Source organism: Martinezella miluonensis (genome assembly GCF_900094545.1).
GTDB classification, from domain to species: domain Bacteria; phylum Pseudomonadota; class Alphaproteobacteria; order Rhizobiales; family Rhizobiaceae; genus Rhizobium; species Rhizobium miluonense.
In genome coordinates this window covers 57672-113374 of record NZ_FMAH01000017.1, presented here as the reverse complement: position 1 = coordinate 113374, position 55703 = coordinate 57672, and the positions used below count along the sequence as shown (strand labels likewise).

Annotated in this window: 53 protein-coding genes (2 of these 53 cut by a window edge); 23 read left to right on the top strand and 30 right to left on the bottom strand. The window is 60.7% G+C overall.

The genetic code is table 11. From position 1 onward, the window contains the following. The 6 genes from GA0061102_RS15765 to GA0061102_RS15740 form a co-directional block, all read right to left on the bottom strand. On the bottom strand, window positions 1-547 hold the 5' portion of the coding sequence (locus tag GA0061102_RS15765; protein ID WP_092850428.1) for an ABC transporter permease. The gene continues 269 nt to the left of window position 1, outside the view; 547 of the gene's 816 nt are visible here — the first part of the coding sequence; its start codon is at window positions 545-547; the stop codon falls past the left edge of the window. Then, complete coding sequence (locus tag GA0061102_RS15760; RefSeq protein ID WP_092850425.1) at window positions 537-1511, bottom strand: ABC transporter permease; 975 nt, start codon at window positions 1509-1511, stop codon at window positions 537-539. Before GA0061102_RS15760 ends, GA0061102_RS15765 begins: the two co-directional genes overlap by 11 nt. Next, window positions 1508-2494 carry an ABC transporter ATP-binding protein gene (locus GA0061102_RS15755; RefSeq protein ID WP_092850422.1) on the bottom strand — a complete coding sequence of 329 codons (987 nt, stop codon included), beginning with the start codon at window positions 2492-2494 and terminating at the stop codon, window positions 1508-1510. The genes GA0061102_RS15760 and GA0061102_RS15755 overlap by 4 nt, the downstream gene beginning before the upstream one ends. Before the next feature lie 145 nt (window positions 2495-2639). Next, a complete protein-coding gene (locus GA0061102_RS15750) occupies window positions 2640-3800 on the bottom strand; it encodes an ABC transporter substrate-binding protein (protein ID WP_092850419.1) in 1161 nt (386 codons plus the stop codon). A 135-nt stretch (window positions 3801-3935) separates the two neighbouring features. After that, complete coding sequence (locus GA0061102_RS15745; RefSeq protein WP_092850415.1) at window positions 3936-4562, bottom strand: 3'-5' exonuclease; 627 nt, start codon at window positions 4560-4562, stop codon at window positions 3936-3938. Window positions 4563-4630: 68 nt separating this feature from the next. After that, window positions 4631-5539, bottom strand: coding sequence for a LysR family transcriptional regulator (locus GA0061102_RS15740; RefSeq protein ID WP_092850412.1), 909 nt, complete (start codon window positions 5537-5539; stop codon window positions 4631-4633). Window positions 5540-5761: 222 nt separating this feature from the next. Between GA0061102_RS15740 and GA0061102_RS15735 the strand changes: the two genes are divergently transcribed. Further along, window positions 5762-6574 carry a hypothetical protein gene (locus GA0061102_RS15735; protein WP_425348535.1) on the top strand — a complete coding sequence of 271 codons (813 nt, stop codon included), beginning with the start codon at window positions 5762-5764 and terminating at the stop codon, window positions 6572-6574. Between the two features lie 41 nt (window positions 6575-6615). Here the strand turns inward: GA0061102_RS15735 and GA0061102_RS15730 are convergent, their stop codons facing one another. From GA0061102_RS15730 to gltX, 3 genes are read right to left on the bottom strand one after another with little or no spacing between them, the layout of a single operon-like run. Further along, on the bottom strand, window positions 6616-6900 hold the full coding sequence (locus GA0061102_RS15730) for a hypothetical protein (RefSeq protein WP_092850406.1): 285 nt from the start codon (window positions 6898-6900) through the stop codon (window positions 6616-6618). Between the two features lie 35 nt (window positions 6901-6935). Next, entirely contained in the window at window positions 6936-8432 is a 1497-nt protein-coding gene (gene lysS, locus GA0061102_RS15725) for a lysine--tRNA ligase (RefSeq protein ID WP_092850398.1), read from the bottom strand. Window positions 8433-8447: 15 nt separating this feature from the next. Continuing rightward, a complete protein-coding gene (gltX, locus tag GA0061102_RS15720) occupies window positions 8448-9905 on the bottom strand; it encodes a glutamate--tRNA ligase (RefSeq protein ID WP_092850390.1) in 1458 nt (485 codons plus the stop codon). A 361-nt stretch (window positions 9906-10266) separates the two neighbouring features. Between gltX and GA0061102_RS15715 the strand changes: the two genes are divergently transcribed. Beyond that, a complete protein-coding gene (locus GA0061102_RS15715; RefSeq protein ID WP_092850387.1) occupies window positions 10267-10677 on the top strand; it encodes a hypothetical protein in 411 nt (136 codons plus the stop codon). Window positions 10678-10724: 47 nt separating this feature from the next. On the opposite strand, the gene GA0061102_RS15710 is transcribed toward GA0061102_RS15715, so the two are convergent. The 3 genes from GA0061102_RS15710 to GA0061102_RS15700 all read right to left on the bottom strand — a co-directional run bounded on the left by GA0061102_RS15710 (window position 10725) and on the right by GA0061102_RS15700 (window position 13240). Next, window positions 10725-11468: a TerC family protein gene (locus GA0061102_RS15710; protein ID WP_092850384.1), complete on the bottom strand. Its 744-nt coding sequence runs from the start codon at window positions 11466-11468 to the stop codon at window positions 10725-10727. Window positions 11469-11607: 139 nt separating this feature from the next. After that, window positions 11608-12447 (bottom strand): GyrI-like domain-containing protein, encoded by an 840-nt coding sequence (locus GA0061102_RS15705; RefSeq protein ID WP_092850381.1) that lies wholly within the window; start codon window positions 12445-12447, stop codon window positions 11608-11610. A 106-nt stretch (window positions 12448-12553) separates the two neighbouring features. Then, complete coding sequence (locus tag GA0061102_RS15700; protein ID WP_092850379.1) at window positions 12554-13240, bottom strand: TetR/AcrR family transcriptional regulator; 687 nt, start codon at window positions 13238-13240, stop codon at window positions 12554-12556. Window positions 13241-13403: 163 nt separating this feature from the next. On the opposite strand from GA0061102_RS15700, the gene GA0061102_RS15695 reads away from it, so the two are divergent. The 5 genes from GA0061102_RS15695 (at window position 13404) to xylA (ending at window position 20558) form a co-directional block, all read left to right on the top strand. Further along, complete coding sequence (locus GA0061102_RS15695; RefSeq protein ID WP_092850376.1) at window positions 13404-14624, top strand: HlyD family secretion protein; 1221 nt, start codon at window positions 13404-13406, stop codon at window positions 14622-14624. Window positions 14625-14650: 26 nt separating this feature from the next. After that, complete coding sequence (locus GA0061102_RS15690; RefSeq protein ID WP_092850369.1) at window positions 14651-16252, top strand: DHA2 family efflux MFS transporter permease subunit; 1602 nt, start codon at window positions 14651-14653, stop codon at window positions 16250-16252. A gap of 252 nt (window positions 16253-16504) precedes the next feature. Next, the gene (locus GA0061102_RS15685) at window positions 16505-17530 is read left to right on the top strand and encodes a LacI family DNA-binding transcriptional regulator (protein WP_092850362.1); all 1026 of its coding nucleotides are present in this window, start codon (window positions 16505-16507) and stop codon (window positions 17528-17530) included. A 36-nt stretch (window positions 17531-17566) separates the two neighbouring features. After that, window positions 17567-19024, top strand: a complete 1458-nt coding sequence (gene xylB / locus GA0061102_RS15680) for a xylulokinase (protein ID WP_092850355.1) — start codon at window positions 17567-17569, stop codon at window positions 19022-19024. Window positions 19025-19247: 223 nt separating this feature from the next. Beyond that, window positions 19248-20558: a xylose isomerase gene (xylA, locus tag GA0061102_RS15675; protein ID WP_092850348.1), complete on the top strand. Its 1311-nt coding sequence runs from the start codon at window positions 19248-19250 to the stop codon at window positions 20556-20558. A 38-nt stretch (window positions 20559-20596) separates the two neighbouring features. Here the strand turns inward: xylA and GA0061102_RS15670 are convergent, their stop codons facing one another. Further along, a complete protein-coding gene (locus GA0061102_RS15670) occupies window positions 20597-20953 on the bottom strand; it encodes a VOC family protein (protein ID WP_092850339.1) in 357 nt (118 codons plus the stop codon). 12 nt (window positions 20954-20965) lie between these two features. Then, window positions 20966-21991, bottom strand: coding sequence for a LacI family DNA-binding transcriptional regulator (locus tag GA0061102_RS15665; protein WP_092850332.1), 1026 nt, complete (start codon window positions 21989-21991; stop codon window positions 20966-20968). 167 nt (window positions 21992-22158) lie between these two features. On the opposite strand from GA0061102_RS15665, the gene GA0061102_RS15660 reads away from it, so the two are divergent. From GA0061102_RS15660 to GA0061102_RS15640, 5 genes are all read left to right on the top strand, one after another. Beyond that, window positions 22159-23682, top strand: a complete 1524-nt coding sequence (locus tag GA0061102_RS15660) for a sugar ABC transporter ATP-binding protein (protein ID WP_092850323.1) — start codon at window positions 22159-22161, stop codon at window positions 23680-23682. Between the two features lie 61 nt (window positions 23683-23743). Continuing rightward, window positions 23744-24757 (top strand): ABC transporter permease, encoded by a 1014-nt coding sequence (locus GA0061102_RS15655; RefSeq protein ID WP_092850313.1) that lies wholly within the window; start codon window positions 23744-23746, stop codon window positions 24755-24757. 64 nt (window positions 24758-24821) lie between these two features. Next, the gene (locus tag GA0061102_RS15650; protein ID WP_092850308.1) at window positions 24822-25769 is read left to right on the top strand and encodes a substrate-binding domain-containing protein; all 948 of its coding nucleotides are present in this window, start codon (window positions 24822-24824) and stop codon (window positions 25767-25769) included. A gap of 259 nt (window positions 25770-26028) precedes the next feature. After that, a complete protein-coding gene (locus GA0061102_RS15645; RefSeq protein ID WP_092850305.1) occupies window positions 26029-27081 on the top strand; it encodes a sugar phosphate isomerase/epimerase family protein in 1053 nt (350 codons plus the stop codon). A 222-nt stretch (window positions 27082-27303) separates the two neighbouring features. Next, window positions 27304-28491, top strand: coding sequence for a Gfo/Idh/MocA family protein (locus GA0061102_RS15640; protein ID WP_092850302.1), 1188 nt, complete (start codon window positions 27304-27306; stop codon window positions 28489-28491). A 46-nt stretch (window positions 28492-28537) separates the two neighbouring features. Here GA0061102_RS15640 and GA0061102_RS15635 read toward each other — a convergent pair whose 3' ends face one another. Further along, window positions 28538-28942, bottom strand: a complete 405-nt coding sequence (locus GA0061102_RS15635) for a DoxX family protein (RefSeq protein WP_092850298.1) — start codon at window positions 28940-28942, stop codon at window positions 28538-28540. 235 nt (window positions 28943-29177) lie between these two features. Here GA0061102_RS15635 and GA0061102_RS15630 point away from each other — a divergent pair, with 235 nt between their 5' ends. The 3 genes from GA0061102_RS15630 to GA0061102_RS15620 all read left to right on the top strand — a co-directional run bounded on the left by GA0061102_RS15630 (window position 29178) and on the right by GA0061102_RS15620 (window position 33490). Next, window positions 29178-30551: a GH1 family beta-glucosidase gene (locus GA0061102_RS15630; RefSeq protein ID WP_092850292.1), complete on the top strand. Its 1374-nt coding sequence runs from the start codon at window positions 29178-29180 to the stop codon at window positions 30549-30551. 66 nt (window positions 30552-30617) lie between these two features. Then, window positions 30618-31166 (top strand): NADPH-dependent FMN reductase, encoded by a 549-nt coding sequence (locus tag GA0061102_RS15625; RefSeq protein ID WP_092850287.1) that lies wholly within the window; start codon window positions 30618-30620, stop codon window positions 31164-31166. 110 nt (window positions 31167-31276) lie between these two features. Then, window positions 31277-33490 (top strand): bifunctional diguanylate cyclase/phosphodiesterase, encoded by a 2214-nt coding sequence (locus GA0061102_RS15620; protein ID WP_092850282.1) that lies wholly within the window; start codon window positions 31277-31279, stop codon window positions 33488-33490. Window positions 33491-33599: 109 nt separating this feature from the next. Here GA0061102_RS15620 and trhO read toward each other — a convergent pair whose 3' ends face one another. The 3 genes from trhO to GA0061102_RS15605 form a co-directional block, all read right to left on the bottom strand. Then, window positions 33600-34541, bottom strand: coding sequence for an oxygen-dependent tRNA uridine(34) hydroxylase TrhO (trhO, locus tag GA0061102_RS15615; protein ID WP_092850278.1), 942 nt, complete (start codon window positions 34539-34541; stop codon window positions 33600-33602). A 141-nt stretch (window positions 34542-34682) separates the two neighbouring features. Then, window positions 34683-35594 carry a CHAD domain-containing protein gene (locus GA0061102_RS15610; RefSeq protein WP_092850273.1) on the bottom strand — a complete coding sequence of 304 codons (912 nt, stop codon included), beginning with the start codon at window positions 35592-35594 and terminating at the stop codon, window positions 34683-34685. Continuing rightward, a complete protein-coding gene (locus tag GA0061102_RS15605; RefSeq protein WP_092850270.1) occupies window positions 35572-36057 on the bottom strand; it encodes a CYTH domain-containing protein in 486 nt (161 codons plus the stop codon). Before GA0061102_RS15605 ends, GA0061102_RS15610 begins: the two co-directional genes overlap by 23 nt. Window positions 36058-36216: 159 nt before the next feature. Between GA0061102_RS15605 and GA0061102_RS15600 the strand changes: the two genes are divergently transcribed. The 3 genes from GA0061102_RS15600 to GA0061102_RS15590 all read left to right on the top strand — a co-directional run bounded on the left by GA0061102_RS15600 (window position 36217) and on the right by GA0061102_RS15590 (window position 38112). Next, the gene (locus GA0061102_RS15600; RefSeq protein WP_092850261.1) at window positions 36217-36855 is read left to right on the top strand and encodes a 2-dehydro-3-deoxy-phosphogluconate aldolase; all 639 of its coding nucleotides are present in this window, start codon (window positions 36217-36219) and stop codon (window positions 36853-36855) included. Between the two features lie 131 nt (window positions 36856-36986). Next, window positions 36987-37706 (top strand): tellurite resistance TerB family protein, encoded by a 720-nt coding sequence (locus GA0061102_RS15595; RefSeq protein ID WP_092850254.1) that lies wholly within the window; start codon window positions 36987-36989, stop codon window positions 37704-37706. Window positions 37707-37896: 190 nt separating this feature from the next. After that, complete coding sequence (locus GA0061102_RS15590) at window positions 37897-38112, top strand: hypothetical protein (RefSeq protein WP_092850467.1); 216 nt, start codon at window positions 37897-37899, stop codon at window positions 38110-38112. 7 nt (window positions 38113-38119) lie between these two features. On the opposite strand, the gene GA0061102_RS15585 is transcribed toward GA0061102_RS15590, so the two are convergent. The 5 genes from GA0061102_RS15585 to GA0061102_RS15565 form a co-directional block, all read right to left on the bottom strand. Further along, on the bottom strand, window positions 38120-39235 hold the full coding sequence (locus GA0061102_RS15585) for a nickel/cobalt transporter (protein ID WP_092850251.1): 1116 nt from the start codon (window positions 39233-39235) through the stop codon (window positions 38120-38122). After that, entirely contained in the window at window positions 39229-39888 is a 660-nt protein-coding gene (locus GA0061102_RS15580) for a DUF1007 family protein (RefSeq protein ID WP_208858656.1), read from the bottom strand. Before GA0061102_RS15580 ends, GA0061102_RS15585 begins: the two co-directional genes overlap by 7 nt. 217 nt (window positions 39889-40105) lie before the next feature. After that, complete coding sequence (locus tag GA0061102_RS15575) at window positions 40106-41413, bottom strand: RNA polymerase sigma factor (RefSeq protein ID WP_092850246.1); 1308 nt, start codon at window positions 41411-41413, stop codon at window positions 40106-40108. 4 nt (window positions 41414-41417) lie between these two features. Beyond that, window positions 41418-41765: a YciI family protein gene (locus tag GA0061102_RS15570; protein ID WP_092850243.1), complete on the bottom strand. Its 348-nt coding sequence runs from the start codon at window positions 41763-41765 to the stop codon at window positions 41418-41420. A 189-nt stretch (window positions 41766-41954) separates the two neighbouring features. Continuing rightward, the gene (locus tag GA0061102_RS15565) at window positions 41955-42848 is read right to left on the bottom strand and encodes a LysR family transcriptional regulator (protein ID WP_092850241.1); all 894 of its coding nucleotides are present in this window, start codon (window positions 42846-42848) and stop codon (window positions 41955-41957) included. A 528-nt stretch (window positions 42849-43376) separates the two neighbouring features. On the opposite strand from GA0061102_RS15565, the gene odc2 reads away from it, so the two are divergent. Together odc2 and GA0061102_RS15555 are read left to right on the top strand one after the other, a co-directional pair. After that, window positions 43377-44510, top strand: a complete 1134-nt coding sequence (gene odc2 / locus GA0061102_RS15560) for an ornithine/lysine decarboxylase (RefSeq protein ID WP_092850237.1) — start codon at window positions 43377-43379, stop codon at window positions 44508-44510. 168 nt (window positions 44511-44678) lie between these two features. Further along, the gene (locus tag GA0061102_RS15555; RefSeq protein WP_092850234.1) at window positions 44679-45269 is read left to right on the top strand and encodes a GNAT family N-acetyltransferase; all 591 of its coding nucleotides are present in this window, start codon (window positions 44679-44681) and stop codon (window positions 45267-45269) included. A gap of 39 nt (window positions 45270-45308) precedes the next feature. Here the strand turns inward: GA0061102_RS15555 and GA0061102_RS15550 are convergent, their stop codons facing one another. The 6 genes from GA0061102_RS15550 to GA0061102_RS15525 form a co-directional block, all read right to left on the bottom strand. Beyond that, window positions 45309-46673, bottom strand: a complete 1365-nt coding sequence (locus tag GA0061102_RS15550; protein ID WP_092850231.1) for a cytochrome-c peroxidase — start codon at window positions 46671-46673, stop codon at window positions 45309-45311. Between the two features lie 19 nt (window positions 46674-46692). Beyond that, entirely contained in the window at window positions 46693-48321 is a 1629-nt protein-coding gene (locus GA0061102_RS15545) for a phospholipase C (RefSeq protein WP_092850465.1), read from the bottom strand. Between the two features lie 256 nt (window positions 48322-48577). After that, window positions 48578-49393: a serine O-acetyltransferase gene (gene cysE, locus GA0061102_RS15540; RefSeq protein ID WP_092850224.1), complete on the bottom strand. Its 816-nt coding sequence runs from the start codon at window positions 49391-49393 to the stop codon at window positions 48578-48580. 117 nt (window positions 49394-49510) lie between these two features. Further along, window positions 49511-50500 (bottom strand): WD40 repeat domain-containing protein, encoded by a 990-nt coding sequence (locus tag GA0061102_RS15535; RefSeq protein WP_092850216.1) that lies wholly within the window; start codon window positions 50498-50500, stop codon window positions 49511-49513. Further along, window positions 50500-51582, bottom strand: a complete 1083-nt coding sequence (locus GA0061102_RS15530) for a CobW family GTP-binding protein (protein WP_092850462.1) — start codon at window positions 51580-51582, stop codon at window positions 50500-50502. The genes GA0061102_RS15535 and GA0061102_RS15530 overlap by 1 nt, the downstream gene beginning before the upstream one ends. Before the next feature lie 140 nt (window positions 51583-51722). Continuing rightward, entirely contained in the window at window positions 51723-52514 is a 792-nt protein-coding gene (locus GA0061102_RS15525) for a creatininase family protein (protein WP_092850206.1), read from the bottom strand. 86 nt (window positions 52515-52600) lie between these two features. Between GA0061102_RS15525 and GA0061102_RS15520 the strand changes: the two genes are divergently transcribed. The 3 genes from GA0061102_RS15520 to GA0061102_RS15510 all read left to right on the top strand — a co-directional run bounded on the left by GA0061102_RS15520 (window position 52601) and on the right by GA0061102_RS15510 (window position 55352). Next, window positions 52601-53113: a MarR family winged helix-turn-helix transcriptional regulator gene (locus tag GA0061102_RS15520; RefSeq protein ID WP_092850203.1), complete on the top strand. Its 513-nt coding sequence runs from the start codon at window positions 52601-52603 to the stop codon at window positions 53111-53113. Window positions 53114-53231: 118 nt separating this feature from the next. Then, a complete protein-coding gene (locus GA0061102_RS15515) occupies window positions 53232-54278 on the top strand; it encodes a LacI family DNA-binding transcriptional regulator (protein ID WP_092850200.1) in 1047 nt (348 codons plus the stop codon). A 105-nt stretch (window positions 54279-54383) separates the two neighbouring features. Then, the gene (locus GA0061102_RS15510) at window positions 54384-55352 is read left to right on the top strand and encodes a 2-hydroxyacid dehydrogenase (protein WP_092850196.1); all 969 of its coding nucleotides are present in this window, start codon (window positions 54384-54386) and stop codon (window positions 55350-55352) included. A gap of 121 nt (window positions 55353-55473) precedes the next feature. Here GA0061102_RS15510 and GA0061102_RS15505 read toward each other — a convergent pair whose 3' ends face one another. Then, a protein-coding gene (locus GA0061102_RS15505) for a gamma-glutamyl-gamma-aminobutyrate hydrolase family protein (RefSeq protein ID WP_092850192.1) crosses the window boundary here: on the bottom strand, window positions 55474-55703 show its 3' portion. The gene runs 541 nt beyond the window's last position; 230 of the gene's 771 nt are visible here — the last part of the coding sequence; its start codon lies beyond the right edge, outside the window; it ends in the stop codon at window positions 55474-55476.

Sequence of the window (55703 nt, the reverse complement as noted above, 5' to 3'; positions counted from 1 at the left end):
GGCGGAAGGTCTGGAAGCCGTCGGCGCCAAGATCCATGGATGCCTCGATCAGCGAACCGGAGGTGCGGCGAAAGCGGGCGACGGCATTGTTATAGACAACGACGACGCAGAAGGTGGCATGGCCGAGAACGATCGTCCAGACCGAGAACGGGATATCGAACAGGCTGAAGGCCGAGCGAAGCGCAATGCCGGTGATGATGCCGGGAAGTGCGATCGGCAGGATGACCAGCAGCGAGATCGCCTCGCGGCCGAAGAACTTTGTCTGGCTGACGGCGGCGGCGCAGAGCGTGCCGAGCAGCAGGGCGATCGCGGTTGCAATGGTCGCCACCTGGACGGAGAGCGCAAGCGACGACCATATGTCCGGCCGGTTCCAGGCAATGCCGAACCATTGCAGCGTGAAGCCCGGCGGCGGCCACTGGTAGCTCTTCTCTTCGGTCGTGAAGGCATAGACGAAGATCAGCAGGATCGGCAGGTGGAGGAAGAGCAGGCCGCCTGCGGCTGCGGTCTTCAGCGGAAATGAGGCGCGTTGGCCGCGATCAGAGCGCATCGAAAGCTCCCTGTTTCCTAGCGATCCAGAGATAGATGGCCATGATGACGATGGGTACGACCGAGAAGGCGGCGGCCAGCGGCACGTTGCCGGCAGTGCCCTGCTGCGCATAGACAGCCTGGCCGATGAAGAGGCGCGAGGAGCCGACGATCTGCGGGATGATGTAATCGCCCAATGTCAGCGAGAAGGTGAAGATGGAGCCGGCGACCACGCCCGGCAAAGCGAGTGGCAGCAGCACCGTGCGGAAGGTCTGGTTCGGCGTTGCGCCGAGATCGGACGAGGCTTCGAGCAGGTTGGCCGGTACGCGTTCGAGAGCGGCCTGCGTCGGCAGGATCATATAGGGCAGCCAGATATAGACGAAGACGAGGAAGGTGCCGATGTAGCTGACCGACAGGGAGTTGCCGCCGATGACGGGCAAAGCGAGCACGCCGTCGAGCAGCCAACCGAGATGTAGCTTGGTGAAGATCCAGGTTAGGATGCCTTCCTTGGCAAGGATGAGCTTCCAGGCATAGACCTTCACCAGATAGCTCGACCAGAGCGGCAGCATGATGCCGAGATAAAACAGCGCCTTCCATTTTCCCTGCGCATAGCGGGCCGCATAATAGGCGATGGGGAAGGCGACGAAGGAGGATGCTAGCGTGACGAGGGCGGCCATGACCACCGTGCGGACGATGATGTCGAAATTGGCTGTGTTCAAAAGCTGCGCATAGGTCGAGAGGGTGAATTCGTAGTTCACCATTCCCGAGAAGTCGTCGATCGAGAAGAAGCTCTGCAGCAGCAGCGCGATCAGCGAGCCGATATAAATGATGCCGAGCCAGAGCAGCGGCGGCGTCAGCATCAGGAACAGCAGCAGCTTCGGACGGCGCCAGAAGAGGTCCGAGAGGCGGCCGAAGACGCCGCCGCGGCTCGGCAGGATCGACGCCGGCGCGTGCTGCGCCGAGGTGGGGAAAGCGGCGGCGTTCATGCGGCGTCATCCATGTAATGCACATCCGCCGGCAGCCATGCGAGGCGGACGGCAGCGCCGGTGTCGGGCGCCGACTGGCCTGCCGGCACGGTGACATGCAGGCGGGCGCCGTTCGCCTCCACCGAGAGGCGGGTAGCAGCACCGAGAAAGCTTGTCGCTTTCACGGTCGCTGCCACGCCGCTCTCCTCAGTCAACCGTATCGCTTCCGGCCGCAGGCTTGCCCAGCGTCGTTCGCCGCCGAGCGACGACATGGTTTCCGGGGCGATGACATTGGAGGAGCCCACGAAATCCGCGACGAAGCGGGTTTTCGGCTGTTGGTAGATCTCATGCGGCGTTCCCTGCTGCACGATGCGGCCGTCGTTGAAGACGGCGACGCGATCGGCCATGGACAGCGCCTCACCCTGATCGTGAGTGACGAAGACGAAGGTGATACCGAGCGCCCGTTGCAGGCTCTTCAGTTCTTCTTGCATCTGTTCGCGCAGTTTCAGGTCGAGAGCGCCGAGCGGTTCGTCGAGAAGCAGCACCTTCGGCTTGTTGACCAGCGCCCGGGCGAGCGCCACGCGCTGGCGCTGACCGCCGGAGAGCTGGCCGGGGCGGCGAGCGCCATAACCCGACAGCTTCACCAGCTCTAGCGCCTGTTCGGCGGCACGCAGCCTTTCGCTTTTGCCGACACCCTTGACCATCAGCCCGTAGGCGACGTTGTCGAGAATATTGAGATGCGGAAACAGGGCATAGTCCTGGAACACCGTGTTGACGTTGCGCCGGTAGGGCGGCACGCCTTCGGCGGTTTCGCCGAAGATTTCGATATGGCCGCCTGTGGGTTGCTCGAAGCCGGCAATCAGCCTGAGGCACGTGGTCTTGCCGGAGCCGGAGGGGCCGAGCATGGCGAAGAATTCGCCGGGTGCGATTTCGAGATCGACGCGGTCCACAGCGCGGACCTGGCCGAAATGGCGCGACACCTGCTGGAAACGAACGGCGTTCATTGGTTTCTCCAAGATATGCAGAATGTTTGAAACGATGCCAGCCGGACCGGATCAAGATCTGGTGTGCTGCAGGAGCCGGTGCTTCAAAGTGCCGGCGGGATCGCCGCTCCGTTTTTTCGGAGCGACGAAGGCCCATGTCGGCTCGTTATCTGCCGCCGATCACGCCGATATAGTCGGAGACCCAGCGATGATAGGGCACGCATTCGCTCTGGCTGGTGCACTTGGCGACGGGGGTCTTCCAGAACTTGATCTTGTCGAAGTGGTCGTAGCCGTTGGTGGCGCAACCGCTGTCGGTCAGGAGCTCGTCGCCCTTGCAGGCTGCCGGAACGGAGGGTACGGCACCGAACCAGGCGGCCGCATCACCCTGAACTTTTACCTGGAGCGAATGCTCCATCCACATATAGGCGCAGTTCGGATGTTCGCTGTCGGCATGCAGCATGGTGGTGTCGGCCCAGCCTGTCGTTCCCTCATCCGGGAAGGTGGAGGCGATCTTCTGCTTGTCAGTCTGCAGCAGGTTCACCTGGAACGGCCAGGAGCCGGAGGCGACGACGCCTTCGTTCTTGAAGTCGTCGGTCTGGATCATCGCGTCATGCCAATAGCGGCTGACGATCTTGCGCTGGCCGCGCAGCAGTTCGAGGGCGGCCTTGTACTGGTCTTCGTTAAGCTCGTAGGGGTCCTTGATGCCCAGCTCGGGCTTGTGGACCATGAGGTAGAGGGCGGCATCGGCGATGTAGATCGGGCCGTCATACGCCTGGACGCGACCCTTGTTGGACTTACCATCAGGCAGCGTCGTTTCTTCGAAGACGATATTCCAGCTCTTCGGCGCCTGACCCTTGAAGGCGTCGGTGTTATACATCAGCACATTCGGCCCCCAGAGATAGGGGACGCCGTAATGGACGCCGTTGACCGTGTGCCAGGGGGCATTCTTCAGGCGTTCGTCGAGGCTCTTCCAGCTCGGGATCAGGTCGGTGTTGATCGGCTGGACGCGCTTGCCGGCAACGAGGCGCAGCGAGGCGTCACCGGAAGCGGTGACGAGGTCGAAGCCGCCTTCGTTCATCAGCGCGACCATTTCGTCCGATGTCGCGGCGGTCTTGACGCTGACCTTGCAGCCGGTTTCCTTCTCGAAACCTGTGACCCAATCGTAATTCTTGTCGCTTTCGCCGCGCTCGATATAGCCAGCCCATGCGACGATGCTGACGGCACCTTCGCCCTTGCCGAGCGTCTTCAGCGGCTCGGCGGCAATGACCTGCGTGGCGAAACTTAAGCATGCAAGCGCAGCCGTGCATGACTTCAGCAGATGCTTCATCGGACTCTCCCGGTTTTTGAGCCTTGATATTGTGGAGCCAGTGTCTGGCTTCTTGTTCCCGGAAGAAAAGGTGATCCGATTTTGCCGCATTCGCAAATTCATTTATCAGAAAGGCGATATCGGAAATTCCGATTCCTAATCTCTGATGCGTGCGAGGTCGAAGGTTTCGGGCTGTAGATTTCCTGCCTTCATGAGGTGTTGCAGCGTGTAGGAAACGGAAAGCGCGTCGTCGAGCGCATCATGGCCCTGAAGCGGTGGATGCTGCACGCCATAGTAGTCGGCAAGTTTGTTGCTCGGCGTCTTTGCCAGATCTTCGACAGGCATTCCCGCTGCCAGCAGAAGCTTGACGGCATTGTCGAAGCGATGCGCCGGAATGGAGGGCTGAATTCCGGCGACATAGCAGCTGATCGCCATCATGTTCAGCTCGTCCTTGCCCCAGGACCAGAAGCGAGCGCCGTCCGAGAAGCGGTCCAGACCGGCGAGAGCGTCCTGCAACAAGACGCCTTCGGACCTGATGTTGTCCTCGGTAATGCCGGTGAGGGCGGTGAAGAACGGGTCGAGCGCATATTGAGCACCAAACCTGTCGATGGGGCGAACATGGGCCTTATAGCTACCCAGAATAGGGAAATCGCCTTCGAGGCCAAGTTTGACGGCGCCGACCTCAGCGATGACCGGATCGGGATCGTGAGCCGCGCACCAGAACCGGCGTTGCGACCCTTCAAGGCAAAGGAACTCACAGTCAAATATGATGGCGGTTTTCATATCTCGCCCTCGCTGCTCGAACGATCTTCGATTGTATTCCATGCATTGGCGCCGGAAGATCGCCCCTGTTACCGTTGTCGTCCCGTGCGCATGCTTTCGGCGACGCCGACGAAGTCGCGGGCGGCCTGTGGCAGGCTGGATCCCTTGCGCCAGACCATGCCGACCTGCACGACCGGCAGCGAGCCGGAAACGTCGCGGCTCTCGATGCGATCGCCTTCCAGCGACCAGGGGCGATAGACGAGATCCGGCAGCAGCGCGACGCCGGCGCCGGTCGCCACAAGGCTGCGCACCGCCTCGACCGAGCGCGTGCGGAAGGCGACATGGGGGCGGGCGCCGAGTGCGCTCAGCAGCTTGCCGGTATTCTCCTCGATCTCGTCGATGGTCAGCATGATCAGCGGTTCGCGGCTGATGTCGGCGACGCTGATGATGTCGGCCGAGACGAGGGGATGGCCCATCGGCAGCCAGAGGCGATAGGGCGAGGTCTCGAGGATCTCGGCCTGCAGTGCCATGCGGTCGCGAAGGTTGGAAATGACCATGACGGCGACATCGAGTTCGCCGCCAACCAGAAGATGTTCGAGATAACCGCCATTATCCTCGATGGCGCTGACTTCGACGCCGGGGCAGGCGCGGCGATAGCGGGCCAGAAGATCCGACAGGACATAGCCGGCGACGAGCGACGTCACGCCGATATTCAGCGTACCGCCGGCCTCGTTCCGCTTGCCGGAAAAGCTGGTTCGCGCGTCGGAAACGGTCGCGAGAATCTTTGTCGCATGGCGCAGGAACTGGTGACCGTTATGGGTGATGGAGAGCCCGCGCGGATGGCGTTCGAACAGCTCGACGCCGAGGTCGCCTTCCAATTCTTTCAGGGCTTCGGTGACCGAGGATTGCGAGATCGACAGATTCTGGGCCGCGCGGGTCACCGAACCCTGCTCTGCGACGGCAACGAAATACTGCAACTGTCTCAAGGTGAAGGCCATTAAAGGGTTAGAGCATGTTCGCGGCACGGAAAGCAAGCTCTCGTCAAAGCTGTGAAAGTTTGGACCTTTTTTGGTAAAGATACCGCGAGGGACGCAAGTTTTGCCTCCGTTTTAAGTATTCCGAAACGCCAAATCCCTAACGTGAGGGGTGATCATCTTTATCGCCTTGGAGTGGTCTATGCTGGAGCAGTTGGCGTGAGCGCCTTACTGCACATTTTCCGGATGCCCCGGAAGTTTGTCGTCCTGATCGGCGGAGCGGCCTTTCTCATAGGCTGCTCCGGCGTTTTGGCGATTTATGTCGGCAAGGACAAGCTTCTCGGTCTTACCTCTGCCTCCCGCAACGGGCTGCAGTGCACGGACATCAATCTCGTTACCATTCGCAAGGACAATCGCTTCTGGGTGCGCAAATATATCCGCACCCAACCGACCGATGGCATGACGCGCGTGACGACTGCGCTGCGTGTCGCCAAGGCCGTTTATCAGGAACAGAAGCCGGACCTCGTCCAGGTTGTGGTTCTCGACGAGAAAGGGCCGACGCTGCGCTCCGACATACGGGGCCGGGCGCTGGGGGCGGATGTCGTCTATGTTCCGCATCCCGAGAAGCTTGCCGACGGCAGCAGCGAGGTCCCGCTTACCGCGCGCTATTATGATGGTGACGCAAGCACGGCTGGTCTGTTTTATGGCGAGCAGATCACCATGATGCCGCACGACATCGATACTGCCCTTGCCGGGTTGAAGGACCTGAGCGATTGCGACAATGCGCTTGCGGCAGACAATAGACCCGGCGATGCCAAGAAAGACAAGCTAAAGGCAGCAATCGCCGCGGAAGAAAAAGCGGCTGCCAAGCAGGCAGAGAAACAAGATAGCAAGCCTGCTCCGCCCGAGCCGAAATCGACCGGCAACGTGCGGTCGGACTATGACGAGAATGGCGAGTTTATCGGTGCCGACGCGACCAGCGACGAAAAGGGGCCGTCACAGGGACTGGATCCGACCTTGACGGGTGCTGCCGACCGGCGGTCGCCCGTCACGAACTGATCGGAAGTGTCTTTGCGCCGGCCAGCGCAAAGACAAGTTCCTCAATCTGCCAAATGTTTCTCGCCGATAGCCTGGTAGAGCGCGAAGAGCGCCTCGTGAACTTCGCCGGCAAGACGGTAGAAATCGGGATCTGCCAGGATAGCGGGGTGCTGCAGCAGATGATCGTCGGTCATGTCGAGCATGATCGACGTCGTGTGCATCGCCTCGTGGCAACCAAAAGTTCCCGGCTTGTATTGCGACAAATCGACATCACCGATCTCTGCAAGATCGGCCTGTCGCTGCAGTTCGCTGTCGGCATCTGCCGCCGATGTCTCTTTCTCGGTCATGGTTCGCACCTTTGATCTGGGAAGGCGGGATTGCCTCAATCGGCCTTGGCGCGCCGCGCCGGGAAGAGGATGATATCGCGGATCGACGGCGAGTTGGTGAGCAGCATGATGAGACGGTCCACGCCGATGCCCAGGCCGCCTGCCGGAGGCATGCCCTGATCGATGGCATCGAGGAATTCCTCGTCCAGCTGCTTTTCCTTCTCGCCGCGCGCATGTGCCTGCTGGAGCTGCTCGACCATGCGGGCGCGCTGCTCTTCCGGATCGTTGAGCTCCGAGAAGGCGTTGCCGAGTTCCCAGGCGTTGCAATAGGTCTCAAAACGCTCGACGAGGCGCGGTTCGCCCGGCACTTCCTTGGCGAAGGGCGAGATGTCCTTCGGGAAATGCGTGACGTGCGCCGGCTGGATCAGCGTGCCCTCGACCTTCTCTTCGAAGATGAAGGCGAGGCATTCGCCCCAGGTGGCGTCCTTCTCGACGGCAAAGCCGGCGGCCTTGGAGGCAGCACGGGCTTCTTCGTCAGTCTTGATCGCCAGGAAGTCGATACCGGTCGCTTCCTTGACGGCATCAGGCATCGGCACGCGGCGGAACGGGCCCTTGAATGAGATCTGCTTGTCGCCGAAGGTGAATTCGGTGCTGCCGTGGATCGACATGGCGAGCGTCGAGAACAGCCGCTCGACGAGGTCCATGATGTCCTCGTAGTCGGCATAGGCCCAGTAGCACTCCATCATCGTGAATTCAGGATTGTGCCGGGTGGAGACGCCTTCGTTGCGGAAGTTGCGGTTGATCTCGAAGACCTTGTCGGTGAGGCCCGAGACCAGCGTGCGCTTCAGGAACAGTTCCGGCGCGATGCGCAGGTACATGTCGAGTTTCAGCGTGTTGTGATGCGTCTTGAACGGCTCGGCGGTGGCGCCGCCATAAACCGAATGCAGCATCGGCGTCTCGACTTCCATGAAGCCGTCATTCTCCATGAAGCGGCGGATGCCGGAGACGATGCGGCTGCGCTGCTGGAAGCGAAGCTTCGATTCCTCGTTGGTCATGATGTCGAGGTGGCGCTTGCGGTAGCGCAGCTCGATATCGGACAGGCCGTGCCACTTCTCGGGCATCGGCAGCAACGACTTGGTCAGCATGGTGATCTGCTGCGCGTTGATCGTCAGCTCGCCGCGCTTGGTGCGGCGCACGACGCCGGTGACGCCGATGATATCGCCGATATCGATCATCGGCAGCAGGCTGCGGGCCTCTTCGCCGGTCGCGTCCTTGTGGCTGAAGATCTGGATCTTGGCCGAGGCGTCATGGATGTCCATGAACATGCCCGAGTTGCGCGAAGAATAGACGCGGCCGGCGACGGTCACGACATCGGCGGTTTCCGTATCCGGCTCCAGGCCTTCGTATTTCGCAGCCAGTTCGGCATTGGTCATCGTCCGGTGAAAATGCGCCGGATAGACGTCGCCGATCTGTTCGCGCAGTAGCTTCAGCTTCTGCGCGCGAACTTCCGTTGCGTCGGAGGAGAGGGTGGCGGTTTCGGTCTTGTCGTTCATGGTTTTACGTCCGGTTCAATTCTTCGGGCCGACGAGGGTCGCAACGGTCTGGGCGGCAAGTTTCAGCCGCTGGCGCACGACGGAACGGCCGAGGATGGCCATGCTATCGAAAAGCGGCAGGGAGCGCGAGGAGCCCGAGACGGCAACGAAGAGCGGCGCGACGATGACCTTCAGCTTCTTGCCCATGCGGTCAGCGATGGCGCGCAGCTCGGCTTCGATCGTCTCGACATTCCATTCGAGGATCTTCTCGAGGTCGGGCTGTACCGTGTTCAGGATTTCCAGCAATTCTTCCGGCGTCGACTTGATCCTGGCGAAAGCAGCTGGATCGAGGTTGAGATCGGACTTGAACAGGAAACCGGCGAGATCGGGCAGCTCGCCGAGCTTGGTGATGCGCGACTGCGAGAGCTTGAGGCCTTCCTTCAAGCGGTCGTTCTCCATCGCCCAGGTCAGGACGCGGTGCTGGAATTCCTCTTCCGAGAGCTTCTCGCGAATCCAGCGGCCGTTCAGCCAGTCGAGCTTCTGGATATCGAAGATCGCGCCGGCCTTGGAGAGGTTTTCTGGGTCGAATTTTCCGGCGAGCTCGTCCATGGACAACAGCTCTTCGCCTTCGGCGATCTGGATGAAGAACAGGCCGAGGAAGTTCATGAGCGCCTCGGGGATGTAGCCGAGGGCCGTATAATAGGAGATCGACGTCGGGTTCTTGCGCTTCGACAGCTTCGACTTGTCGGCATTGCGCATCAGCGACAGGTGCATGAAAACAGGCGCTTCCCAGCCGAGATACTGATAGATCAGGATGTGCTTGGGCACGGAAGCAAGCCATTCTTCGCCGCGCGCGACATGGGTGATTTTCATCAGATGGTCATCGACGACGTTGGCCATATGATAGGTCGGCATGCCGTCGGCCTTGAGCAGAACCTGCATGTCGACGGCATCCCACGGGATTTCGACATCACCGTAAACGCCGTCATGGAATTTGCAGGAGCCTTCGGTCGGTATCTTCATGCGCACGACATGCGGCTCGCCGGCTGCAACCCGCGTGGTGACTTCCTCGGCCGAAAGGTTCAAACAGTGGCCGTCATACTTTGGCGGCAGGCCGGCGGCGCGCTGCGCCTCGCGCATCTTTTCCAGGCGCTCCGGCGTGCAGAAGCAGCGGAAGCCGTGGCCAGCCGTCACGATCTCTTCGACGTAGGGCTTGTAGAGTTCCTTGCGGTCGCTCTGGCGGTAAGGGCCATAAGGGCCGCCGACATCGGGGCCTTCGGACCATTTGAGGCCGCACCATTTCAGCGCGTCCAGCACCTTGGTCTCGAATTCCGGGGTGGAGCGGGTTGCGTCGGTGTCCTCGATGCGCAGGATGAACTCACCGCCGTGTTTCTTGGCGAAGAGATAGTTGAACAGCGCGATGTAAGCGGTACCGACATGCGGCTCGCCGGTGGGGGAGGGTGCGATGCGGACGCGAACGCCTGAAGTGGTCATCTTGTTTGCCCGTCATAAAGGGCCAGGCAGCGCTCGGGACGAGCGCCGTCCAGCCGAAGATGTGTATCTGGATCAGGAAACCGGCCGGAAAAGGGCGTCTTGCCGCTTCTATTCCGCGTTTTCCGTATGGCTGGCTTAGGCCATATTCAAGGGTTGGCGTCAAGGGAAACTGCGCTCCGAGATGGACAGGAAAGCGCCACCGGGCTTGCTGCGGCGCGTTTCGGACTTACTTGCCAATGCGCGCGGCCTCTTTACCCTTCGTAAGGCTATCTGCATGAAAGCAAACAGTTCGGCGAATTTTGTTTGCAATTTGTGCGGCAGTGGCGGAATGAAGTCTTCAATCAGTCACCGCGAGGAAGCAATGAAGAAATTGATTTTGAGCCTTTTGTTGACAGCCGCCATGTTCGATGTAGCTGCGGCTCAATCGACCATTACACGCGACGGCTCGGCGAAGCTGATCGAATCCTACCGCGCTTATATCGGCAGCGACGACCTCTACAATTCCAAGGGCGAGCGACTGACGGCGCCCTGGCAGATCATACGACAGGACCGCGCGAACTATCATGCCTATCGCCGCCGCGACCGTGGTGACCAGGGGGACAGCTTCTTTTCGCTGCCGTCAAACCGGGCGAAGCTCGAAGAGATGCTGGCAAACGGCAACATCGCCGATGACGCCGGGAACCTCATCGTTCGCGGCAATGTCTGGGTCAAGGTCGATATTTACGGACGCGGCGATGTCGGCGAATATGTCGACATCCACGTTCAGGACTGATCGGGCAAGATTAAAGCCGCACCGGTTTCGGGGTGCGGCTTTCTCGCTCAATGGCCGCCGGATGCCTTTTTCCGGCGGTTTCTGGCCAGCATGTTGAGCACCTCGACGAGGGCGGAGAAGGCCATGGCGGCGTAGATATAGCCCTTGGGCACATGCACGCCCATGCCTTCGGCGATCAGCGTCGTGCCGATCATCAGCAGGAAGGCCAGCGCCAGCATGACGATGCTCGGGTTCTTCTCGATGAAGTTGGCGAGCGGGTTGGCGGCCACCAGCATGACGGTGACTGCAGCGATCACGGCGATGAACATGATCGGCAGATGCGGCGTCATGCCGACGGCGGTGATGATGCTGTCGATCGAGAAGACCAGATCGAGCAGCAGGATCTGGCCGATGGCTGCGGCAAAGGTCGAGGTCGTCGACTTGGCGATGAAATCCTCGCCTTGTTCCTGCGGATCGACGTTGTGATGGATCTCCTTCGTCGCCTTCCACATAAGGAAGAGGCCGCCGCCGATGAGGATCATGTCCTTCCAGGAAAAGCCCTGGCCGAGGATCTCGAAGACGGGGGTCGTCAGCTGGACGATCCAGGCGACGGTGCCGAGCAGGGCGAGGCGCATGACAAGGGCAAGGCCGATGCCGATCTTGCGGGCTCTGTCCCGGTGTTCGGCGGGCAGCTTGTTGGTCAGGATTGAGATGAAGATGAGGTTGTCGATGCCAAGCACCACCTCCATGACCACGAGCGTGACGAGCGCGACCCACGCGCTCGGATCCTGCATCAGCACCACAATATTCATGGATGATTTCCCCGCTGTCAGCTTTCTATCGGCTTTGCCGATGCTGACCCCCAGCCCCGGCCTTTAAGAATGGCCGTAATGTAAGGAGTGCCGTCTCCGGTACAAGCACCGCCGCCATTTTCGTGGCGGCGGGCACTGATTAGGCTTTCAGCGGGATCCAGATTTCAGTCACGCCCATGCCGGTGTGCGGATCGAACCGATCATCGTAGCGTTCTATCATGTCCGGTACACCGGCCGCCTGATGACCTGATTGCGGAAGCCACTCGCCGAAGATCTGGTGCACTGTCGCTGAGATGCCGGAGATATGGCCGCGATGGGTGAAGATCGCATAGCGCTGCGGCGGCAGTTTCGTGGTGACGAAGCCTTCGGGCAGGTCGTCTGTGCCGGAGATTTCGGCGGCCGACATGTAACGAAAGCTTTCGCTGCCTTCTTCCACCTGGGTGCAGATGCCGTAGGCGACATTGCCCTTCTGGCTGGGAATATGGCCGAAATGCTGGTTGAATTTCTGCCAGAGCGAGGGGATCGCCTGCGTGGCCTCGTGGGCGTAGGTTTCCGCAAGGCCGGCAAGCAGCATTGCCGGATGGCTTTCGAAGCGCGGGGCGTCGAGTTTGGGAAGGCGGGTGTCGTCCATTCTGATCGGCTCCTGTAGAGCGAGGTTGCGAACGTGCCCCTGTTTACGCAGGCTTTCCGGCGTCATGCCGAACTGCTCGCGAAAGGCACGGGTGAAAGCCTCGTGCGAGCCATAGCCGGCATCGAGGGCAACCTGGAGAATGGTGGAGGAACTGTCGACCAGTGCGAGGGCCGCGCCGCTCAGGCGACGGCTCCTGATATAGCCGCTGATCGAATGGCCTGTCGTCATTCCGAAGACGCGCGACAGATGATAGCGCGACAGACCAGCCGTCTCGGCGATCTCGTCCAGCGAGATATCGGACGTGAAATGGCTTTCGATGAACCATATCGCTCTTCCGATCGCGCTCATACTAAACTCCCCTGGTTGCCGGACCAGTCATATGCGCGCAGTCGCGGCGATGCTTGATCACCATTGCGGAGTTGGGGGCCTCCGCTCGCCGGCAATCGCAGAAGCGTCAATCCCGACCCCGGCGATCGGTGCCGTAAGCCGCGAGGAAGACGCGCACAGCGCCGCGCACGACATAATCGATTTCGTCTGCCGAAGGAGGAGCGTCCATGTCGCCGAACAGCCGCAACTTGAAATAACCGCCACTGGCCATCTCAAGGAATTGGCGCGCAGCCAGGTCGAAGTCCTGTATCTCCACGCTGCCAGCCTCGGCCTTGCGCTCCAGAAAGCCGCGCAAGACGGTGCGCAGATTGTCTGGGCCGGTGAAGAAGCGTTGACAGAGCGTTGGCATGCGTTCGCGCACGCCAACGACCGTCCGCATGGCGCTGATGGTCTTATCGGATGTCACGTGCGTTGCGAAAACCTTGCCGAATTCGAGAAGGCTGGTCGAAATATCGGCGTCATCGACAAGAGCGGCACGCACGATTTCGACGAAATGCGCACGTTCGCTATTTACGATGGCGGCGAACAGATCTTCCTTGTTGGCGAAATAGACGTATAGAGTGCCCTTGGAAACGCCGGCTTCACGGGTGACGTCGTTCATACTCGCCGCATCGAAGCCCATTTTCATAAAGACACGCTTGGCGCCCTCGAGAATTTGATGACGTTTGGCCGGATCTTCGCCGGCAGCCCAGCGTCCGCCGGAGCCTGGGACAGGTGCGTTCAACACAGCGGCATTTTGCGATTCGTGTTTCATCGTCTCCTTCACTCGACCATTTTTTCTGAATCTTAATCAGATTCGCCAAATAAATCGAACCACGCGGTTCGATATCTCTTGATATGGAGTGAAAAAGGCTCTATGTCAATTGAACTGAACCGTTCGGTTCGATTATTTTACCCAGATTTTCGGTGGTAGGGCAATGTCGTCAAGTCATGGAAACAATGTAGCGCGCATCGTGAATGAGCCCGCTGATGCCGAAGCGGAAGCTCGGGGAGCAGGCGTATCCGCCGATGCTCCTGTCGCCGAAACGCGCGGCAACCCGACCCCCGCCCAGGCTGCGCCCGCATCTCCGGCCCCCGCGGCCCCACCGCTGCCGGAAAAGAAGCGGCGCAGCCTGGCTTTCCCGATCATCATCGCCGCTGCTCTCGCAGCAGGCGGCTGGTATGGTTATGAATGGTGGACGAACGGCCGCTTCATGGTATCCACCGACGATGCCTATATCGGCGGTGACATCGCAACGATCTCGCCGAAGGTCACGGGCTATGTCGCCAAGGTGAGCGTCGTGGCCAACCAGAAGGTCAAAGCCGGCGACGTGCTCGCCACGCTCGATGACGGTGACTACAAGCTGGCGCTGGAGCAGGCACAGGCTTCGTACGACACCGAACAGCTTTCACTCCATACTATCGATGCACAGATCGCCGCCGGCCAGGCCGCTCTTGCCCAGTCGCAGGCCCAGAAGGTTGCCCTGGACGCCACTGTTCGTGGTGCCCAGATCACCCAGACGCGCGCTGCTGAACTGCAAGCCAAGTCGGTCGGCACCACGGCCGCCTTGGATAGCGCCAACATCGCGCTCGACCAAGCCAAGGCCAACCTGGTCGGCGGTGATGCCGCGATTGCTTCGGCACAAGCCAACATCAACCTGCTGCAGGCGCAGCGTCGTCAGGCCGAAAGCACGATCAAGGGCCTCGCGGCCGCTCGTGACAAGGCTGCCCGCGACCTGTCCTTCACCGTGTTGAAAGCGCCTTATGACGGGATCGTCGGCAACCGCTCGGTCCAGGAAGGCGACCTTGTCTCTCCCGGACAGAAGCTAATGGCGATCGTGCCGACCCGGCAGCTCTATATCGACGCGAACTTCAAGGAAACGCAGATCCAGCATCTGGTTCCCGGTTCCAAGGTCAATGTTCATGTCGATGCCTATAGCGATCATCCGATCGTCGGCACCGTCGAATCGATCTCGCCGGCTTCGGGCTCGGTCTTCTCGCTGCTGCCGCCGGAAAACGCGACGGGTAACTTCACCAAGATCATCCAGCGCGTGCCTGTCCGCATCGCATTGCCGCAGGATGCGCTCAATACCGGCCGTCTGCGCGCAGGCCTCAGCGTCGTCGTCGACGTCGATACCCGCACGGCACCGGACAAGTAAGCGATCAAGCTCGGGAGAGACGCACGATGTCGTCCGCCAGCACTACAGCCGGATCCCCCCCACGTGTGGCCGGGCCCGCCGCGCCGGCGGCGGATCATATCGACACGAAAAAGCTCATCGCCTTTCTGGCGATGGTGCTAGGCATGTTCATGTCGATCCTCGACATTCAGATCGTTTCGGCATCGCTCAGCGAAATCCAGGCCGGCCTCAGCGCCGGCTCGGATGAAATCGGCTGGGTTCAGACGGCCTATCTGATCGCCGAAGTCATCATGATCCCGCTTTCGGGAACGCTGGCACGCATCATTTCCACGCGCTACCTGTTCGCGATTTCGGCCGCCGGCTTTACCGCAGCGAGCGCGCTTGCCGCGACCGCCACCAACATCGATCAGATGATCATCTACCGCGCCCTGCAGGGCTTCATCGGCGGCGGCATGATCCCCTCGGTCTTTGCGGCTGCGTTCACGATCTTTCCGCCGTCCAAGCGCAACGTCGTCTCGCCGATCATCGGCCTGATCGCCACGCTTGCGCCGACAATCGGGCCGACCGTTGGTGGGTATCTTTCCAATGCCTTCTCATGGCACTGGCTGTTCCTGGTCAACATCCCGCCTGGCATCGTCGTTGCCATCGTCACCTGGAATTTCATCGATTTCGACAAGCCCGAACTGTCGCTGATGAAGAAGTTCGACTGGTGGGGCCTGTTTTCGATGGGCGTTTTCCTCGGCGCGCTGGAATATGTGCTCGAGGAAGGCAATACGAACGACTGGTTCAACGACAACTATATCGTTGTCGGCGCTATTGCTTCCGCCATCGCCGCGGTCATCTTCTTCTACCGGGCGTTTACGGTCGAATTCCCCGTCGTGGATCTCAGAGCCTTCACCAACAAGAACTTCGCCTTCGGGTCGATGTTCTCCTTTGTCATGGGCATAGGCCTTTACGGCCTGACTTATATCTATCCGCTCTTTCTCGCGCGCATTCGTGGCTACGATTCGCTGCAGATCGGCGAGACGATGTTCGTGTCCGGCTTGGCTATGTTCTTTACGGCGCCGCTTGCCGGCTTCCTGGCGAGCAGGGTGGATCTGCGCATCCTGATGATCATCGGTTTCACCAGCTTCTCGGCCGGTACCTACATCATGATGCATCTGACGGTGGATTGGGATTTCTGGGAGCTGCTGATCCCGCAGATATTGCGCGGCTTCGGCCTGATGCTCTGCATGGTGCCGATCAACAACATCGCGCTCGGAACCATGCCGCCCGCCCGCATGCGCGGCGCGTCCGGCCTGTTCAACCTGACGCGTAACCTCGGTGGCGCCGTCGGTCTCGCGATCATCAATACACTGCTGACGAACCGGCAGGATCAGCACTATTTCAATCTGCGCGACCATATTCATTGGGGCAGCCATGCGGCCGTTACCCAACTGAACAATATGGCCGCGAACTTCAACGCCTCCGGACTGGATGGCCAACAGGTCGCCTTGAAGCGGATGGTCGGCATGGCGACGCGGCAGGCGGTCGTCATGTCCTTCGGGGATATTTTCCTGATGCTGACCGTGCTGTTCCTGGCGATGATCCTCGGCGTTCTCATGCTCAGCAAGCCTGGCGTGCCGGGCGGCGGAGGTGGAGGCCACTGATCCAGCGTTTAGAGCGCTTCCGCTTTTCTTTGAAATGCGAAATTTCTCTATCCTCTTGTTTTCTTACGCATTCCGGACGGAAAACCGCTGCGCACTTTTCCTGGAAATGCTTTTAAAGAATGCTCCCAAGGCATGGCCCCTCCTCGTGAGGGGCCTTTTTTTGTTCCGATCACGAGCAGAAAATCGAGTGTGTGAAAATTTCTGATTTACGTACATCAGAAATCGCAGTAAGGGTTTATGCAGGAGGAGCCGATGAGACCGACCGTGCATGACATCGCTGCTGCCGCAGGCGTCAGCCTCGCCACCGTTGACCGTGTGCTGAACCAGCGGCCGGGCGTGCGGCTGGTCACGCGCGAGAAGGTGGAGGAGGCCATCCGCCAGATCGGCTATATCCGCGATGTCGCTGCCGCCAATCTGGCCAAGGGCCGCGTCTATCCCCTCGTTTTCATCGTGCCGACGGGCGACAATTCCTTCATGCATGGGCTACGTTCCGAGGTGCATCACGCGACCTTGCGCGCGAGCATAGAGCGCACGGATATCCGCATCGTCGAAGTACCGGCTTTCGATGTGCCGGCGCTTGTTGCAGCGCTCGACGCATTGCAGGGGCAGGATATTGCCGGCGTAGCACTGGTGGCGACCGATGCGCCTGAGGTGCGGGCCGCGGTCGACCGGCTGGTGTCCGAGCGCATCCCCGTCGTCACGCTGGTTTCCGATCTTACCGATTCCACCCGTCATCACTATGCCGGCATCGACAATATCGCCGCCGGCCGCACCGCTGCCCGGCTGCTCGGGCGGTTCCTCGGCGGTCGTGAAGGCGATCTCACCGTTCTCGCCGGCTCCATGCTGGTGCGCGACCATCGCGAGCGCTTGCAGGGGTTCTCTGCCGTGATGGCGGCGGAGTTTCCCAAGCTGCGGCTGCTGCCCGTACTGGAAGGGCGCGACGATCCCGAGCGGACGAAGTCGCTTGTCTCCAAGGCGCTGTCCGAAAACAAGGACATTATCGGCATCTATAGCCTCGGCGCCGGCAATAGAGGTCTGATTGCAGCCTTGAAAGCCGTTCGGCCCGAGCGCGAGCTGACAGTAGTCGTGCATGAACTGACGCAGCATACGCGCGTGGCGCTGGTGGATGGCACGATTGATGCCGTTCTCAATCAGGATGCGGGCCACGAGGTGCGCAGCGCCGTCCGCGTCATGAAGGCGACTGCCGACGGTCAGGCTGTTATCGCCGATCAGGAGCGCATACGTCTCGACATTTTCTTGAAGGACAATCTGCCCTGACATTTAAACGCGGCAGAGCATAGGGAGTACCATCTGATGTATTTGGGTCTCGATCTTGGAACGTCCGGCGTCAAAGCGATGCTGATCGACGGCAACCAGAGGATCATCGGTTCCGCCAATGGCGGGCTTGACGTATCGCGCCCGCATCCCGGCTGGTCCGAGCAGGACCCGGCCCACTGGATCCGCGCGACGGAAGAGGCAGTTGCCGGTCTGAAGGCAGCACATCCGAAGGAACTGGCGGCGGTGCGCGGCATCGGCCTTTCCGGCCAGATGCACGGTGCGACGCTGCTTGACGCCGATGACAAGGTGCTGCGCCCCTGCATTCTCTGGAACGATACCCGCAGCTACCAGGAGGCTGCTGCGCTCGATGCCGATCCGCGTTTCCGGGCGTTGACCGGCAATATCGTCTTCCCCGGATTTACCGCCCCGAAACTCGCTTGGGTCGCCAAGCATGAGCCGGAGATTTTCGCTAGAGTGCGCTGGGTGCTGTTGCCGAAGGACTATCTGCGTCTTTGGCTGACCGGTGAGCACATGTCGGAAATGTCGGATTCCGCCGGCACCTCCTGGATCGATACCGGCAAGCGCAAATGGTCTTCCGAGCTGCTGGCAGCGACCAATCTCGATGAGAAGCAGATGCCGACGCTAGTCGAAGGCACTGAAGTTGCCGGCAAGCTGCGCGGCGAACTGGCCTCGAAATGGGGCATTGCCGGCGACGTCGTCGTTGCCGGCGGGGCAGGGGACAATGCGGCCTCGGCCTGCGGCATGGGCACGGTGAGCCATGGCGCCGCTTTCGTTTCGCTCGGAACGTCAGGCGTGCTCTTTGCCGCCAACGGCTCCTACCTGCCGAAGCCGGAAAGCGCAGTCCATGCTTTTTGCCACGCGCTGCCGAACACCTGGCACCAGATGGGCGTCATCCTGTCGGCGACCGATGCGCTGAACTGGCATTCTGGTGTCACCGGCAAATCCGCTGCAGACCTCACTGGCGAGTTGGGCGAGACGCTGAAAGCGCCGACAAGCGTCACCTTCCTTCCCTATCTCTCGGGCGAGCGCACGCCCCACAACGATGCAACGATCCGCGGCGCCTTTATCGGCCTCGGCCATGAAAGCGGCCGCGCGGTGCTGACGCAAGCCGTGCTTGAGGGCGTATCCTTCGCCATTCGCGACAATCTGGAAGCGCTGCGCTCTGCCGGCACCGACATTGCGCGCGTGACCGCCATCGGCGGCGGCTCGCGTTCCCGCTATTGGCTGGCCTCGATCGCCACCGCGTTGGGCGTGCCTGTCGACCTGCCGGCGGACGGTGATTTCGGGGCGGCCTTTGGTGCCGCTCGTCTCGGCCTGATCGCTGCCACCGGTGCCGATCCCGTCGCTGTCTGCACCCCGCCGCAGACGGCCGGCACGATCGATCCTGTGGCGTCGCTGACGGATGCCTATGCGGATGCCTACAAGCGCTATCGGGCCGTTTATCCGGCAATCAAGCCGCTGTCGGCGCATTGAAATAACATGGCGCATGGCCCCTCATCCGCCCTGTCGGGCACCTTCTCCCCGTTTTGACGGGGAGAAGGGGACAGACGCACCATCACCGTCCCTCTCATCTCTGATTTGGGAGGGGGTCGAAGGTCGTCCCCTCTCCCCGCAGGCGGGGAGAGGGCTAGGGTGAGGGGCTAAGCTGCACGGCACGAACAACAACATTTAAACAGCAAACCCAAGGAGATGAGATATGAGCACCGGATTTTTCGGCGATATCAGCAAGGTAAAATACGAAGGCCCCGACAGCACCAATCCGCTGGCCTTCCGTCACTACAACAAGGATGAAGTCGTTCTCGGCAAGCGCATGGAAGACCATCTGCGCTTTGCCGTCGCCTATTGGCACACCTTCACCTGGCCGGGCGGCGACCCCTTCGGTGGCCAGACCTTCCTTCGCCCCTGGTTCCATGAAACCATGGAAGCCGCCAAGCTTAAGGCCGACGTCGCCTTCGAATTCTTCACCCTGCTCGGCACGCCCTATTATTGCTTCCACGATGCCGACGTGCGTCCGGAAGGCAAGAACTTCGCCGAGAACACCAAGAACCTCAACGAGATCGTGGATTACTTCGCCCAGAAGCAGGCCGATACCGGCGTGAAGCTGCTCTGGGGGACGGCAAACCTCTTCTCCAACCGCCGCTTCATGTCGGGCGCTGCGACCAATCCGGATCCGGACGTCTTTGCCTTCTCGGCTGCGACCGTGAAGACCTGCATGGATGCCACCCACAAGCTCGGCGGCGAAAACTACGTCCTCTGGGGCGGCCGCGAGGGCTATGAGACGCTGCTCAATACCGACCTGAAGCGCGAATTGGACCAGATGGGCCGGTTCCTCAATCTCGTCGTCGAGTACAAGCACAAGATCGGCTTCAAGGGCACGATCCTGATCGAGCCGAAGCCGCAGGAGCCGACCAAGCACCAGTATGATTATGACGTCGCGACCGTCTACGGCTTCCTGAAGAAGTACGGCCTGGAAAACGAAGTGAAGGTCAACATCGAGCAGGGCCATGCGATCCTCGCCGGCCATTCCTTCGAGCATGAGCTGGCGCTTGCCAATGCGCTCGGCATCTTCGGCTCGATCGACATGAACCGCAACGACTACCAGTCTGGCTGGGATACCGACCAGTTCCCGAACAATGTTCCGGAAATGACGCTGGCCTACTACCAGGTTCTGGCAGGCGGCGGCTTCAAGACGGGCGGCACGAACTTCGACGCCAAGCTGCGCCGCCAGTCGCTCGATCCGGAAGATCTGCTCATCGGTCACATCGGCGGCATGGATTGCTGCGCTCGCGGCCTGAAGGCAGCTGCCAAGATGATCGAAGACAAGGCACTCTCCAAGCCGCTCGCCGACCGCTATGCCGGCTGGGATTCGGCCGAGGGCCAGAAGCTGCTGCGCGGCGAATATTCGCTCGATCAGATCGCCCAGTGGGTTGAAACGAAAGACGTCAACCCGCAGCCGAAGTCCGGCAAGCAGGAACTGCTCGAAAATATCGTCAATCGTTACGTTTGATCGATGGCATTCGGGAGGCGGTTTCATCGCCTCCCGGATTATCGCCGGAATGCGCGGCTGGAAATGGCTATGGGGTTTCCCGAAGGGTCCTTGGCATTGGCGAAGACATAGCCATCGGCCTGATGCAAGGGTCCGAACTCCAGTCCCTCTTCAGCACACTTGGCGCGGAAAGCTTCGACATGCTCGACGTCGAAGATCAGCTTTACCAGCACCTGGCCCATTTTCTGCGCCTTGCCCGCTGGATGGATCATCAGATTGGCACCGCCATCCTGCGCGAGCAGTTCAACAATCCGGTCGCCCTCCAGACGGAGTGGCTTGAACCCAAAATGCTTCTCGTAAAAGCTGATCGTCGCCTCGACATCGCGGACATAGAGGGTGATTCTGCCGAGCGGCATCGTTGCGCCCGCCTATCGCCGGATGCGTGCCGGAGCCGAGACCGAATTTCGCACCACGAGATCCGGCCTCAGCAGGATCTCCGTCTCGGCGGGCTGACCGTCCGAAAGCAGCTCGAGCAGCAGCGCCATCGCATGCTTGCCGATGGCGGTACGCGGCTGCCGGATCGTCGTCAGCGACGGCGTCATGAAGACGGCTTGCGGCACGTCGTCGAAGCCGGTCACCGAGAAATCTTCGGGGATATCGTAGCCGCGCGTCTTCAGGCCGATCATCACGCCGATCGCGGTCTGATCGTTGACGCACATGAAGGCTGTCGGCAGCCTGTCGCGCATGAAAAGTTGCTCGACGGCGAGCCGCCCGCTCTCGATGGTGCCGTCGCCTTCGAGCACCATGCGGAGATCGGGGCCGATGCCGGCGGCATCCAGCCCGGCTTCATAGCCCATGCGCCGCCGGCTATAGGCAAGGCGCGTGCGGGAATCGCCGATGAAAGCGATCTTGCGGTGGCCCTCGGCAATCAGCAGGTCGACGGCCTTGCGCGCGCCGGCGATGTCGTCGACGCCGACATAGGGAATGCCGCCATTGAAGACCGGTTCGAAGACGCCGACGCTTGGCGGCAGTCGTGCCGTCATCGTCTGATGACCGAAGGGCAGGATGCCGGTGAAGAGGATCAGTCCCGCTGCCTGGTTCGAATTCAGAAATTTCAGATATTCGAGCCCGCGCTGCGCATCGTTCTGAGTGTGGCCGATGAGAACGCCATAGCCGTGCGAACGTGCCTCATTCTCCAGGCCGATCAGGATATTGGAGAAATTGGGATCGCCGATATCCGGTGCGACGACCAGGATCATATTGGAGCGGCCGAGCCTCAAGCTGCGTGCCATGGCATTGGTCGTATAGCCGGTGACGGCAATGGCCTGATTGACCTTCAGCCGCGTCGAATTGGCGACTTTCTCCGGCATATGGATTGCTCTGGAGACCGTTGCGATCGAAACATTGGCAATTCGGGCGACGTCTTCGATAGTTGCGGGCGTGGAATTCGACACTGCGCTCTGCCTTGGGGTCTCGTCTCGGGGCTGGAGACTACACAGACTTACGTGGAGGTCAAAGGTAACCGCGAAATTTTGTACGATATCCAATGATGTAAACCTTTACACGATGTATGTAAAGGTTTACATCATTGGAAAGCGGGTGGGACCGCAGGGAGGATTCAATGAATTCGGAAGCCGTCGACGGTGCGGTGGTGCTGTCTGCGAGAGGGATATCCAAATCCTTCAACGGCGTGCAGGTGCTGTTCAGCGTCAACTTCGATCTGCGAGTTGGCGAAATTCATGCGCTCATGGGCGAAAACGGTGCCGGCAAATCGACGCTCGTCAAGGTCCTTTCCGGTTTCGAACAGCCGACCTCCGGCGAGATTGTGCTCGATGGCAAGGCGATAAAGCTGCCGCCGAACGGCGCTGCCGAAGCGCTCGGCATCGTCATCATCCATCAGGAATTCAACCTTGCGGAACATCTGACCGTCACCGAGAGCCTGTTTCTCGGTCGCGAAGTCACGCGTTTCGGCGTGCTCGACCGCAAGCATATGCGCGCGGAGACGCGGCGCGTGCTCGACCTCCTTGGTTCGCATGTCGATGAGAATGCCGTGATCAGCACGCTTTCGATTGCCGACAAGCAGATGGTGGAAATTGCCAAGGCGATCAGCCGCGATGCGCGGATCGTCTTCATGGACGAGCCGACCGCCGTCCTGTCGCGCGAGGAGACTAATTTCCTGTTCAGGCAAGTGCGCAAGCTGCGCGACCAGGGAACGAGTTTCGTCTTCGTCTCCCACAAGCTCGATGAGGTGATGGAGCTGACGGATCGCGTTACGGTGCTGCGCGACGGCCAATGGGTGAAGACCTCGCCGACCTCGCTGCTCGATGGCGAATCGATCGCCCAGCTGATGGTCGGGCGCGAACTTTCCAGCCTCTATCCGGCCAAGCACGAGCCTGATGTTGACGAGAAGGTGGTACTCAGTGTCAGCTCCCTTTCGACCGGTTACGTCCGCGATGCGAGCTTCGAGCTGCGCAAGGGCGAGATATTGGGCTTTTCCGGCATGATCGGCTCGGGCCGGACTGAGCTGATGGAAGCGATCGTCGGTCTGCGCTCGCGCGCCGCCGGCGAGGTCGTTGCCAACGGTCAGATTGTCCCGCCAAATGATGTGCATGCGGCCATCGACGCCGGGCTTGCCTATATGACCAAGGACCGGAAGTCCAAGGGCCTGCTTCTGAACTCGGGCATGGCCGTCAACCTGACCCTCCAGTCGCTCGATCGGCACGGCAAGTTTGGTTATCTAAGCGCTTCCAGTGAAGCGAATGCTTTGACGCGTGCGCGCCGCCGTTTCGATATCCGGGTTCGTGACGGAAACATCGTTGCCGGCCGCATGTCCGGCGGCAATCAGCAGAAGCTGCTTCTGGCGAAGGTCATGGAGACCGAGCCGCAGATCATTATCATCGACGAGCCGACGCGCGGCATCGATGTCGGCACGAAGCAGCAGATCTATCATTTCATTTCGGCATTGGCGCGCGACGGCCATTCGATCATCGTGGTCTCCTCGGAAATGCCCGAGGTCATCGGACTGTGCACGCGGATCGCGGTGATGCGCGAAGGGCGCATGGTCGGGATGCTCGAAGGCGATGAGATCTCCGAGCAGGAAATCATGCGTTATGCGGCAGGCCTGAAGAAAAAGACCGCCGCCTAAACGGGCGGCACAGGACAGGGCGAATTCCCAGCGGTCATGGGACGGGAGGTTGGTTTTGGTTATGAGCGTGGGCGAAGACAGCAGCGGCAAGACAGGTCGGCGGGGCCGTTCCTGGCGGGATATCGATCTGCGGGCCGTTGCGCCGTTTGCAGCGCTGGTGCTGCTTCTGATCGTGGGCGCACTGGTCAACCCGAACTTCATCGGCATCACCAATCTTGCGAACGTTGCGACAAGAAGCGCTTTCATCGCTATCATCGCGGTCGGAGCGACCTTCGTCATCTCGGCGGGCGATCTCGATCTGTCCGTGGGGTCGATGGTGGCTTTCGTGGCCAGCCTGATGATCCTCTTGATGAATTCCGGCGTCGTTGCCGATCCGACCCTGATGCTGGTGGTGGCCATGCTGTTCGGGATCGTGGCAGGCGCGCTGTGCGGCCTTGCCAACGGCCTGATTACCACCGTCGGCAAGATCGAGCCTTTCATCGCGACGCTCGGCACGATGGGTGTCTATCGCGGGTTGACAACCTGGCTGTCGCAGGGTGGCGCAATCACGCTGCGCTCGTCGGAACTGCAGTCGCTTTATCGCCCGGCCTATTTCGGCTCCATTCTAGGTGTGCCGGTTCCGATCGTGGTGATCCTTGCCGTCACCGGCGTTGCCGCCTTCATTCTCTATCGCACCCGCTACGGACGGCATGTCGTCGCCGTCGGCTCGAACAGCGACGTCGCGCGCTATTCCGGCATTGCGGTCAATCGCGTGCGCACCATTGCCTTCGTCATTCAGGGCCTTTGCGTCGCCATTGCCGTGCTTCTCTATGTGCCACGGCTCGGCTCGACCTCGGCAACGACGGGGATACTCTGGGAGCTGCAGGCGATCACCGCCGTCGTCGTCGGCGGCACGGCGCTGAAGGGCGGCGCGGGCAGGGTATGGGGCACGATCTGCGGCGCCTTCATCCTCGAGCTGGTCGGCAACATCATGCTGCTTTCCAATTTCATCAGCGAATATCTGATCGGTGCCATCCAGGGTGCGATCATCATCATCGCCATGCTCGTCCAGCGTTCGCTGGTACGCAAATCGTGAATAACCGGGTCAGGGGGCGCCCGGTCATCAGGACAAAGCCCTGTCTTAATGTGGGAGGATAAAAATGCGCAAAAGACTTATTGGCGTGGCCGTCGTGCTTGTGGCTCTGGCCGGCACAGTACATGCCGCAGACAAGAAGGTGACGATCGGCGTTTCCATTCCGGCCGCCGACCATGGCTGGACCTCGGGCGTGGTGTTCCATGCCGAGCGTGTGGCCAAGCAGCTGATGGCGGAACATCCGGGACTGAACGTCATCGTCAAGACTTCACCTGACGCGGCGAGCCAGGCGAACGCCGTGCAGGACCTCGAGACACAGGGCATCGACGCGCTCGTCATCCTGCCTTCGGACCCGGATCCGCTCGTCAACGCCATCAAGGAAGTCAAGGGCAAGGGTAAGTTCGTGACGCTCGTCGACCGTGCGCCGAGCAACAACGACAATTCCGTCCGTGATCTCTATGTCGCCGGCAACAATCCGGCACTCGGCCAGACGGCGGGCGAATACATCAAGGCGACCACGCCGGACGCGCAGGTCGTCGTCATCCGCGGTCTGCCGATCCCGATCGATCAGCAGCGCCAGGATGGTTTCGACAAGGGCATTGCAGGCTCGAAGGTCAAGGTTCTCGACCGCCAGTACGGCAACTGGAACCGCGACGACGCCTTCAAGGTCATGCAGGACTATCTGACCAAGTTCCCGAAGATCGACGTGGTCTGGTGTCAGGATGACGACATGGCTGTCGGCGTGCTGCAGGCGATCGATCAGGCCAAGCGCACCGATATCAAGTATATCGTCGCCGGCGCCGGCTCGAAGGACATGGTCAAGAAGGTCATGGACGGCGACAAGCTGATCCCGGTCGACGTGCTCTATCCGCCGGCAATGGTCGGCACGGCCATGGAGCTGACCGCTGCCAACTTCTACAATCAGGTACCGGTTCGCGGCAATTACATCCTCGATGCGACGCTCGTCACGAAGGACAATGCCAAGGACTTCTACTTCGCCGATTCACCGTTCTGATCGGTCGTGCTGAACAGATACGCCCGCCGGTTTCGGCGGGCGTTTTTTATGGGTGTGCCGCCTTGTTTCTCACTGGGGCGATAATTTTGCGGCACGTACCTCTTGCCGCCAGCGGCCGGCCGTGATTAGGTCACCAGGCATTCGACTTTCATCCTGACGGCCCTATAGTTTTTTGAGGCAACGGTATCCCAACCACCTCGAATACGGGTCGGAATGGTATCGGAAACGTTTACAGAACGCGACTAGGGAGGAATTAGCTATGAAGACGATCAAGGGCCCCGGCCTGTTTCTCGGACAATTCGCAGGCGACACCGCGCCGTTCAATTCGTGGGATTCGATCACGAAATGGGCTGCCGATGCCGGCTATGTCGGCGTGCAGGTTCCGACCTGGGCAGGCCAGCTCATCGACCTGAAGAAGGCGGCCTCCTCCAAGGATTATTGCGACGAGTTTGCCGGTATCGCCCGCTCGAACGGCGTCGAGGTCACCGAGCTATCAACCCATCTGCAGGGTCAGCTCGTCGCAGTGCATCCGGCCTATGACGAAGCCTTCGACGGCTTTGCGGCGCCGGAAGTGCGCGGCAATCCGAAGGCACGGCAGGAATGGGCTGTCGAGCAGGTGAAGATGGCGCTGACGGCCTCGAAGCATCTCGGCATCAAGGCGCATGCGACCTTCTCCGGCGCGCTCGCCTGGCCCTTCATCTATCCCTGGCCGCAGCGCCCCGCCGGCCTCGTCGAAACCGCCTTCGAAGAGCTCGCCCGCCGCTGGACGCCGATCCTCAATCATGCCGACGAAAACGGCGTCGACGTCTGCTACGAGATCCATCCGGGCGAAGACCTGCATGACGGCATCACCTTCGAGATGTTCCTGGAGCGCGTGAAGAACCACCCGCGCGCCAACATGCTCTATGATCCCTCGCATTATGTCCTACAGTGCCTCGATTATCTTGACAACATCGACATCTATAAGGACCGGATCAAGATGTTCCACGTCAAGGACGCGGAGTTCAATCCGACCGGCCGCCAGGGTGTCTATGGTGGCTACCAGGGCTGGGTCGAGCGCGCAGGCCGCTTCCGTTCGCTCGGCGACGGCCAGGTCGATTTCGGCGCCGTGTTCTCGAAGATGACAGCCAATAATTTTGACGGCTGGGCCGTGGTCGAATGGGAATGCGCGCTGAAGCATCCCGAAGACGGTGCGCGCGAAGGCGCCGAATTCGTCAAGGCGCACATCATCCGCGTCACCGAGAAGGCCTTCGACGATTTCGCCGGCAGCGGGACGGATCAGGCGGCCAACCGGCGCATGCTGGGGCTGTAGTCCGAAGCCTTCGCCCCGCACATGCGGGGAGAAGGTGGGCTCGAACGGTTGAGCGGAGCGAAATCGTTTGAGGACGGATGAGGGGCCTTCTCGATATTTTCGCCAATTCAGAGCTTGCAGCAGGCTCGGCCCCTCACCCTAGCCCTCCCCCCGCAGGCGGGGAGAGGGGACGATTGCGGCAGGCGATCGCGTTCAAACAATTCAATTCTCAGGAGGACAGAAATGGCAATCGAAGGATCATCGAAACAGGCGCGGGAGCCGCGCATTCGGCTTGGCATGGTTGGCGGCGGCGCTGGCGCGTTTATCGGAGCGGTGCACCGTATCGCCGCGCGCATTGACGACCAGTTCGATCTTATTGCGGGTGCGCTCTCGTCTTCGCCGGAGAAGGCATTGGCTTCCGGCCGCGATCTCGGTCTAGATCCCACGCGCACCTATTCCAGCTATCGCGACATGGCGATCCGCGAAGCCAAGCTGAAGAACGGCATCGAGGCGGTTTCGATCGTCACGCCGAACCACGTTCACTACGATGCGGCCAAGGAATTCCTGCGGCGCGGCATCCACGTCATCTGCGACAAGCCGCTGACGTCGAATCTTGCCGACGCTAAGAAGCTGAAGAAGGTCGCCGACGAGAGCGGCGCGCTCTTCATCCTCACGCATAACTACACCGGCTATCCGATGGTTCGTCAGGCGCGCGAGATGATCGCCAATGGCGAGCTCGGCGATATCCGCATCGTACAGGCGGAATATCCGCAGGACTGGCTGACGGAAAATATCGAGCAGTCCGGCCAGAAGCAGGCGGCATGGCGCACCGATCCGGCTCAGTCCGGCGCCGGCGGCTCCACCGGCGATATCGGCACGCATGCCTATAACCTCGCCTCCTTCGTCACCGGCCTTGAACTCGACAGCCTTGCCGCCGATCTCGACAGCTTCGTCGAAGGCCGCCGCCTCGATGATAACGGCCATGTGCTGCTGCGCTTCAGGGCGAAGGGCAAGGAAAAGCCGGCAAAGGGCATGCTCTGGTGCAGCCAGGTGGCGCCCGGCCATGAGAATGGCCTGAAGCTCCGCGTCTACGGCACCAAGGGCGGCATCGAATGGACGCAGGCCGATCCGAACTATCTGTGGTACACGCCGTTTGGCGAACAGAAGCGGCTGATTACCCGCAACGGCGCCGGCTCCGGTGCTGCCGCAGCGCGCGTCTCGCGCATCCCGGCGGGTCATCCTGAAGGTTATCTGGAAGCGTTCGCCACGATCTATACCGAGGCTGCGCGGGCCATCAACGCCCGCAAGAAGGGCGTGGCGATCGATCCGGCCGTGGTCTATCCGACTGTCGATGATGGCGTGAAGGGTGTGGCCTTTGTCGAAGCCTGCGTCGCTTCCTCGAAGCGCAACGGCGCCTGGGTCAGGCTCTAAGCTTAGATGAGGTTCGAGGCGGTGAAACCGCCTCGAACCTGCTCATTCAGGCAGCGATGTCTTGCTTGCGCTTCGCAAGGGCGTCGATGCTCAGCGGGCCACCGCCAGCTCCGACAAGAAACAGAAAGATGAAGCAGAACAGGATAGCTGCGGCGCCGCCGTTCTGTGCTGGATAAAAGCTCTGCGGCGCATGACGCAAGAAATAGGCGAAGGCCATCAGGCCTGACAATACGAAGGCGGCGATCCGCGTCTTGAAGCCGATCAGGACGAGGAAGCCGAGGGTCAGTTCAAGCAGGCCGGCGATCCAGGGAAGCGATCCGACGGCCGGCACGGCTTCGACTGCCGGGAAATGCAGCACCTTCTGCGTTCCATAGCTGAACAGCACGAGCGAGGCGACTATGCGCAGGAGGCTCAGCAGATGAGGTTGAAAAGCGTGGAGCGCAGGGAGCATTTGTATCCTTTCGTTGTCAAGTTTGAGTGCTACCCTCAATTGATCCGTGCCCAAAAGACAAGTCAAGACTGTTGACATTGATGTTATCGCTCACGCGGAATCCCGAGCAAGGCCATTAGCCGGCTCGGTTTTTCGACACCTGCAACGTTGCAGTTTTCCGATACCGGCACTGTACTTTGTCGCGCAGGTTGGTTAAACCGCCGCCAATGAAGCCACAACAGACGGGATTTTCATCATGATCGATCCGAAGCTTCTTGCCGATCGCTTCCCCGGCGACTTCACATTCGGCGTTGCCACCGCTGCATTCCAGATCGAAGGCGCCACCAAGGCCGATGGCCGCAAGCCATCCATATGGGATGCCTTCGCCAACATGCCGGGTCGTGTCTATCAGCGCCACAATGGCGACGTTGCCTGCGATCACTATAATCGGCTGGAGCAGGATCTCGATCTGATCAAGGAGATGGGTGTAGAAGCCTATCGCTTCTCGATCGCATGGCCGCGCATCATTCCCGACGGCACCGGCCCGGTCAACGAAGCCGGCCTCGATTTCTACGATCGCCTCGTCGACGGCTGCAAGGCAAGGGGCATCAAGACCTTTGCGACCCTCTACCATTGGGATCTGCCGCTGACGCTCGCCGGCGACGGCGGCTGGACGGCGCGCTCGACGGCACATGCTTTCCAGCGCTATGCCAAGACCGTCATGAGCCGCCTCGGCGACCGTCTGGATTCCGTTGCCACCTTCAACGAGCCCTGGTGCATCGTCTGGCTGAGCCACCTCTACGGCGTTCATGCGCCGGGCGAACGCAACATGCAGGCGGCCCTCTATGCCATGCACTATATGAACCTTGCCCACGGTCTCGGCGTCGAGGCGATCCGCTCCGTAGCGCCGAAGGTGCCCGTTGGTATCGTGCTCAATGCCGCATCCATCCTGCCGGGCTCCGATCGGCCCGAAGATCTGGCTGCGGTCGAGCGTGCCCATCAGTTCCACAACGGCGCCTTCTTCGATCCGATCTTCAAGGGCGAATATCCTAAGGAATTCGTCGAGGCGCTTGGCGATCGCATGCCGGTCATCGAGGATGGCGATCTCAAGACCATCAATCAGAAGCTCGATTGGTGGGGCCTGAACTATTACATGCCGATGCGCGTCTTCGATGACTCTTCCAAGAGCGGCGATTTCCCCTGGGCGAAGGAAGCTCCGCCCGTCAGCGACGTGAAGACGGATATCGGCTGGGAGGTCTATGCGCCGGGCCTGAAACACGTCGTCGAGGACCTCAACAAGCGCTACGAGCTGCCGGAGTGCTACATCACCGAGAACGGCGCCTGTTACAATATGGGCATCGTCAACGGCGAGATCGACGACCAGCCGCGCCTCGATTACTATATCGAGCATCTCGGTATCGTCGCCGACCTCATCAAGGACGGCTACCCGATGCGCGGCTACTTCGCCTGGAGCCTGATGGACAATTTCGAATGGGCGGAAGGCTATCGCATGCGCTTCGGCCTGGTGCATGTCGATTACGAGACGCAGGTGCGCACGATCAAGAAAAGCGGCAAATGGTATCGCGAGCTCGCGGGCCACTTCCCGAGGGGCAATCATAAGGCGGATTGATCCGCCAGCCCTTCGACCGTGGTGTTGGGCGTCGCCCGAATCGATGCAGCCTGTTAGGATTCGCGCATGACCCCGCGCCCGCTTTTCCTTTATGCCCTCTGCGGTAGTCAGCGGCAGGTTTCGACCAGCCGCCGGCTGCTGGAAGCTCTGCAGCTCGCATGCCCTGAGGGCATCACCATTGAGATCTGCGATCTGATCGGCGACCTGCCGATCTTCAATCCGGATCACGAGGGTGAGAAAACGCCGCCTGTTGTCGAGAAACTCGCAGAAAAGATCCGGAAGGCGGATGGCCTGATCGTGTCCTGTCCGGAATATGCACACGGCATACCAGGAGGGTTCAAGAATGCGCTCGATTGGCTGGTGTCGCGTGACGAGGTGCCGTTCAAGCCGCTGATGTTCGCGCATGCATCGCATCGCGGCGACCTCGTTCTGGAGCAGCTCGCGGACGTGCTGCGAACCATGTCGCTGCGCATCGTATCCGAGGCCTTTCTGCGCCTGCCGATTGCGGGCAAGAGCGATGAGCTGCAGGCGGAAGCTCTTGCGGAGGCACGGGATAACGATTTGTTGCTCACTAGCCTCAGCCGTTTCGCGGACGCGATTTCCGCCGAAGGGTGAATTCTCCCCATATCGGCAAATATACAACTCTTTCCTGTAGGAATCTCGAATTCGCCTTAACCGTTTATTGAAGTCCTGACGGCAGACTTTCGCCCCAAGGAGAAAAGACCTTGGGAGCAGGTATCGAGTCATTGCGGCATAGTACGCAGGTCGGTCGTCATTCTATCGTGACGGCCGTTTTGATTACTTTCGCAGTGGTCGTTGCCGTGGTGACTTTGATGGTGCTCACCGCGATCGGTCGTGTGGCCGATTATTCCAACAAGCTGGATGACGAGCGCTCCTGGGAGACGACGGTCGGCGCGCTCAAGACCTTTCAAGGGCAGCTCGAAGCCACCTTGCACGACCACTCCGCGCGCAACGATGCCGCGCGCAGCGTCTACGGGCGGGATGACCGCGGCTGGGTTGCCGGCAATTACGGCGATATATCCTCCAACGGTGCCCTGTTCGACACGGCGGTCATTGTCGATGACAACAATAAGCCGATCGTTGCCTATCATGACGGCGAGCGAATGACCGAGAATGTCGAGGACGTTCTCGGAACCGCCGTTTGGGCCCTGGTCGATCAGGCGCGCACCACGCGCATCACCGGAGTCCCCGAGGCGGGCGGTTACATCATGACCAGCCACGGCATTGCCGCTGCCGCGGCCGCGACGATCCGGGAGAGATCCGGCCGCATTCCCGTTCCCGAAGGTCAGCGACGCTACCTCATCCTCGTGCGCTACCTCGATGCTGCACGGATCAAGATGCTCTCCAATACCTATGTCATCAGCGGTTTGAAGCTGATGCCGCCGGAGACCGTGGCGCGATATGCCGTGTCGATCGTCGATCCGCTCGGCAAATCTTTGGGGCGGCTGGTCTGGAATTCACGCGAACCCGGCGATCTCAGCTATCAACAGGTTCGCCCGCTGGTGCTTGGTGCGCTGGGCCTAGTCGGCCTGTTCTTCGTCGTGCTGCTGATCCTGGGATCGCTGGCGGGGCGCCGGCTGCGGGCGGAGGAGGTCCAGGCGCGCCAGGGCTCCCTGCGCGATCGTCTGAGCGGCCTTCTCAATCGCGAGGGGCTGCGGCTCGATGTGGATCGGCTGGTCGAGAGGGCGCGCAGCGACGGCAGCAATGTTCTGCTGCTTTATCTCGATCTCGACGGGTTCAAAGAAATCAACGATGCCTATGGGCATGGCACCGGCGACCAGCTTATCCGCGCCGTGGCGGCCGGGCTGAGCGTGCTCGTTCCCGCGCAGGCATCGCTGGCACGTCTTGGCGGCGATGAATTCGCCATCGTCTTCCCGACAAAGGAGCTTAACGACGCGCCAGCCCTGCGGCTTGCCGAACAGGTTCTGGATTTTCTGTCGGAGCCATTGGAGATCGGCCGTCGCGTGGTCGTCGTCGGCGCCAGCATCGGTATCGCAAGCTCCCAGGAAGGCCGCACAGACCGGGAGGAACTGGTGCGGCGCGCCGATCTTGCCATGTACAAGGCCAAGGAGGCCGGCCGCGCTCGCATGGCCTGCTATGAGACGGCCATGGACGCGCATCGCGAAGAACGCAACGCATTGGAACTCGATCTGCGCCGTGCGATCGAGACGGAGGAACTGACGGTCGCCTACCAGCCGCTGGTTGATGCGTCGAGCTGCGAAATGACCGGTGTCGAAGCGCTCGTGCGATGGAACCGTCCGGGTCACGGACCGATTTCGCCCGAGGCATTCATCCCGGTCGCCGAAACATCGGGACTGATCGAGGCGCTCGGGCTGCTCGTGCTGCGCAGAGCATGCGAAGCGGCGCAGCAATGGCCGGAGCTACGGGTGGCCGTCAATGTCTCGCCCGGGCAATTCCGCAATCCCGCCTTTGCCGATTACGTTCGCAACGTCCTGAACAGCACGGGGATCGAAGCCGGGCGCGTGACGCTGGAAATCACCGAAGGCTACATCATTCAAAATCCGGAACGCACGCGCCAGTCGATCGAGCGGCTAAAGGCGCTCGGCGTCAAGGTGGCGCTGGACGATTTCGGGTCGGGCTTCTCGTCCATCGGCTATCTGCGCCAGTTCGGTTTCGATCGTATCAAGATCGACCGCTCGCTGACGATGAACGTGCTGGAGGACAGCCGCGCCCGCGAGATGTTGCGGGCAACGGTAGCGCTCGCCCGCTCGCTCGACATTCCTGTGACTGCCGAGGGTATCGAGATCGAAGAGCAGGGACGGGCGCTGCAGAATTTCGGCTGCGACGAGCTGCAGGGCTATTTCTACGGAAAGCCGATGCCGGAAGCCGAGATCAGCAAGCGGCTTTCCATTCAGAATGCTGCGGCACTGGACGAAGAGCGCGGCGCCGCAGCTTAAAGCGCGTCGCGATCTTTCAAATTCGCTCCGTGCGCTTTAAGCTTTTCATATTTCGCATGTCGTTATTGCAAAACCGCCGTACACTTTTGCGCGACATGCTTTAAGTTTCTCAGCCGATATGCTGCTGGCCGCGCCTGCGGGCGAGCGCGATCTGGCGCTGCCTTTCACGGTAACGTTCGCGGTCTTCCTCGCTGCGCTCATGATAGCAATGGCTGCAGGAGACGCCCGCCTCGTAGAAGGGCGATGTGACTTCTTCCGCGGTGATCGGGTTGCGACAGGCGTGGCAGAGCTTGTGGTTGCCTTCCTTCAGCCCATGCTCGACCGAGACGCGCTCGTCGAAGACGAAGCAGGCGCCCTCCCAAAGGCTTTCTTCTGCCGGCACTTCCTCGAGATATTTCAGGATGCCACCCTTGAGATGATAGACCTCGTCGAAACCCTGCTGCTTCATGAAGGCCGTCGCCTTTTCGCAGCGGATGCCGCCGGTGCAATACATGGCGATCTTCGGCTTGTTGTGCAGGCCGGTGTTCTCGCGCACCCATTCCGGGAATTCGCGGAAGGTCTTGGTCTTCGGGTCGACCGCGCCCTTGAAGACGCCGATGGCGGTCTCGTAGTCGTTGCGGGTGTCGATGACGATGGTGTCGGGATCGGAGATCAGCGCGTTCCAATCCTTCGGCGCGATATAGGTGCCGACGACCTGGGTGGGATCGATATCCTCGACGCCCATGGTGACGATCTCTTTCTTGAGCTTCACCTTGATGCGCACGAAAGGCATTTTCGATGCACGGCTTTCCTTGTGCTCGAGACCGGCAAATTCCGGCTGGGCGCGCAGGAAGGAGAGCACGGTGCCGATGGCAGCATCCGTGCCGGCAATCGTGCCGTTGATGCCTTCATGCGCGAGCAGCAGCGTGCCCTTGACGCCATTTTCCTCGCAGAGCGCAAATAGAGGCTCACGCAGGCTTTCGAAGCGCGGGAAGGAAACGAAATGATAGAGCGCGGCAACAAGAAATGCGCCGGTCGCCTCGCGCCGTGGGTTGGAAAGGATGTCGGTCATGGCGGGGAAATACAATTTTGTGGGCTTGCAGGCAATCGGGATTTGCGTTGAAGGCCGGCATTGCTGGTGCAAGCGGCACAAACTGTCAAGAAAACGGGCTGGAAAGCCGATTTGACCACCGTTGCTTAGAGGTCGCCTGCTTCAATCCGCCGCTTCCAGCCAGAGCCGTTTGATGGTTCGCGCCTCGCATTCGGGCTTGTCGGCAAAAACCCAATGGGCTCGGCTCAATGCTTCCTCGCGGGCGATCTGCTGCCGGGAGATGATCGCCTCCAGCAGACGGGCGCGATCGTCGTTGCTGTCGAAGAGCTGCGGCTCGCGGTCCGCGACGCCGGACAGGATCGACAGATCGAGATAGCGGCCGAGCACATCGACCAGTGCCTTGGCCTCAAGCTGTTTGGCATGCATGGCGGCCGGCCAGATGTCCCGCAGCAGCATATGGTTCATCCAGCAGTCCTGGCTGCGTTTGCGCAGGTCATGAAAGCTCTCCACATGCGCATCGGTGTCGCCGCATTCGCAGAATGCCTCTATCGCCTTGCGGCCGTTCGTGCGCCAGCTCTTCCGGAGCAGCCGCGCCGCATCGCGCTTTCCGCATTCGATCGAAATACCCTTCACCGCTTCGATCGCTTCGCCACAAGTGGCGATTGCCGCCTGTGCCTTGTCTTCAAGGTCGCTCTCTTCTTGGGATAGGCGGTCGCGCCGGGCGGTCAGCACTTCGCTGACGCGGGACAATGCCTGCTGCTCGTCGGCTGAGGTCGCCGTTTCCTGAAGATAGTGGCTGACCTCGATCAATGCCGTGGCGTCACGTACGCCTGAGAGCGTGCGCGCCATGTCGCGAAGCCGGCCATTTTCCTGCCGCTGAAATTCCCGGGCGACCGGAGCGATCAATCGATAGAGGGCGCGTACGCGCTTGATATTCTTGCGAGCGTCGTGGACCGCTTCGTGCAGACCCTGGGGGCGATCTTTGAGTACGGCTATCGCCTTGCCGAGTTGGTGTGCGGCGACCCTATGCACCTCGCCATCAAGCGCCCGGTCAGGCCGTATGCGATAGCTCATCGTACTCCTGCTCGAACTGGGTCGCGAGCGCCTGGTTGGAATAGCGGTATTCGCCGGTCACTTCGCGACCGATCCAGTCCGGCAATTCCGGTTTGTCGTTTTCGTCTTCCATCTCCACCTCGGCGATCACGAGGCCGCAATGAGCGCCGCGGAAGACGTCGATCTCCCAGACGAATCCCTTGAAAGGCACCTTATGGCGGGTTTTCTCGATGACGAGGCCGATCGACGCTCCCAGTAATTCCTCAGCCTCCGGGATGGGGATCTCATATTCGAACTCGTCACGCGTCATCGCCTTGCCGATCTTGATGGTCAAGGTGGCAACGCTCTCGTTCGTCAGCCTGATGCGCACTGAACGGCCATCCATGGAAGCGATGTATCCCTGCCGCAGAATGAGCCTCTCCGACACAAAATTCCGCCAATGATCGCCGCGCACCAGAAACTTTCGCTCGATCTCTTTTGCCATGCGTTTGACATGCTCCACCGGCACAGATTGAGCCAGCCTATAGCAAGTCTTGACGAATTCCTACCCATCGCAGCGAGAGTGAGCTTTTGTCTCGACAAGCACCTCCGGGAAGGCTATTCGAAAGCCGGATTTCAATCGTTTTAAGGGAGCGCACCGACCATGGGCGAGAAAACCGCGAAGCTTCTTTCCATTCTGAAATTGCAGCCGGTCGTGCCGGTGCTGATCGTCGACGATGCGAAATCGGCCGTTCTTCTTGCCCGGGCGCTGGTCGCCGGCGGCCTGAAGGCGATCGAAATTACCTTGCGTACCGCGGGCGCGCTCGATGCCATCCGTGCCGTGGCCGAGGAAGTGGAAGGTGCCGAAGTCGGTGCCGGCACGATCCTGAACGTTGCGCAGTGGGACGCGGCCGTCGAAGCCGGCTCCAAGTTCATCGTCAGCCCGGGCACGACGCAGGAGCTTCTCGACACTGCCCGCTCCTCGCATGTGCCGCTGCTGCCGGGCGCTGCCACGGCAAGCGAAGTCATGGCGCTGCGGGAAGAAGGCTATACGGTGCTGAAGTTCTTCCCCGCCGAGCAGGCCGGAGGCGCGGCCTATCTCAAGGCTTTGTCCTCGCCGCTTGCTGGCACGGTCTTCTGCCCGACCGGCGGCATCTCGCTGAAGAATGCCCATGACTACCTGTCGCTGCCGAACGTCATCTGCGTCGGTGGTTCCTGGGTCGCGCCGAAGGAACTGGTCGCTGCCGGCGACTGGGCCGGGATCACCAAGCTTGCCGCCGAGGCTGCGACACTCAAGGGCTGATAAGTCGCTTCCATTCGATTTCGAAGGCGCGCGTGGATCATGCGCGCCTTTTTCTTTGTCGCGGATTATTTGTATTTGCGGTTGCGCTTCCTATCTCCCTGTCACCATCGCTAGGACGGAAGGAGCACCACATGATCGATGCCCGCAAGCTGCTGGACCAGTTTTTAGGGTCGCAGGTCCCTGGTATGCAGGGAAGCGTTAAGGACAAGGCGACCGAGGTCATCAATCTCGCCCGCGACAATCCGATGGCAACGAGTGCGATTGCTGGCGTGCTGCTTGGGACGAAGACCGGGCGTCAGGTCGCCGGCAATGCGTTGGCGCTCGGCGGCCTCGCCGCCATCGCGGGGCTTGGCTACCAGGCCTACAAGAACTATCGCGACGGCAGTCAGCCGCAGCCCGCGCCGCAGTCGGACTCACGGGCCGCCCCGCAGGCCGAGCCGCAGTTCCTGCCGCCGCCGTCGAATTCCGGTTTCAGCACCGCGCCGGCTATTGCCAGCAACGATTTTACGCTCTCCCTCGTCCGCGCGATGATCGCGGCTGCCCGTGCCGACGGTCATATCGACGACACGGAGCGCCAGCGCATTCTCGGCAAGGTGCAGGAGGCTGGCGTCGGATCCGAGGCGGAGGCCTTCTTCCAGCGCGAACTTGCCAATCCCGTCGATCTCGACGCCATCGTTGCCTCGGCAAAGACGGAGGAGCAGCGGGTGCAGGTTTATACGGCATCGCGGCTGACGATCGAGCCTGATTCACGGGCCGAGCGCGGCTATCTGGACCTGCTGGCCGGCCGGCTCGGTCTGCCCGACGCGCTGGTCGATCACATCGAGGCGACGGTCGCGGGCGCCAAGGTCTGAGCCTGATCGGTTGCGGCCGGTTGCCTTTCATCGGCGGCTGGCCTAAGCCTTCGCCGAAACACTTCATGGCGTGCTAGAGCCTTTCCGCTTTTCTTCGAATCGCGAAAAAGCTCTATCTTTTTGTTTTTACGCAATTCCGGACGGAAAACCGTTATGCACTTTTCCTGGAATTGCTTTGGGGATCGGCGATTTGACGGACAAGAAAAGCGACACCCGCTCGGCAGCGATCGCGGCAGGGGTTATTTTACTGGTCGCGACGGCCGTGCTTTATCTGATGCCGAACGTCATCGTCTGGCTCGGAACGATTTCGCCGTGGCTCGGCACCGGATTCGGCGTGCTGGTCATCCTCGCCTTCTTCTTCGTCTTCTGGCTGAGGGCGCGCTATCAGCGTCGCAGGGAGCGGTAAGCCGCCGTCAGCTCTGGAGTGAAGCGCCGAGCAGAATGACGCCGGTGCAGACGACCAGCAGCGCGCCGAGGATCTCGATGCTGTTGCCGACCCATGCCGAAAGCGTCGAGCCCCTGCCGGTGAAGCGCATGGCGGTGCCTTTCGCGAAAACCGCGATGATCGCGAGCAGCGAAACGGTCAGCGCCGTGCCGATCGACATGGCGAGCACGGACAGCAACCCGCCGAGATAGAGCCCGTTCAGCATCGAAAAGGTCATGACCAGCAGCGCGCCGGAGCAGGGACGCAGGCCGACGGCGATGATGGCCGACCAGGCTTCGCGGACGCTGAATTTCTCGTTCGACAGCATCTTCGGATCGGGAAGATGGTCATGGCCGCAGGCTTCGCAGTAGGCGCCATCGCCCGTCGCGTGGGCGGGATCGTAGCATTGATAGCCGCCGGCGGCAGGCGTGGCAGCCGCACGGCTGCGGGAGAAGCCCCTTACCGAATCCGTGCCGGTTGCGGCCCCTTCAAAGAGCGACAGGCTGATCGGTCCGGCCGATGTCGCGAGCTGGATCTCGCGGCGCCGCGCCCGGCTTTGAAGCATCGCCCGCACTTTGCGGAACAGAAGCCAGCAGCCGAACAGGATGACCATGACGAAGCTTGCGATCTCCATGGCGTTGGTGGCCATCGTCATGGTGATGCCGGAGCCGCGCAGGACGAAATAGGCGGCGCCAACGACGAGGACGGCGACGAGGCCCTGGATGAGGGCCGAGACGAAAGAGATGCTGATGCCGCGCTTCAGTTCGATCTCGTTGGCGACCATGTAGGAGGAAATGACCGCCTTGCCGTGGCCGGGGCCGGCTGCATGAAAAATGCCGTAGGCAAACGAGAGGCCGATCAAGGTCCAAAGCTGCCAGGGGTCCTGACGCATGGCTTCGATCGATTTGGTCAGCGCGCGATAGAAAGCCTGCTGCTCGTAATTCACATAAAGTAAGATCGGCGCAAGCGGGCCGCCGATCGGCTGGAAGCTCGGCTCTGCCGTGCCGACGCCGAGCGGCGAACCCGCGGCATGTGCAAGGCCGGCGGCTGCCAGAAGGACGAGCGTTGCAGCCGGAGCGAGCTTTCCTATTCTCGAAATCAGCATTGGACGTCTATCCGCGTTGCGAAGAGTTTCGACATCGTCGTCCCCGTCGGATCGTTGAAGAAGGCATCCGTCAAGGTTGACTTGTTTTCGGCGATGACTTCATCCGGGTTCGGGCGCACGACCTTCTGCGTACAGCTTTTGAAGGCTTCGCCTTCCGTCACCAGCTCCTTGTCGCTCGGGAAATCGATCGATGTGTAGAGCGTGGGGTCGTAGATGCCGAAGCCGAGCTTGTTGCCCTTCGCCAGTGGCATTGGTTCCGCCGGCCTGACGGCGAAGAACATCAGAAGCTGACCATCGCGAAAGTCGACATTGATGATGTCTGGCTTCTGCACTTTGATCGTTTTGCCGTTGAGCGTCAGGTTGGCGTAGTAGTCGTATTCGGCGAGGGATTCCCGCACGGTCTTGCCGACTTCCTTCAGCTCGTCCGGATCGAGCTTCAGATTGGTGTTCTTGTCGAAATCCATCAGCACCGAGGAGGAAAACACCTCGTCGAAGCGCCAGACGTTGCGCAGCTCCTGCACATTGCCATCAGGCCCTGACAGTACTTCAAGCCGCGCTTCCACGAAAATATGCGGATGCGCTGAAGCAACAGCCGGCGCAAGCAGCAGGCCGCCGGTCAAGGCGACAGCGTGAACGATCGTGGATTTTCTCATGCGTCCGATGTGCTTCGTGAGCATTGATTCACTTCGACTTCTGGTCAGGAAATGAGACGGAATTGGGACCGGCCGGCGGAACCGGTATCAAAACCAATTCAAGGCGATTCATTCAAGTATTTGATCTCGCAATACCTGCCGAGAAGAAGAGATTCATTTTGCGAAGAACAAGTCCGTTGATGCGTTGACCTGACGAGCGTGTAAGAATTAGCGTAACTCAAAGCAAGCTTGTTTTGTTAGGATCTGTCTTTGTCTGACGCCCCTCGGGGTTAGCGGGCGCCATGCTTTCCGTCCGTCGCTTTTGCAAGAAGCGGCGGACCGCAGGATCTATTTCCAGCGCAATCGCTTGGTCATAGGCCTCGCGTGCCGCCAATATCTCCCCTGTTCTTGCATGAAGTTCGGCTCGCGCTGCCCAATAGGGTTGATACTCGCTAAGCCGACTACCGGGATCCAGCCTCGGCAGCGCCGCCAGCCCTGCGGCCGCGCCGCGCGTCTGCGCCACGGCGATCGCGCGATTGATGGCCGCCACCGGCGAGCCGGTAATTGCGCAGAGGCCATCATAGAGACGTTCGATCGCCACCCAATCAGTCTTGCCTGTTCGGCGTCGCGCGACATGGGCCGATTGGATTGCCGCTTCCAATTGATAGCGGTCGAAGGCGTCAAATGAACTGGCGTGAATAAGCAACCTCTCAGCTTCGTCGATCAACTCTTCATCCCAAAGAGCAGGATCCTGATTGGCCAGCGGTACGAATTCGCCGGCCGAACTGCGCCGAGCCTCAAGCCGCGCATGTGAATAGAGCATCAGCGCAAGCAGGCCGAGCGCTTCAGCCTCCTCCGGTAAGAGCGCGACGATCAGCCGGCCGAGCCAAATCGCCTCCTCGGCCAGGTTACGCAGGCTAGCATCGGCGCCGGCCGGATCACTCCAGCCTTCCGTATAGACCGCATAGACCGCCTCCAGAACTGCGCCAAGGCGCCCGCGCATGTCTGCCTTGTCGGGCACGCGCAAAGGAATCTTGGCGCGTCGAATCCTGTTTTTGGCCCGCGCCAGGCGCTGGCCCATTGCCGCCGGTGAGACCAGGAAGGCGGAACCGATTGTCTGTGCGTCAAACCCGAGGATCGTCTGCAGGATCAGCGGCGCTCTGATTCCAGGCTGTATTACCGGATGCGCGCAAGTGAACATCAGAGCAAGGCGCTCGTCGGGAATTTCCGGCGTTTGGCTCGCCGTTGCCTCCAGCTCCTCCGCCATGAGCCGAAGATGTTCAGAGGCGGCGGCGCTGACCCGTCCGCGTCGGATGGCGTCGATCATCTTGCGCCGGGCAACGGCAAGCAGCCAAGCCTCGGGGTTATGCGGCGCGCCATTGATTGGCCAATCGGCCAGGGCGGAGGCAAAAGCCTCCGACAAGGCGTCTTCGGCGCCGGCCACATCGCGCGTGCGCGCCGCGAGAATGGCGACCAGTTTGCCATAGCTTCGGCGCGCAACCGCCTCGGCAGCCTTAATGGCCGGCTGGTCGTCTTCTCGCGACATGGCGTCAATAGACCATGAGAGGGCGAACCTCCACCGTGTCATGCTGAGCGCCCGGGCAACGGGCTGCCCAGAGGACGGCGCTGTCGAGATCAGCCGCCTCGATAAGATAGTAGCCGCCTAACTGCTCCTTGCTCTCGATATAGGGGCCGTTGAGAACCGAGGGCTTGCCATCCGGCGCACGCACCACGGTTGCCGTCGAGGAATCCTGCAATCCACTGCCTGCCAGGAACGCTCCGGCCTTTTTCAACACTTCCGTGTAGGCCGCATAGGCCGCAAACATCTCGGCCTTCTGCTCTTTCTTAGCATTCTTGTGTTCAGCTTCGTTCCAATACACCAACAGCATATATTGCATGACGCGTTCCTTTCTCGCGTTACGCGGAGCTTTAGTGCCCGCTGCAGCAGTGACGTTTGAACCGGCGCGATTTTGACAGGGCGCGGGGCGAAATTTCAACCGAGACAGAGTTGGAGGCATTTCCTCCTATAAACACGCGGGACATGAGCGATCGGCTGCAGGCCTTGCTGGTTTTGACAGCTGGAGTGTTCAGCCGTTCTTGCGGAACCAGTTGTGCAGGTAGTCCACAAAGATGCGCACCTTTGCCGGGAGGTAGCGTCGGTGCGGATAGACGGCATAAATGCCGCGGTCGGTCGGCAGATAGTCGTTGAACAAGGTCAGCAATTGTCCGCTTTCGATCGCCTTGCGACCGATAAAATCCGGGACGACGGCGATGCCAAGGCCCGAAAGCGCCGCGCGCAGCGTCGCATGCGGGCTGTTGACCTCGAGCGTGCCGTTGATGGCGACATTGAAAATGGTGCTGTCGGCATCGACGAAACGGATATTGCCTTGGGAGCGGGTGTTGGTGTCGATGATGAAAGGCACGCGCGTAAGGTCACTCGGATGCTCCAGCGCCGGATAGAGGTTGAGGAATTCCTCCGTCGCACAAAGGTGGACGCGGAAATCCGAGATCTTGCGGGCGATCATGCCTGAGTCTTCGAGCTTGGTGATGCGCACGGCAACGTCGAAGCCTTCCTCGATCAGATCGACGAAGCGATCGTCGGCGGCGATCTCCAGCGCCAGATCGGGATTTTCCTTGGCGAAGTCGATCAGCGATTGCCCGACCTCGGCGTCGACGAAGGTGCGCGGCACCGAAATGCGCAGCCGCCCCTTGAGCTGCTGATTGTTCTCGCGCACGAGGTCGGCGAGATTGTCGATCTCCTTCAAGATGTCGGAGGCGGTGCGATAATAAGTATGGCCGGCTTCCGTCATGGAGAACTGGCGTGTGGTGCGATTGAGCAGCAGCGCGCCAAGTTCGTCTTCGAGTTCGCGAACGTATTTCGAAAGCAGCGCCTTGGAGCGCCCGGTCCTGCGTGCGGCCGCCGAAAATCCTTCAGCCTCCACCACGTCTATAAAGGCGCGAATTCGGGTTAAAGTATCCATGGCAGAGCCCCCCGTTAACTGTTTCGAGATGTTGAACAAAATGCGCCGATTTGTTCAATTATTTTTTTAGGGCATGCGCGAAAAATTTTCTTGATTATTACCGCGAATGTTCCTATTTCCCGATCAGCCCAAAGTCGCACGTGCCCGTGGGTGTCCGCCGATCCTCGATGTGGTGAGAAAATCGGTAAGGTACCTGGAACTAACCCCTCCAGTCGCTATTTCGGCCAACCGAAAAATGCGAGGACATCTGAAGCAACGACGGTGCGGGCCTTTTTGTTCTCTCCCGGCTTTCCAACAGCCGGGGTTACTGAAGAGGCACACCTTCATTGCCGGAAGTGCGGTTGGGATTCTCCCTCCAATCCATGGCAGACAAAGCGAATTAGCGCCGCTTGCGGCACTCGTTCATCATCCGCGCTTCGCGCATTTGCATGGTACCGGGGTCTCCACCGGCTGGTTCCTAAGCAAATGAGCGTCGCCCTTTGTCCTCTGGGTCTTTCCCGGAGCTTTTGGAATTGAAAGGGAATTGACATGACCACGCAGCGTATTCGCGACTTTCTCGCTACCCGACGTCCGGATGGTCCTTGCCTGGTGGTCGATCTCGATGTCGTCCGCGATAATTTTCACGCTTTCCGTCATGCCATGCCGGACAGCGCCATCTACTATGCCGTCAAGGCCAACCCGGCTCCGGAAGTGCTGCGCCTGCTCGCAAGCCTCGGCTCCAATTTCGATTGCGCGTCCGTCGCTGAAATCGAAATGGCGCTCGATGCCGGTGCGACCGCTGCCCGCATCTCCTTCGGCAACACGATCAAGAAGGAGCGCGATATCGCCCGTGCGCATGCACTCGGTATCAACCTCTTCGCCGTCGACAGCCACGAGGAAGTCGAGAAGATTTCCCGTGCCGCTCCCGGCGCTCGCGTGTTCTGCCGCGTGCTGACGGATGGCGAAGGCGCCGAATGGCCGCTGTCGCGCAAGTTCGGCTGCGTTCCGCAGATGGCTGTCGACGTTCTCGTCTATGCTCATCAGCTCGGTCTGGAATCCTACGGCGTGTCTTTCCACGTCGGCTCGCAGATGACCAAGGTCGATGCCTGGGATGACGCTCTTGCCGATGCCAAGCGCGTTTTCGTTTCGCTCGCCAAGCAGGGCATTCACCTGCAGATGGTCAACATGGGCGGCGGTTTTCCGACCAAGTACCTGCGCGACGTTCCTTCGGCCGAAGCCTATGGCAAAGCGATCTTTGCGTCTCTGCGCGCCCATTTCGGCAATCAGATCCCGCACACGATCATCGAGCCCGGCCGCGGCATGGTCGGCAATGCCGGTGTGATCAAGGCTGAAGTCGTCCTGATTTCGAAGAAGTCGGACAACGATGCCGCTCGCTGGGTCTTTCTCGACATCGGCAAGTTCGGCGGTCTCGCCGAAACCATGGACGAGGCGATCCGCTACCCGATCCGCACGGAGCGCGACAGCGACGAAATGGAAGCCTGCGTCATCGCCGGCCCGACCTGCGATTCGGCCGACGTGCTCTACGAGAAGAACCTCTATCCGCTGCCGGTGACGCTCACCATTGGCGACGAGGTCCTGATCGAAGGCACCGGCGCCTACACCACGACCTACTCGGCTGTGGCATTCAACGGTTTCGACCCGCTGAAGGCCTACATCATCTAAGGCATGCATCCCGAAAAGTGCGAAGCGGTTTTCGGATAAGATCATGCCAAGGAAAAAACTCAGCGTCGGCTGAGTTCTGATATCGCCGCCCCCGTAGCCAATCGGGGCGGCACCCTCACAATAGTTCGTCACCGCCGCTGATAACGGTATTGGGCACGGGAGGCCAAGATGGCCGCTGTTCTTGATTCTGTCCGCGCATTTTTTGCGCCGTCCACTTTCACTCTTGACCTGGAAAACGCAGGCGATGTCGTTGCGCGCGAAAACCTGCTGGATCGCGCCATGGGCGCCGGTCGCCGCAAGAAGTCGTCGGAAAAGCTGCGCCAGGGCCGCATCCCGGCCGAAGGCCTGGCGCTAGTCGCGCGCGATCGGGCCGGCCATGTCATCGGCACGGTTCGCCTGTGGAACATCGAAGCCGGCGTCGACCGCGAGACCCGCCCGGTCGATGCGCTGCTGCTAGGCCCGCTGGCCGTCGATCCGGCATATGAAGGCAAGGGTGTCGGCTCGGCGCTGATGCGCGCGGCCATCATGGAAGCGAAGAAGCGTGAGCACGGCGCGATCCTGCTCGTCGGCGATGCGCCTTACTATGAGCGCTTCGGCTTCTTCGCTTCGAAGACCCGCCATCTTGTCATGTCTGGGCCGTTCCAGCGCGATCGTTTCCTGGCTCTCGAGCTCAAGGAAGGCTGGCTCGACAGCGCCGCCGGCATCATCGTCGCCAGCGGTCGCAAGCTGGCTCAGCCGCCGATCTCCAAGGCAGCCTGAGGTCTTACTCCGCCTTCGCCCGTTGGGGCGGAGGCGTTTCTATCTGGCTGCCTTCACACTGTCCTTCGCCGGGTCATAGCCATCCGACAGCGTTCTCAGGAAGGCCACGACGTCGGCGATCTCGGCGTCGCTCAATGCTGGGGCATCGCCGAGCTTGCGGTTCATCGGCGCGTCGATGATGTCGATATTGGCCCGATACTGCGGCGGAAGGTCGTCGTATTTCACCACCTTGCCGCTTGCGTCCTTCGGGTAGATCTCTTCCGGATTGGTATCGCGCTTGACGTAAAAGCGGGTCACGTCCTCAAGCGTCCGGTAGACGCCATTGTGGAAGAAGACATGGCGGGTGGCGACATTGCGCAGCGTCGGCGTCTTGAACAGCCCGCAATTCTGCTGCTGGACGGAATAAGTATCGTTGCGCAGCGGGCCGCAAATGCCGGTGTCGTAATAATGGGCATCGGCATTCGCCGGAATGGCAGGATTGCGCGGCACGCCTAGAGCCTCGAACTCGAAATCGGTGAAGTTCGGCATTTGCCCGTCGCCGGTCATCTTGTCGAGATGACAGGAGGCGCAATTGCCCTTGTTCGCGTCGTCGAACAGCTTCAACCCCCGCGCTTCCGTGTCCGTCAGCACCGCCTTGCCGCGGAGATAATAGTCGTACTTGCTGGTGTAGGGATGGAAGGAGGGCTCCTCGATCTGATAGCGGGCGAGCGCGAAGCCGATCTCCGAAATCATCATATCCCGATCGTTGAGGACATTGTCGCCGAACAGCGCCGAAATGTCCTTGCCGTAACCCTTTTTCAGTTTCGCATAGACGGTCGCCACATCGGCATTCGCCATTTCGAAGGGAGAGATCATCGGCTGCAAGGCCTGTTCTTCCAGCGAATCGATTCGCCCATCCCAGAACATGCCGCCCCGCGGCACGAGGTTCGCGGCTGCCGCATCGGCCTTGACGGCCTGGGCGGTCAGTGGGCCGGCGACGCTGGCGGGCGCATTGGCCAGAGCCACACCCGATGCTTCGGTCATCGGAGACGCTTCCGCCGCCTCGTCGGCAGCGCTCTCCTCTCCGATCGAGAAGGAAGGCGTCGACGTCTTGTAGGCGAGGCTCGGTACCGCGCGGATGCCCGGCTGATCGAGATGCAAGCCACCGAGCTGGACGGCGAGACCGTTGGCCGGCGCGTAGTGGTTGGCCGGGTCGTGGCAGCTCGCGCAGGACATCTGGCCGTTGCCGGAGAGCGACGGGTCGAAGAACAGTTTCTTGCCGAGCTGGGCAACCGCGCTCAGTGGCGCCTGTTCATCATAGCCGTTTGCGGTCGGCTCGCTTGCCACGCCGACAGCCGCACCCGCAAGCGAAAGCCCTGCGAGTGCGAGAAGCGGCAGGAGACGGTGGTTGATCTGCAAGGGCATTTCCGTCTCCCCTATGATTTTAAGAGGCCTGATTGCCGGTCTTCGGATCGAGGGTCAGCTTCGGCGCGTCGCCCTTGGACCAGTCGAACATGCTGTTCAGCGAGCCCGAAAGCGCATCGAAAGAACCACCGCCGAGGCGGGCGCCGGCCATCCAGTTATCCTCGATGAAGCGCATGACCGAGGTCTGGTCGGTCAGCGTGTGGTCGACGAAGTTGACCTTGGCGTAGGGCGAGATGACCAGCAGCGGCTGACGTGTGCCATAGCCGCAACGCCCCTGCGCAGGCTGTCCGTTGACACCGGGCAGCGGCGTGCCCGTGGAGCAGCTGTCGCCGCTCAGCACGTCATAGCCCTTGACTGGGAGCTTCGACGGATTGACGACCGCGTGGGCATGGTCATACCAGCCGTCGGAATCGTCGTAGAGGAGGATGACGGCGGTATCCTTCCAATCCGGCGAATTCTGCACGGTATTGACCACTTGTGTGACGAATTCCTGCTCGTCGAGCGGATCGGAATAGCCGGCATGGCCGTCCTGATAAGCGGGTGCCTTCAGGAAGCTGACGGTTGGCATGTTGCCGTTCTTCAAGGCCGCATAGAAGTCGGTCATGTCGTACTGGTGGTTTGCCGCATCCGTCGTGCCGATCGCCGCCACGGAGGACGGGCGCGCATGCGTCGGATTGGCGGTCGAGGCATAGTACTGGAACGGCTGGTGATGCGGGATGTAGTCGCCGTAATTGACCTTGGTGACGGTCGAAGTCGTCGCGCGCTTGCAACCCGTCGTGCCGTCCGGGTTGGTCAGCGAGAGGTCGAAGCCGCCTTCGAAGAAGCCCCAGGTAATCTTGTGCTCGTTCAGCATGTCGCCGATGTTCTTGCCGTACATCAGCGCCGTCTGACCGACCGAGCAGACGTCGCCTGTGGGATCGAAGTCGCTGATCGCGGTCCAGCCGCCATTGCCGTCAGGCACGATGCGGCCCTTGGAATAGGTGCCGTCGCTTTCCAGCATGTAGCCGGGCGGCAGGATGACGCCATTGGTCTGGCCGGAGATCAGGTTCAGCGCGCCGGGGGTCGAGGGGCCGAAATTGGTGGAGAAGGAATTGTCGTTCAGGGCGTAGTGCTGGGCGTAGTTCCAATAGGCCGTGACGGTGTTGCCGTCATAATAGCCCATGACCTGACCCTTCGTGCCGAAGGCGCCGGCGGCACCCTTGGTGCCCCTGCCGGTATTGGCCGGGAAGAGGTCCATGGCAAAATTGTTATAGGCGGCCTGCTCGGCGGTATAGCCGTGATTCTGCGACTGGGTGGCCGCCTGCGTGCGGTCGAGCCGGAACGGGGCAGCGGCGTCTGCGCCATTGGCCGTGTTGGTCTTGTTCGGATTGGTGTCGAGAAGACCGGCATTGGCCAGCGTGTTGATATCGGTCGGCGTGTTGTCGGCCGCCTTGAACTCCGGCTCGCCGGCGATGTTTGCGGCCTTGGGGTACGTCGCGAAATAATGGTCGAAGGAGACGTTTTCCTGGAAGATAACGACAAGATGCTTGATCGGCGTTGCGGTATTCGGTGCCGGCGCTGTGTCAGCGGCACCCGCGGTGGAACAGAGCAAGATAAGTGTAAGCGCGCTGCCGGCTGCAAGGGCGGCGCGACGTGAAAGACTGGTCATCGTCATATCCTCTTCGAGTGGGGGCATTGCTCCGGCGCATTTGCGCCACGCCGGGCATAGAGAACCCTTTCGAGCTATCAATGGAGTATGACAGTTCCATGAAGGATGCGGCGATCAGTCTAAGCCGCGGCAATCCTTCCGTCGTCAAACACTTGATTCTGCTGCAGCGGAGAGCGACATCGTGCGCGCGCTCGCCGGATGCGATCATGCTGCTACCTTATGTCACGTGCCGCGACGCCGGCTCGATCGATTGGAACTAGATGTTCTGATCCATCGTTTCGGCCGGGATCTCGTCGGCACGATGGATGCGCACGACCAAAGCCGGCACGCCGGCGACGGTGCAGTGCGCAGGAACCGGCTTCACGACGACGCTGCCGGCCGCAACCTTGCTGAAGGCGCCGACCTCGATATTGCCGAGGATTTTCGCGCCAGCGCCGATCATCACGCCGTGGCGGATCTTCGGATGCCGGTCGCCACTCTCCTTGCCGGTGCCGCCCAAAGTGACGTTCTGCAGGATGGAGACCTCATCCTCGATGACGGCGGTTTCGCCGATGACGATACCGGAGCCGTGATCGAGCATGATCGACGTTCCGATCTTTGCAGCCGGATGGATATCCGGCCCGAAGACGAGCGAGACGAGGTTGGAAAGCCAGCTGGCAATTTCCGTCCGTCCCTCAGTCCAGAGCGCATGGGCGATGCGATGCGTCTGCAGGGCATGGAAGCCCTTCAGGTTCAAAAGCGCATGCAGATAGGTGGTGCAGGCCGGGTCGCGCGTGCGGACGGCAATGAGGTCGGCCTCGGTTGCCTGCAGGATTGCGGGATGCCGCGTCAGCACGTCGGACAGCAGCGAAAGCATGTCGCCATGCTCGATCCTGACGACACAGAGCCGGGCGGCGAGCACATGGGCAAGGCTTTCGGCATTGGTGCTGCTGGCAAGCAATTGCGCCTGCAGCAGCGGGGCTATTGTCGGCTCGCGGGCCGCAAGCTCGGCGGCCTCGCAACGGATCACATCCCAGACGTCTTCGGCTGGGGCAGGGGTATTTCCGGCTGGTGCCGTTCCCGACTTGGGCATGATCCTGTCTTTCTCTCCAGAGCGGTTCAGCTATTCGCAGAATCTCCGAACCGCTCCATTTTACGGTGTTACGCAATTCCCAACGGAAAGCCTCTGCGTGCTTTTCGCGGGATCACATCAGGCCGACACGTCGACGACGCCGCAGTCGCCGGCTTCGGAGGCGAAAGCAAGCAGCTTGCCGGACTTGCTCCAGCTCATCGATGTGATTGCACCCTTGCCGGGGCGGCGCAAGAGCGCCTCCTTGGCGTCACCGACGCGGACCGCCAGGATCATGCCGTCGATGAAGCCGATGGCAAGGATATCTTCGGCCGGATGGAACTTCACGCAGGTCGCCATGATATTGGCGCGGCTGCCGAGCTCCAGCGGTGCCTTACCCATCGGGCCGTCCTTGCCCTGGAAAGGCCAGACGATGGCAGCCGGTGCTCCGCTCGAAGCGAGCCACTTGCCCTTTGCCGACCATGATAGGGACTTCACCTTGGCAGGATAGCCCGTCATGCGCATGTGCCGGGCTTCTGCACCTGGCTTGGCATCCAGTTTCCAGCCGTGCAGGGCGTTCTCCTGCATGGTGGTGACAATGAACTGGCCGTCCGGCGAGAAGGTGACGCCGGTGTGGGCACCCTTCCATTCCAGATTGACCGGCTGGGCGCTCATGCCGACCCAATGCAGCGACACGCCGTTATAGCGTGCAGCGGCGATGCGCAGGCCCTTGGGGGCAAAGGCGATGCCTTCGACGGTGCGTTCTTCCGGAAACTCTTTCGTCGTGCCGTCGGACAGCCGGACGAAGGCGCTCTTGCCATAGGAATAGGCGACCGAGCCCTGCGGTCCGGCAGCGACCTGGCTGATCCATTTGCGCGGCGCTTCGGCCAGCACCGTTATGCCGCCATCGGCCGCGATGCGCAGGACCTTGCCGTCTTCGCCGCCGGAAATCAGGCTCTCGCTATAAGGATCGCGAATGCAGGTGAGCATGCCCTGGTGAGCTTCGGTGACCTTATCCCCGCCCTCCAGGCGATGGATGGCGCCTGCGGCGCTGGCGAAGAGGGGGGTGTCACCTAAAAATTCGACGGCCAGAACGTGGCCGTCGATATCAAGCGGAGCAACAGTCGGCATCAGGCAGACGCCTCGCACGCCTTGAAGCTCGCTTCGAGCTTTTCGCGGTCGAGTTCGCGACCGATGAAGACGAGCCGGCTTTCATGCTTCTCGCCATCCTTCCACGGACGCTGATGATCGCCTTCGATGATCATGTGCACGCCCTGAACGACATAGCGCTCCGGATCGTCCTTGAAGGCGATGATGCCCTTGAGGCGCAGGATGTTCGGGCCCTGCGTCTGCGTGATCTTCTGGATCCAGGGGAAGAAGCGTTCGGCATTCATCTGGCCGCCGCGCAGCGAAACCGACTGCACTGTGACGTCGTGGATCGGCGACGGGGCGTGGTGATGATGGTCGTGACCGTGGTCATGATCGTGATGATGGTGGTCATGATCATGATGGTCGTGATCGCAATCCGGGCCGCAGACGTGATCATCATGGCCGTGCTCGAGGAAATGTGGGTCATTCTCGAGCGCGCGCTCAAGATTGAAGGCGCCCTGGTTCAGCACGCGGGCGAGATCGACGCCGGAGCGGGTCGTCTTGTAGACGCGGGCGGCCGGGTTGATGGCGCGGACGATGTCCTCGATCTGAGCCAGTTCTTCCGGCGTTACGAGATCGGATTTGTTGATGACGACAACGTCAGCAAAGGCGATCTGGTCTTCGGCTTCGCGGCTGTCCTTCAGGCGCAGCGGCAGGTGCTTGGCATCGACGAGCGCGACGACGGCATCAAGCTCGGTCTTGGCGCGGACATCGTCGTCCATGAAGAAGGTCTGGGCGACCGGAACCGGATCGGCAAGGCCGGTGGTTTCGACGATGATGCCATCGAAGCGGCCGGGACGGCGCATCAGGCCTTCGACGACGCGGATAAGGTCGCCGCGAACGGTGCAGCAGACGCAGCCATTGTTCATTTCATAGATTTCTTCGTCCGACTCGACGATGAGGTCGTTGTCGATGCCGATCTCGCCGAACTCGTTGACGATGACGGCGTATTTCTTGCCGTGATTTTCAGATAGGATGCGGTTCAGCAGCGTCGTCTTGCCGGCGCCGAGATAGCCGGTGAGAACGGTAACGGGAACGGGCTTTTGCGTGGCTGTTTCGGTCATGGGAGCCTCGAAATAGGGAAGGTTGCCCCGGGGAGCAGACATTGGTCGGGTTCCATATAAGGAGTTGGAGACGTCAGTTCAAAGGCTTTTATATGTTATAAGATCACATTGGGTTGCGGAGCGGCGACTGGGCCGTGCGGTCAGGTCAGCGTCGACACGTCGAAGCTGTCGACATCCCCAAGCAGTTCGACAAGCCCGTTGACGGCATGTGCGATCAGTCTTTCGCCCTTGTCCGCTGTTGCCACGCCTGCATTGCCAGCTACGCCCCGAATGCTCAGATCGGACATTTTCCAGCCGAAGGCGTGGGGCCCGTAGGCGCGAAGGTGATTGAAGTCGCGGATGAAATCGGATTGGCGGGAAGGAAAGTTCTCCGCCTTCGACATGTCGACCTTTTCGGGGTGCAGGGCGAGCATGACCGATGTCTCGATATCGCCGCCGTGAATGTCGATCGCTTTGTCATCGGGCATGATCAGTCCGCCGGGCACGCCAAAGCGGGTCCAACTGGTCGCGACCGCCAGCATGTTGAAGCGCACACGCGCTTCCGTCGCGACGATGGTCATCAGCGGAGAGTTGCCGCCATGGGCGTTCAGCATGACGAATTTGCGGATGCCGAGCTTGTTCATCCGCTCGGCGATGCCGAGCCACTGTTTCACGGCTTCGTCGAAAGCCAGGGTTTTGGTTCCGGCGACATCGATGTGCTCTATGGAGTAGCCGACAGGCTCCGTCGCCAGGAAGGTGACGGGCAGTTTGGCGGGCAGGCCGGCCTTGAGGCGTGAAACGATGCCTTCGGCGATCAGCGCATCGGTTTCAAAGGGTAGATGCGGACCGTGTTGCTCATAGGCGCCAAGTGGCAGCACCGCGATCCATTTTGCCCGTTCTTCAGGGGGGAGTGTAGTATCATTGTCGTCGAAACATGGCAAAGGATGCGCCATCTGAGGGTGTGCCTCTTGTTTATGTCAATAACCTGCGCAATGTCATAGCGTGATGGCGCATCGGCGAAAAGGTCAACGGAATCACGATGGGTAAGAAGAACAAGGTCGGGAAGAAAAGTAAGTCAGGTAAGAAGAAGGATCACCGGGACTACACGCTTGCCGATCTGTCGCCGGCATTGACGCAGGCGGCGCGGTCCATGCGAACGGTGATGACCCGCAGCCTGACGGCAAGCGGTCTCTATGCCGGGCAGGACGGCGTCATCCTTGCCCTGGCGGCCAGCGACGGTCTTCCGGCCGGATCGCTGGCGCAGAAGCTCGGCGTCAAGGCGCCGACGATGACGCGCACGATCGGCCGCATGGAGGCGCAAGGCTTCGTCGAACGGCGGCCGGACGCCGAGGATGCTCGCCTGACCAAGGTCTATCTCACCGAGACCGGCCGCAACAGCGTCAGCGAGATCGAAAGCTCTGCTGCCAGCTGCGATGAACTCGCGACGCGCGGTTTCTCCGAAAAGGACATTCGCTCGCTCGTGCGACTGCTGAAGACGATTGAGAACAATCTACAGGCGGGCGATGACGACGAGGACGATGAGGAAATCTGAAAATCCTCGCGAATTCGAGTTGCGCGACGCGATTAAAGCTTTTAATTAAATATTTTAAATTCCGGAATCGTAAAACGAACGGAATATGTTACGGCTGCGTTTCACGGGGAGGGAGCGCGTGGCGCAAAAGATAAAGCTTTCTACAATTGCGGAAACGCTCGGCATTTCAACAGCAACGGTATCTCTGGCCTTACGTGATAGCCCGTTGGTCGCGGTCAATACACGCGAAAAGATCAAGGACCAGGCCCGCGCGCTAGGCTACATCTACAATCGCCGCGCGGCGAGCCTCAGAACGTCGCGATCGGGGATCATTGGCGTCGTCGTTCATGACATCATGAACCCGTTTTACGGGGAAATCCTCAAGGCGATCGAAAGCGAACTCGATCGCAGCCGGCACACCTTCATTCTTTCCAACCATTATGACTCTGTCGAGAAGCAGCGAACCTTCATCGAGACGCTGCTGCAGCTTGGCGGCGACGGCGTGATCATGTCGCCGGCGATCGGAACGCCGCCGGAGGATTTCGAGCTGGCCGAAGAAAACGGCATGCCCGCCATTCTCGTGGCGCGCCAGATCGATGCACTGGATCTGCCGACCTATCGCGGCGACGACAGCTACGGGATTTCGCTTGCCACCAACCACTTGATCAGCCTTGGTCACCGCTCGATCGCAATGATCGGCGGCACGGACCAGACCTCGACGGGGCGCGACCGCTATCAGGGCTATGTCAATGCGCTGCGCAAGGCGGGCATCGAGGTCGATCCCAATCTGCGTATTCCCGGCGCGCGCTCGAAGCAGGGCGGTTTCGAGGCGGCCGTGCACTTCCTGTCGCTGCCGCAGAAGCCCACGGCGGCGGTCTGCTGGAACGATCTGGTCGCCATCGGTCTGATGAACGGTATTTCCCGCGCTGGTCTCGTACCGGGGAGGGACATTTCGGTTACCGGCTACGACGATCTGGAAGAAGCGGCAATCGCCACGCCGGCGCTGACGACGGTCTGGAACGGTCAGGCCGAGGTCGGAAGGCTTGCAGCACGGGCGCTTTTGGATAGATTGGCGGGAAGCCACGAGCCGGATGGTATCCATCTCATCAAGCCGGAAATGCGCATCCGCCAGTCGACGGCGCCATACAAGGCCCGCGAGCAGTTCAGCCCTTCACGGGATCGCTGAACCGCTCTATCTCATTGGCTCTATGCAGTTCCGGGCGGGAAGCCGCCGTCTATTTTCCTGGAATTGCTGCAGTCGCGCCGAACCGTACCGCAAGAGGAAAGATTCATGTCCGATAACCGCATTGCCGTCCTCGTTCCGGGGAAGATACACCCGCGTGTTCTCGAAAGGCTTGGAAAGCAGTTCGATATCGTATCCGTAGAACGTGATGGCGGCCCGAAGGTCGATGCGGAGACGGCAGCCCGCATCCGCGGCGTCGCTGTCTCGGGCGGCTTCGGTGCCTCCTGGATCGATGCTTTTCCGAATATCGAAGTCATCGCCAATTTCGGCGTCGGCTATGATGGCATCGACGTCAAACATGCCGCTTCCAAAGGGATCGTCGTCACCAATACGCCTGACGTCCTGAATGACGAGGTCGCGGATACGGCGATCGCGCTGCTGCTGAACACGCTGCGGCAGTTTCCGAAAGCTGAAAGCTGGCTGCGCGAGGGGCGCTGGGTAAAGGAAGGGGCGTTTCCGCTCTCGCCTTTTTCGATGAAGGGGCGCCGCATCGGTATCAATGGTCTCGGCCGCATCGGTCTCGAGATCGCCAGAAGGCTCGAGCCGTTCAAGGTGAAGATCGGCTACCACACGCGCTCGCCGCGCGACTCGCTGCCTTACGATTATTATCCGACCCTGAAGGAAATGGCGCAGTCGGTGGATACGCTGATCTCCATCGTGCCGAAGACGCCGGAAACGCACAAGGTCATCAACGCGGATATCCTATCGGCGCTTGGGCCGCAGGGCGTGTTCATCAATGTCGGCCGCGGCTGGTCGGTCGATGACGATGCACTGATCGCCGCCCTCGGCAATGGTACGCTGGGGGCCGCCGGCCTTGATGTGTTCTACGATGAACCCAATGTGCCGGCCGGCTATCTCTCCCTGCCGAACGTTTCCTTGCTGCCGCATGTGGCGTCCGCCTCGGTGCCGACACGCGACGCCATGGCCGATCTTGTCGTCGACAACATCATCGAATGGTTCGTAAAGGGCCGGCCGGTGACGCCGGTGCCGGAGACGCCGGTCAAGCTGCGCGGCTGATCACACGGTCTTCTGTTTATGGAGCATTTCATGGAAAAGTGCGCAGCGGTTTTCCGTCCGGAATGCGTTGGGAAATAAGAAGATAGAGCGTTTTTGCGATTCGAAGGGTAGCGGAAATGCTCTATTGGGCGGCGGCGAGCCGCTCCTTGCTTGCCGCATAGTCGCGCACGGAATCGCCGAAGGCGACGAAGAGCTTGCGTGACGGCGAATCCGTCTCGGCCCAATATTCCGGATGCCATTGCACGCCGACGGCAAAGGCCCTGGCGCCGATGACGGAGACGGCCTCGATCGTGCCGTCCTCGGCCAGTGCTTCCACCTGCAGCCTTGGCGCCGTATCGGCAATCGCCTGGC

What these genes read in the sequence shown, in the direction of transcription:
- cysE (WP_092850224.1), bottom strand. Translation starts at nt 49,393, where the DNA reads ATGCCCAAGTCGGGAACGGCACCAGCCGGAAATACCCCTGCCCCAGCC.
- trhO (WP_092850278.1), bottom strand. Translation starts at nt 34,541, where the DNA reads ATGACCGACATCCTTTCCAACCCACGGCGCGAGGCGACCGGCGCATTT.
- GA0061102_RS15600 (WP_092850261.1), top strand. Translation starts at nt 36,217, where the DNA reads ATGGGCGAGAAAACCGCGAAGCTTCTTTCCATTCTGAAATTGCAGCCG.
- GA0061102_RS15530 (WP_092850462.1), bottom strand. Translation starts at nt 51,582, where the DNA reads ATGACCGAAACAGCCACGCAAAAGCCCGTTCCCGTTACCGTTCTCACC.
- GA0061102_RS15550 (WP_092850231.1), bottom strand. Translation starts at nt 46,673, where the DNA reads ATGCCCTTGCAGATCAACCACCGTCTCCTGCCGCTTCTCGCACTCGCA.
- GA0061102_RS15700 (WP_092850379.1), bottom strand. Translation starts at nt 13,240, where the DNA reads ATGAAACACGAATCGCAAAATGCCGCTGTGTTGAACGCACCTGTCCCA.
- GA0061102_RS15570 (WP_092850243.1), bottom strand. Translation starts at nt 41,765, where the DNA reads ATGCAATATATGCTGTTGGTGTATTGGAACGAAGCTGAACACAAGAAT.
- GA0061102_RS15610 (WP_092850273.1), bottom strand. Translation starts at nt 35,594, where the DNA reads ATGAGCTATCGCATACGGCCTGACCGGGCGCTTGATGGCGAGGTGCAT.
- GA0061102_RS15690 (WP_092850369.1), top strand. Translation starts at nt 14,651, where the DNA reads ATGTCGTCCGCCAGCACTACAGCCGGATCCCCCCCACGTGTGGCCGGG.
- GA0061102_RS15715 (WP_092850387.1), top strand. Translation starts at nt 10,267, where the DNA reads ATGAAGAAATTGATTTTGAGCCTTTTGTTGACAGCCGCCATGTTCGAT.
- GA0061102_RS15595 (WP_092850254.1), top strand. Translation starts at nt 36,987, where the DNA reads ATGATCGATGCCCGCAAGCTGCTGGACCAGTTTTTAGGGTCGCAGGTC.
- gltX (WP_092850390.1), bottom strand. Translation starts at nt 9,905, where the DNA reads ATGACCACTTCAGGCGTTCGCGTCCGCATCGCACCCTCCCCCACCGGC.
- GA0061102_RS15660 (WP_092850323.1), top strand. Translation starts at nt 22,159, where the DNA reads ATGAATTCGGAAGCCGTCGACGGTGCGGTGGTGCTGTCTGCGAGAGGG.
- GA0061102_RS15525 (WP_092850206.1), bottom strand. Translation starts at nt 52,514, where the DNA reads ATGGCGCATCCTTTGCCATGTTTCGACGACAATGATACTACACTCCCC.
- GA0061102_RS15710 (WP_092850384.1), bottom strand. Translation starts at nt 11,468, where the DNA reads ATGAATATTGTGGTGCTGATGCAGGATCCGAGCGCGTGGGTCGCGCTC.
- GA0061102_RS15650 (WP_092850308.1), top strand. Translation starts at nt 24,822, where the DNA reads ATGCGCAAAAGACTTATTGGCGTGGCCGTCGTGCTTGTGGCTCTGGCC.
- GA0061102_RS15545 (WP_092850465.1), bottom strand. Translation starts at nt 48,321, where the DNA reads ATGACCAGTCTTTCACGTCGCGCCGCCCTTGCAGCCGGCAGCGCGCTT.
- GA0061102_RS15575 (WP_092850246.1), bottom strand. Translation starts at nt 41,413, where the DNA reads ATGTCGCGAGAAGACGACCAGCCGGCCATTAAGGCTGCCGAGGCGGTT.
- GA0061102_RS15535 (WP_092850216.1), bottom strand. Translation starts at nt 50,500, where the DNA reads ATGCCGACTGTTGCTCCGCTTGATATCGACGGCCACGTTCTGGCCGTC.
- GA0061102_RS15585 (WP_092850251.1), bottom strand. Translation starts at nt 39,235, where the DNA reads ATGCTGATTTCGAGAATAGGAAAGCTCGCTCCGGCTGCAACGCTCGTC.
- GA0061102_RS15735 (WP_425348535.1), top strand. Translation starts at nt 5,762, where the DNA reads ATGCCCCGGAAGTTTGTCGTCCTGATCGGCGGAGCGGCCTTTCTCATA.
- xylA (WP_092850348.1), top strand. Translation starts at nt 19,248, where the DNA reads ATGAGCACCGGATTTTTCGGCGATATCAGCAAGGTAAAATACGAAGGC.
- GA0061102_RS15565 (WP_092850241.1), bottom strand. Translation starts at nt 42,848, where the DNA reads ATGGATACTTTAACCCGAATTCGCGCCTTTATAGACGTGGTGGAGGCT.
- GA0061102_RS15670 (WP_092850339.1), bottom strand. Translation starts at nt 20,953, where the DNA reads ATGCCGCTCGGCAGAATCACCCTCTATGTCCGCGATGTCGAGGCGACG.
- GA0061102_RS15635 (WP_092850298.1), bottom strand. Translation starts at nt 28,942, where the DNA reads ATGCTCCCTGCGCTCCACGCTTTTCAACCTCATCTGCTGAGCCTCCTG.
- GA0061102_RS15625 (WP_092850287.1), top strand. Translation starts at nt 30,618, where the DNA reads ATGACCCCGCGCCCGCTTTTCCTTTATGCCCTCTGCGGTAGTCAGCGG.
- GA0061102_RS15745 (WP_092850415.1), bottom strand. Translation starts at nt 4,562, where the DNA reads ATGAAAACCGCCATCATATTTGACTGTGAGTTCCTTTGCCTTGAAGGG.
- odc2 (WP_092850237.1), top strand. Translation starts at nt 43,377, where the DNA reads ATGACCACGCAGCGTATTCGCGACTTTCTCGCTACCCGACGTCCGGAT.
- lysS (WP_092850398.1), bottom strand. Translation starts at nt 8,432, where the DNA reads ATGAACGACAAGACCGAAACCGCCACCCTCTCCTCCGACGCAACGGAA.
- GA0061102_RS15630 (WP_092850292.1), top strand. Translation starts at nt 29,178, where the DNA reads ATGATCGATCCGAAGCTTCTTGCCGATCGCTTCCCCGGCGACTTCACA.
- GA0061102_RS15645 (WP_092850305.1), top strand. Translation starts at nt 26,029, where the DNA reads ATGAAGACGATCAAGGGCCCCGGCCTGTTTCTCGGACAATTCGCAGGC.
- xylB (WP_092850355.1), top strand. Translation starts at nt 17,567, where the DNA reads ATGTATTTGGGTCTCGATCTTGGAACGTCCGGCGTCAAAGCGATGCTG.
- GA0061102_RS15705 (WP_092850381.1), bottom strand. Translation starts at nt 12,447, where the DNA reads ATGAGCGCGATCGGAAGAGCGATATGGTTCATCGAAAGCCATTTCACG.
- GA0061102_RS15685 (WP_092850362.1), top strand. Translation starts at nt 16,505, where the DNA reads ATGAGACCGACCGTGCATGACATCGCTGCTGCCGCAGGCGTCAGCCTC.
- GA0061102_RS15760 (WP_092850425.1), bottom strand. Translation starts at nt 1,511, where the DNA reads ATGAACGCCGCCGCTTTCCCCACCTCGGCGCAGCACGCGCCGGCGTCG.
- GA0061102_RS15755 (WP_092850422.1), bottom strand. Translation starts at nt 2,494, where the DNA reads ATGAACGCCGTTCGTTTCCAGCAGGTGTCGCGCCATTTCGGCCAGGTC.
- GA0061102_RS15655 (WP_092850313.1), top strand. Translation starts at nt 23,744, where the DNA reads ATGAGCGTGGGCGAAGACAGCAGCGGCAAGACAGGTCGGCGGGGCCGT.
- GA0061102_RS15555 (WP_092850234.1), top strand. Translation starts at nt 44,679, where the DNA reads ATGGCCGCTGTTCTTGATTCTGTCCGCGCATTTTTTGCGCCGTCCACT.
- GA0061102_RS15580 (WP_208858656.1), bottom strand. Translation starts at nt 39,888, where the DNA reads ATGAGAAAATCCACGATCGTTCACGCTGTCGCCTTGACCGGCGGCCTG.
- GA0061102_RS15740 (WP_092850412.1), bottom strand. Translation starts at nt 5,539, where the DNA reads ATGGCCTTCACCTTGAGACAGTTGCAGTATTTCGTTGCCGTCGCAGAG.
- GA0061102_RS15695 (WP_092850376.1), top strand. Translation starts at nt 13,404, where the DNA reads ATGTCGTCAAGTCATGGAAACAATGTAGCGCGCATCGTGAATGAGCCC.
- GA0061102_RS15750 (WP_092850419.1), bottom strand. Translation starts at nt 3,800, where the DNA reads ATGAAGCATCTGCTGAAGTCATGCACGGCTGCGCTTGCATGCTTAAGT.
- GA0061102_RS15640 (WP_092850302.1), top strand. Translation starts at nt 27,304, where the DNA reads ATGGCAATCGAAGGATCATCGAAACAGGCGCGGGAGCCGCGCATTCGG.
- GA0061102_RS15510 (WP_092850196.1), top strand. Translation starts at nt 54,384, where the DNA reads ATGTCCGATAACCGCATTGCCGTCCTCGTTCCGGGGAAGATACACCCG.
- GA0061102_RS15605 (WP_092850270.1), bottom strand. Translation starts at nt 36,057, where the DNA reads ATGGCAAAAGAGATCGAGCGAAAGTTTCTGGTGCGCGGCGATCATTGG.
- GA0061102_RS15730 (WP_092850406.1), bottom strand. Translation starts at nt 6,900, where the DNA reads ATGACCGAGAAAGAGACATCGGCGGCAGATGCCGACAGCGAACTGCAG.
- GA0061102_RS15520 (WP_092850203.1), top strand. Translation starts at nt 52,601, where the DNA reads ATGGGTAAGAAGAACAAGGTCGGGAAGAAAAGTAAGTCAGGTAAGAAG.